This is a genomic window from Streptomyces sp. CA-251247, from assembly GCF_050952975.1.
GTDB lineage: Bacteria > Actinomycetota > Actinomycetes > Streptomycetales > Streptomycetaceae > Streptomyces > Streptomyces achmelvichensis.
Genome location: NZ_CP191861.1, coordinates 2,209,521 through 2,266,201, shown reverse-complemented (window position 1 = coordinate 2,266,201; position 56,681 = coordinate 2,209,521). Strand labels below are relative to the sequence as shown.

The following is a 56,681-nucleotide window of genomic DNA, read 5'->3' as shown; positions in this document are numbered from 1 at the left end:
CATCGCGTCGTTCGTCGAGCAGGTGCGGACCTGGAGCGGCCGACGTCGGGCAGCGGAGCCGCCGGGGGAGTTCGCGGCCGAGCTCACCGTCCGGGCGGGCGACACGGAGTCCCGGATCACCATCACCCGCACAGGACCGGCCGACAGTGCGGCGGAACTGGACACCGAGGCATTGGCGAGGCTGCTGGCCTCGGCCATGAGCGGAAGCCGCGGCGAGGACCGGACAGGCTGAGGTGTTCCGCCGATCCGAGAAATCGCGGTACCTGGCGTCAGCCCGGGCCTACAAAGAGATCCAGGACCGCTTCAACGCGGCGATGGCGAGCGGAACGGGCCTGGAGGACGTCAGGGACGACGTCTGGGATCTCCAGATGAAGCTGGTCATGGAGTTGGCCAGAGACGCACCGTCCACGGCCGTCGCCGGGCCACTGCAATCTGCCGCGCGCTTGTCGTTCCAGATCGAATGCAGCACCGGCGTGGACTGGGTCCGCACCACCACCTCCGGACTCGCCTTCGCCGCGGCATGTGCGTCCGCGGAGGCCTTCTTCGGCCGTCGCGGCGAACCCATGCCGCGTGATCTTCTCGGCGAGATGCGCGGCGTGGCCATGCTCGCCGCCTACGCGGGACATCGCTGCGGGGTGCCTCTCGTGGGCGTCATGGTTGCCGAGGCGATCACTTCGCTGTCGCTCGGCGACCGGATGGTGGCGAGAGAGCTGACGGCCACCGTCGAAGACGAGGGGCCCGAGGCGCTCCAGCAGCTCCTGGACGCGCTTGTGCAGCAACCGGATGTCCCCTTCCGCCAGGCCGGCAGAGCGGCGAAGCGGGCCAAGGAGTCCGGTCTCGGCATGCCGGAGATCATGCAGCAGACGTTCGAACGGGACTGGTTGGCCCGGGAGGCACCGGCCGGAAAGCAGGGGTTGGTCACGTCACCCTTTGCCGTCGCCTCGGTTCGGGCAGCAGCTTCCAGCGGGCGGACCCTTGTGTATCTCGCCCCAGGTCCCAGGAGTGGCGCCGCGCTACGGATCAATCCCCCCGATGCCCACCGGGAGATGTGTGAAAGCGTCGAACTCCCCGACCTGGACATCGACGCCGTTCGCAGCCAGGTGCAACGGATCCGGGAGGCGTACGCCGGGGCGCAGAGCGGAAGCATCGGAAGGAAGGCACTCGCCAGGGTGATCCGCAGCGTCCTTGACGGCGTGGCATCGGCATTCTGGGCCCCGCTGCTGAGCAGCTGGCCGGATCTCCGGGACACCAGGATCGCTCTCGTGCCGCTGGGGCATTCCGCCTTGCTCCCCTTGTACACGTCGCCGGTGGACGGAACGCCCGCCTGTGGCCTGCTGGATGTGACCGTGGTTCCTTCCGGCAGGGCGCTGTTCCTGGCGTCCACGTGGCCGGAGCCGGCGGACAGGAATGTCTTCGTGGCGGCCGATCCGTGGTACGGCGCGGGAGAGATCCCACGCACCGTTCCCGAGGCACGAGAAGTCGCAGCGGCGCATGGTGTCGAACCACGACTGTCCCGGGGGCCGGGGGAGGCCGTGCCCGGAGATCGGGCACGCTCGGACGGAGACCCGTTGCGAACGTTTCGCGGGGCGGGAGCGGGCCCCGGCCCGACGGGGAGCGACCGTGTGCCGGATGACGTCGTCCGGCGGCTGTCCGAGGCATCGCTGATCCATCTCGCCTGCCACGGCGACCTGCAATCGGACGAACCACTGACGTCGTCGCTGCTCCTCGACGACCGGTTGCCCTTGTCCAGCTTGTTGGAGCGGGACCTGCGTCCGGGAGCGACCGTGGTCCTGTCCGCTTGTGAACTGGGAAGCATCGCCGGTGACCTCCCGGACGAGCAGCTCGGCTTCCCGGCCGCTCTGCTGGCGATGGGTGCCCGCTCGGTCATTGGCGCGCTGTGGCCGGTACCCGACGAGGACGACACGGTGGACCTGATGGTCGACACGCATCGTGGGCTGTCGAACGCGTCGGCGACGCTCGCACTCGGCCGGGCGATACGGCGATCGCACGAGCTCGGCGTACCGGCGTCGGTCTGGGCGTCGTTCACACACTTCGGCGCGTGAAGGTGCGGGGGCCGCGCCTCAAGGGCCCGCACTTCCAGCCCGTCCGGCGATCGAGGACATGCCCGCAGGGCATGCGGGACAGGCCGGCCCGCAGGAATGGCCTGCGCGAAAGCAAAAGGCCGCCGACCGTGCCTCCCGCAAGGGAAGTGCACGGCCGGCGGCCCACAGACGGCCCAGGCGAGCGGAACCCCGCTCCGACCTGGGGTCTTTCTAGATGTCGAAGTACAGCTCGAACTCGTGCGGGTGCGGCCGCAGCTGGATCGGGGCGATTTCGTTCGTCCGCTTGTAGTCGATCCACGTCTCGATCAGGTCGGACGTGAACACGCCGCCCGCCTGGAGGTACTCGTTGTCCGCCTCCAGGGCCTCCAGCACCGCCGGGAGCGACGTCGGGACCTGCGGGACGCCCGCGTGCTCCTCGGGGGCCAGCTCGTAGAGGTCCTTGTCGATCGGCTCCGCCGGCTCGATCTTGTTCTTGACGCCGTCCAGGCCCGCGAGCAGCAGGGCCGAGAACGCCAGGTACGGGTTCGACGACGGGTCCGGGGCGCGGAACTCGACGCGCTTGGCCTTCGGGTTCGAGCCCGTGATCGGGATACGCATCGCAGCCGAGCGGTTGCGCTGCGAGTACACCAGGTTGACCGGCGCCTCGAAGCCCGGGACCAGGCGGTGGTAGGAGTTCACCGTCGGGTTGGTGAAGGCCAGCAGCGACGGCGCGTGCTTGAGGATGCCGCCGATGTAGTAGCGGGCGGTGTCCGACAGGCCCGCGTAGCCCTGCTCGTCGTAGAAGAGCGGGGTGCCGCCCTGCCACAGCGACTGGTGGACGTGCATGCCCGAGCCGTTGTCGCCGAAGATCGGCTTCGGCATGAAGGTCGCGGTCTTGCCGTTGCGCCAGGCGACGTTCTTCACGATGTACTTGAAGAGCATCAGGTCGTCGGCCGCGGCCAGCAGCGTGTTGAACTTGTAGTTGATCTCGGCCTGGCCGGCGGTGCCCACCTCGTGGTGCTGGCGCTCGACCTGGAGACCGTTCTTGTCCAGCTCCAGAGAGATCTCGGCACGCAGGTCGGCGAAGTGGTCGACCGGCGGGGCCGGGAAGTAGCCGCCCTTGTAGCGGACCTTGTAGCCGCGGTTGTTCTCGAGCGCACCGGTGTTCCAGGCGCCGGCCTCGGAGTCGATGTGGTAGAAGCTCTCGTTCGCCGACGTCTGGAAGCGGACGTTGTCGAAGACGTAGAACTCGGCCTCCGGGCCGAAGTACGCGGTGTCCGCGATGCCGGTCGACGCGAGGTAGGCCTCGGCCTTCTTGGCGATGTTGCGCGGGTCGCGGCTGTACTGCTCGCCCGTGATCGGGTCGTGGATGAAGAAGTTGATGTTGACGGTCTTGTCGCGGCGGAAGGGGTCGACCCGGGCGGTCGACAGGTCCGCGCGGAGCGCCATGTCGGACTCGTGGATGGCCTGGAAGCCGCGGATCGACGAGCCGTCGAAGGCAAGCTCGTCGTCCGGGTCGAACGCCGCTGCGGGGATCGTGAAGTGCTGCATCACGCCCGGCAGGTCGCAGAACCGGACATCGACAAACTTGACATCTTCGTCAGCGATGAACTTCTTCGCGTCGTCGGCGTTCTGGAACATCCAACTCCTCCTACTCCCGACCCGGGAGGGGCGGGGTTGCAGCTCGGTTGTGCGGCCAGTGCGGTGGCACACGCTGGGACCCGACCATAGGCAGACGGGATTTCTCCAGCATGACCCATTTGTTTCGCCCAAGTTAACCGGGCGGGGTGGATCGAGAGGGTGACATGCCCGGGAGGAACGGCCGGGGGCCCGGGCGGAAGGGTGCGAATGCGGGCGCAGTACCGTGGACGGGTGGACAACAGGCAAGCAATCGGATCGTGGCTGTCCGGCCCCCGCGCGGCGGCCGAGGACATGGGCGCCGAGTTCGGTCACCGGGGCCGGCGGCTCGGTCTGCCGGAGTCGGGGCCGGGTTCCATCGCCCCGCTCGGGCGGCGCTTCGGCGCCCTTTTCATCGACTGGGGGCTCTGCCTCCTGATCGCATACGGACTCTTCGCCCAGGGTGACCGGCAGGCGGCCGGCAACTGGGCTCTCGGCATCTTCCTCGCCCTGGGGCTGCTGACCGTGGGCACGGTCGGTTTCACCCCCGGCAAGCGGCTCCTCGGGCTGCGCGTCGTGTCCGAGGACGGCGGCCGGCTGGGCATCGTCCGGGTCGCCGTGCGGACCGTACTGCTCTGCCTCGCGATCCCGGCCCTCATCTGGGACCGGGACGGCCGTGGACTGCACGACCGCCTGGCCCGCGCCGTGCAGGTCCGGATCTAGAACACGCAGCAGAGAACGCAGAAGGGGCGGCCGGGACATGTGTCCCGGCCGCCCCTTCTGCGTATTCGTCGCGGTATTCGTCGCGCGTGGGCGCGTCAGCGCGTCTTGCCACCGCGCGGCATCCGCATGCCCTTCGGCATCGGACCCTTCGGCAGCGGCATGTTGCTCATCAGATCGCCCAGCGCTCGCAGCCGGTCGTTGGCGGCCGTGACCTGCGGTCCGGTCAGTACGCGGGGGAGCTTCAGCATCGTGGTGCGCAGCTTCTTCAGCGGCACCTGACCCTCGCCGTCGCCCACCACGATGTCGTGCACCGGCACGTCCACCACGATGCGCGCCATCCGCTTCTTCTCGGCCGCGAGCAGCGACTTCAGCCGGTTCGGGTTGCCCTCGGCCACCAGCACGATGCCGGCCTTGCCGACGGCCCGGTGGACGACGTCCTGGCTGCGGTTCATCGCGACCGCGGGCGTCGTCGTCCAGCCGCGGCCCACGTTCTGCAGGACGGCGGCCGCCGCACCCGGCTGGCCCTCCATCTGTCCGAACGCCGCCTTCTCGGCCCGGCGCCCGAAGATGATCGCCATCGCGAGGAAGGCGAGCAGGAAGCCCAGGATCCCGAGATAGATGGGATGACCGATCAGGTAACCGATCGCGAGGAGGACGCCGAACGTGACGATTCCCACACCCGCGAGGATCAGACCGATCTTCGGGTCGGCCTTCCGGGTCATCTTGTACGTCAGGGCGATCTGCTTGAGCCGCCCGGGGTTCTCAGCGGACTCGCCGCTGTCAGAGTTTGCCTTCCTCGCCATACCGGGAAGTTTACGTGGCCTAGGAAGTGCGTCCGGCCACGGCCTCGAGTACGTGCTGGGCCTCGACGCGGTCCTTGGCCCGGCGGCGGTCCTCGAGGACCGATGTCCAGGCGTTGCGCCGGGCGGTGCGCTGCCCGCTGCCGAGGAGCAGTGACTCCATGGCGCGCAGGGCGTCGGTGACGGACGGGATGGCGGTTGCGCGTACGGGACGTACTGGCGCGGCCTGCATGGTGACGGTCCCCCTCGGGGTGGGTGACGACGGAGTGCGGGTGTGCTCGGTGCGGGTGCGGTGGGCGACTCGCCCTGACCTGATGCGGGGAGCTGTCCGGGGAGCGCCGAGTGCGGTGCGTAAAGCCAGAGTCACTGATTGGTGTTACCAGCGCATGACTGACGGGTCAAACACCGATGAAACCTTTACGCCCCGCCCGCAGACACTGACGCGGCCCGTACACCGCCCCGACCTGCGGGGGGCGTACGAGCCGCGTCCAACTCGCCGTTACTCGGCGGTAGTTACTTGTGCCCGAATTCACACAGTCCGGGGTCAGCCCGTCTTTCCGGCGGCGACCGCGTTCCGGCGCTCCATGGCCTGTCCGAACAGCCGGCCCGCGCGGTACGACGAGCGCACCAGGGGACCCGACATGACACCGGAGAAACCGATCTCCTCGGCCTCGTCCTTCAGCTCCACGAACTCGTGCGGCTTCACCCAGCGCTCGACCGGGTGGTGGCGCACGGAGGGGCGGAGGTACTGCGTGATGGTGATCAGCTCGCAGCCGGCCTCGTGCAGGTGCCGCAGTGCCTCGCTGACCTCCTCACGGGTCTCGCCCATGCCCAGGATCAGGTTCGACTTGGTGACCAGCCCCGCCTCGCGGGCGCGGGTGATCACCTCCAGGGAGCGCTCGTAACGGAAACCGGGACGGATCCGCTTGAAGATCCGCGGCACGGTCTCGACGTTGTGCGCGAGCACCTCGGGGCGCGAGGAGAAGACCTCGGCCAGCTGCTCGGGCACCGCGTTGAAGTCGGGGATGAGCAGCTCGACCTTGGTGTGGCCGCCCTCGCGCTCCGCGGTCATCGCGTGGATCTGGCGCACGGTCTCCGCGTACAGCCAGGCACCGCCGTCCTCCAGGTCGTCGCGGGCGACGCCGGTGATGGTGGCGTAGTTCAGATCCATCGTGACGACGGACTCGCCCACCCGGCGCGGCTCGTCACGGTCGAGCGCCTGCGGCTTGCCCGTGTCGATCTGGCAGAAGTCGCAGCGCCGGGTGCACTGGTCGCCACCGATGAGGAAGGTGGCCTCGCGGTCCTCCCAGCATTCGTAGATGTTGGGACAGCCCGCCTCCTGGCACACGGTGTGCAGTCCCTCGCTCTTGACGAGTTTCTGCATCTGCGTGTACTCGGGGCCCATCTTCGCCCGGGTCTTGATCCACTCGGGCTTGCGCTCGATGGGGGTCTGGCTGTTCCTGACCTCCAGGCGCAGCATCTTGCGTCCGTCGGGTGCGACAGCGGACACGTCGGCGCCCCTTTCTGCGATCGCGCGGCATTCGATTCTGCGGCGCACACCAGGGTACGCCCGTCAATTGTTCGGCCCTACGTCCGGCCAACCCGCGGACCCAGGGGTGCATTCCCTATACGGCGGCTTCCACGGTCACATCCGGGGCGGCGTCCACGATCCTCGGCCGCGGCTCCGCGTTCTCCAGCACGGCTCGCAGGTGCTTCTCCACCACGGGGAGCACCTCGTCCAGGGTCACATCCCGGCCGAGTTCGCCTGCCAGTGAGGCGACTCCGGCGTCCCGGATGCCGCACGGCACGATCCGGTCGAACCAGGTGTTGTCCGGGTTCACGTTGAGCGCGAAGCCGTGCATCGAGACGCCCTTGGCGATACGGATGCCGATGGCGGCGAGCTTGCGGTCCTCGCGGCGCTGGCCGGCGTTGGACGGGGCGTACTCGGGCCCGTTCAGCCGCGGATCGAACTCCTCGTCCTCGAGCCGCGGGTCGAAGTCGAGCGACAGACCGCCGAGCGAGGGGCGCTGCTCCACCGGGTCGCCGAGCACCCACACACCGCTGCGGCCCTCGATACGGCTGGTCTCCACCCCGAACTCCGCACACGCGCGGATCAGCGCGTCCTCCAGACGGCGCACATGCGCGACCACGTCGACGGGGCGCGGCAGCTTCAGGATCGGGTAGCCCACCAGCTGGCCCGGTCCGTGCCAGGTGATCTTGCCGCCGCGGTCGACGTCGACCACCGGCGTGCCGTCCAGGGGGCGCTCGCTGTCGGCCGTGCGACGTCCGGCCGTGTACACGGGCGGGTGCTCCAGCAGCAGACAGGTGTCCGGGATCTCGTCCTGGAACCGGGCGGCATGGATGTCGCGCTGCTTCTGCCATGCCTCCTGGTACTCGACGGCGTTCTCGCCGAACCCCAGCCGGACGAACCGCAGCTCACTCACGGCAGTGCCTCCCTAGAACCTTCACCGTGCACATATGTGCGCCCCAGCCACTGTACGGCGGCTCGCGGAAACGCGGCCCGGGGGTGCCTCCCGTCAGCGCTTGTCAGCGTCGACGCCAATCCTCACACGATCGGATGAATGTGGGGCGAAGGTGGCGGTCCGGGCGGGATGGGCCGCTAAATTCACGCCGTTCCATGAGGGCTGGCGACCGGCCCGGAAGGCAGGAGACCGCACAGCTGATGACGGAACGACCATCGCAGCGCATCCCCAACCGCCAGCTCGCCGCGCTCATCGCAGAAGCCGGATTCTCCAACGCAGGACTTGCCCGCAGGGTCGACCAGCTGGGACTCGAGCACGGCCTGGACCTGCGCTACGACAAGACGTCCGTGACGCGCTGGCTCCGCGGTCAGCAACCGCGCGGGACGACGCCCGCGCTCATCGCCGAGGTGTTCACCCGCCGCCTCGGGCGCCGGCTGTCCGCCCAGGACCTGGGCCTGGACGCCTGTGCGCCCGTGTACGCGGGTCTGGAGTTCGCCGCGACCCCCGAGGAGGCCGTGGACATCGTCGGCGGTCTGTGGCGCAAGGACTCCGGCAGCCACGCGGAACTGCGGAAGATCGCGTTCACCCCCGCGGGGCTGGTCGTGCCGAGCCGGGACTGGCTGATCGGGCGGGCCGACGAGAGCGTCGGGCGCGGCGACGGGACGGGCGCCAGGGTGCCCGTCCAGGGCGGGACGTCCGCCGTACCGCGGCAGCGCGGGACCGCCGACCGCGGGCCCGGGCAGCGGGTGTCCGGCGGTGACATCGCGGCGCTGCGCTCGGTGGGCGAGCTGTTCCGCACGCTCGACCACGCGTACGGCGGCGGGCACGCCCGCCAGGCGCTGGTGCGCTACCTGGAGCACGAGGCCGAGCCGATGCTGCGCGGCTCGTACGGCGAGACGACCGGGCGGCGCCTGTTCGCCGCGGTCGCCGATCTGACCCGGCTGGCCGGGTGGACCTCGTACGACATCGCGGCGCACGGGCTGGCCCAGCGCTACTTCGTCCAGGCACTGCGACTCGCCCAGGCGGCGGGGGACCGGGCCTACGGCTCCTATGTGCTGGTCACCATGAGCCGCCAGGCGGTCTACCTCGGCCACGGGCGCGAGGCCGTGCAGCTCACCCGGGTCGCCCAGCAGGGCATGGGGTCGTCGGCGCCACCGCTGGTGCAGGCGATGCTGCACTCGGTGGAGGCGCGGGGGCACGGGGTCCTGGGCGAGGTCCGGGCGTGCACGGCGGCGCTGGTCCGGGCGGAGAGGGCGCTGGAGACGGCGCGGCCGGGGGACGAGGTACCGCACTGGGCGCGGACCTTCGACGAGGCGCAGCTGGCCGACGAGATGGGCCACTGCCACCGGGACCTCCAGCAGTACCGCCCGGCGATCCAGCACGCGGAACGCTCACTCCAGCTCCGCGCCCCGGGATTCGCGCGCAGCCGCCTGTTCTGCCGGGTGGTGCTGGCATCGGCACGGCTGGGCCTGGGCGAACTGGACCAGGCGTGCGCGCTGGGCGCGGAGGCGGCGCTCCAGGCGTCGGAGATGCGGTCGGCGAGGGCGGTGGAGTACGTACGCGACTTCGAACGCCGGCTGGAGCCGTACCGGGATGCGGCGCCGGTGCGGGGGTATCGGGACCGGGTCTCGACACTGGGGTAGGGGTACCCCGGGCCGCATGTGCCCGCACGTCCTGCGGACGTGTCCTCAATCGCCGGACGGGCTGGGTTTGCCGCCCTTGCGGAAGTGCGGGCCAACTCCGGCTTCGCTGGTGGTGCGGGTCCGCCCTTGCGGAGGGCGGAGCCCTGAGGGGCCCAGCCCTCTCGGGCTACGCCGCCGAGCGGAGCGGGGCCCGTTCCGGGGCGCGGACGCCCATGTCCCGCAGCACCGCCTCCGCCGCCCTCCGGCCCGAGTGCAGCGCTCCCTGCACCGTGCTCGTGTCCCGGTGGTCCCCGCACACGTACAGGCCCGCCAGCAGGCGTACCGGGCGGCGGACGTCGTGCGGTGGGGGCATCGCCGGGACCGCCTCCGGGTTGTGGTGGACCGCCAGCAGTGACCAGTCCGCCGTCGGCGTCCCGTACAGCTTCGCCAGATGCGTGCGGACCTGCCGGTCCAGATACGGCGGCGGCGTGCCCAGCACTGTCGAGGAGATCAGCACCCGGCCCCGCGGCGCCCGCGTCGGGTCGACCTCGCTCATCACCGCCGTGTGCGAGACGGGACCCTCACGCTCCGCGTCGAGGACCAGCGCCGACCCGGTGGGCGGTGCGCACGGCGCCGTGTGGTGCAGGACCGTCACCGGATGGAACGCAGGGACCCGCAGACCCGGTAGCAGTTCCGCCGCCTCCCGCGCCCCCGTCGCCAGCACCAGCGCGCGGCAGGTGAGTTCGCCGTAGTCCTCGGTGCTGACCCGGTTGATCGAGGCGTCCTTGACCCGCACGCCCGTGAGCAGCGTTCCCGGCGGCAGCGCGGCGGCCAGCCGCTCGGGCAGTGTCGCCGCGCCGCCCTCCGGAACGCACATCCGGCCCCGGGCGAAGCCACGCAGCGCCAGGTCGGCGCACCGGCTCGATGTCGTCAGTTCCGGGTCGCAGAGCAGCGCGGACAGCAGCGGGCGCAGGAAGCCCTGGACCGTACGGGCGGGGAGGCCGCGCGCGGCCAGCGACTGGGCCGTGGTCCGTTCCGGACGGGCCATCAGGCGTTCCATGGACGTGCCCGCGAGCCGGGCCAGGGACGCGCCGAGACGGGCCTCGTCCAGCGGCCTGGGGGCGCCGGCGAGGGCGCGCGCGACCGTGAATGCGCCCCCAATGCCCCGGAGGGCGTGCGGCGGCCCCCACGCAGGCCCCCGGCCCCCCTGGGCCGACCCGCTCCGTACCGCCCGCAGCGATCCCCGTCCCGCGCTCCCCGGCTCCGACGCCCGGTGGACCGTCTCGCCGGTCCGCTGAAGCCGCCCCCCGCTGTGCACGAGGACACCGGGTGCGAACGGCCGCAGGACCACCTCCCCGAGGCCGGCCGTGCGATGCAGCTCGGGGTACGAGGTGTTGAGCAACTGGCCCGTGCGGTCGAGCCGGAAGCCGTCGATCTCCTCGGTGGCCATGCGGCCGCCCGGCCTGGCGGCGGCCTCCAGCACAGTGACGCTGAGGCCTGCCGCGATGAGCTGATGAGCCGCCGAGAGACCGGCTGTACCGGCCCCGACAATGATGACGTCCGCATGGTGAGCGGTGCTGATGAGCACGTGCCCCTCCCCGAGGTCGGCGCGGCTGGTGGGAGGCTCATGCCCCCAACAGGCTCCCGGGATACCCGAGTTCGGTCGAGAGTAGGCAGCGGTGGCCGAACCGCGGCTCGCGCATGCGGCGGGGCACCGTAGCGCGGGGGGCGCGCGTCCGCCGAGGCCGCGCGCCGGGTCCCGCGCCCGGACGCCGGGGGGGCGCGACGGGCCGGTTCCGCAGCCCCGGTCCCGGACTCCGGGCGCGCGAGGGGCCGTTACCGCAGGGCCGCGCCGACCGCCTCGTCGATGCCGGGGAACGCGAACGTGAACCCCGAGTCCAGCAGCCGTCGCGGCAGCACCCGCTGACTGCCCAGCACGTCACCCGCCATGTCGCCGAGCGCGATCTTCAGCGCGGCCGACGGCACCGTGAAGACCGTCGGCCGGTGCAGCGCCCGCCCCATGGCAGCGGTCACCTCCCGGTTGGTGACCGGGTGCGGGGACGTGAGGTTCACCGGACCCGACAGGGACTCCGTGTCCAGGATGTGGCGCAGCGCCGCAACCTCGTCGTGCAGCGAGATGAAGCTCCAGTACTGCCGGCCGTCGCCGAGCCGGCCGCCGAGACCCGCCTTGAACAGCGGGAACAGCCGCCCCCACGCCCCGCCCTTGCGGGAGACCACCAGACCGGTCCGGGCGAAGGCGGTCCGTACGCCGGCCTCGGCTGCCGGGGCCGCCGCCTCCTCCCACTCCACGCACAGATTCGGCAGAAAACCGTCCCCCGGCGGGGCCTCCTCGTCCACCGCGCGGTCCCCGGTGTCGCCGTAGAAGCCGACCGCGCTGCCGCAGACGAACACCCGTGGCGGGGTGTCCAGCGAGGCGACGGCCTCCGCGACCGCGGCCGTGCCCAGCACCCGGCTGTCGTGGATCTCCTTGCGGTACGCATCGGTCCAGCGGCGCGCCCCGACCCCGGCTCCGGCGAGATGCACCACGCCCTCGCAGCCCACCAGGCCCGCCGCGTCGACGTACTGCCGGTGCGGGTCCCATTCGACCTCGTCCCCGCTCCGCGCGGGGCGTCGTACGAGGCGCACCACCTCGTGCCCGTCCGAGCGCAGTGAGCGCACAAGTGCCGTACCGATGAGTCCGGTGGAGCCGGTGACCGCGATCCGCATGGGCCCATCCTGCCCCCGCCGACCCCCGTGACACAGTTGCCTCCATGCCCGAGTCGCACATACGCCCCGCGCTGCGTACCGACGAGGAGGCTCTCGGCCGGCTCGACCGGGACACCTGGTCGACACTGCACGCCGTGACGCCGAGACCGATGCCTCCGTACGCACCGTTCTTCGACGCCCAGCACCGGCCCGGCGACTTCCTCGTCGCCGAGGACGCCGACGGCACGCTCATCGGCTTCATCCGCCTCGTCCCGCCCACGCCGCTCGCCTGCAACCAGCACGTGCGCCAGATACAGGGCCTCGCGGTCGCGACCCGGGCCCGCGGCCGGGGGACCGGGCGGGCCCTGGTGCGTGCGGCGTGCGAGCTGGCACGCCGGCAGGGCGCCGTGCGCATCACGCTGCGGGTGCTCGGACACAACGAGCCGGCCCGGGCCCTGTACGAGGCCGAGGGGTTCGCGGTCGAGGGCGTGCTGCCGGGGGAGTTCTGGCTGGACGGCCGCTATGCCGACGACGTCATGATGGGCTGCTCCCTCGGCTGAGACCGGCCCCGGCGCGCTGCCCGCGGGCGGTTCTCACAGGCCGCCGAAGCGGTCCCAGAGTTTGGGGAAGCGCCCGGCCAGCGCCGAGTCGTCGTCGAAGTCGAAGGGGGTGCCCGCCGGCTCCGCGGTCTGCGGCGCGATCCCCAGGTCCGGTGCGACGACTCCGGTGAGCTGCTCGTACGCCTCGTCCGCCGCGTATCCGAGCTCCTCACCGTCCCCGTCGATGTCCTCGTCGAACTCCTCCAGCAGCTCGGCGAGCGAGTCCGGGTCGTGCACCGCCGCTTCGAAGACCTCCCGGCCCTGGCCGATGAGCCAGCAGCGGAAGTAGTCGAACGCGTCGTCGCTGGCGCCGCCGAGGAGCACGGCAGCCGCGCCCCACAGGTCCCAGGTGTAGGCGCGGTTGTAGCGGGCCTCGAAGTGCCGGGCGAAATCCAGCACGGAGTCGGGGTCGAGCTGAAGCAGCCGCTCGACCAGCAGATCGGCATGGTCCTCCGGGTCACCCTCGGCGCGTTCGCGGGTGCTGTCGACGATCTCCCAGAACTCCGTCTCGTCCATCACGGGTCCAGCATCGTGGTTGGCGGGGGGCTGCGCACGCGGAGCCACGAAATGCCGACTCTTTTGAATGGCGGACAGAAGGTGTCGGGTATTCGTGCGACGGTCGGTTCATGACGACGCAGAAGACACTTGCCGGGAAAATCGCCCTGGTCGCGGGGGCCACCCGGGGCGCGGGCCGTGCCATCGCCGAACAGCTCGGCGCCGCCGGGGCGACCGTGTACGTGACCGGCCGCACCACGCGTACGCAGGTCAGTGAGGTGGGCCGGGCCGGCGAGACCATCGAGCAGACGGCGGACCTGGTGTCCGCCGCGGGCGGTACGGGCATCGCGGTGCCGACCGACCACCTCGAGGCGGATCAGGTACGGGCGCTGACCGAACGCATCGACCGCGACCACGGGCGCCTCGACATCCTGGTGAACGACGTCTGGGGCGGGAACTTCCTGCTCGACTTCAACACCAGGATGTGGGACGTCGACCTGGACCGCGGTCTGCGGATGCTGGACCTCGGCACCCGCAGCCACATCATCACCAGCAGCATCGCGCTGCCCCTGCTGGTGCGCGAGCCCGGCGGCCTGGTCGTCGAGGTGACCGACGGCACGGCCGAGACCAACAAGGGCTTCCGCGAGAACTTCTTCTACGACCTGGCCAAGAACACGCCGATCCGGATGGCCTTCATCCTGGGCGAGGAGCTGAAGAGCGTCGGGTGCTCCGCCGTGGCGGTCACGCCCGGCTTCCTCCGTTCCGAGGAGATGCTCGACGCCTTCGGCCTCACCGAGGAGACCTGGCGGGACGGGATCGACAAGCAGGAGCACTGGGCACTGTCGGAGTCGCCGCTGTACCTCGGCCGCGGTGTGGCGGCGCTGGCCGCGGACCCGGAGAGGGCCCGCTGGAACGGGATGTCGCTCGACAGCGGGAAGCTGGCGAGGGAGTACGGCTTCACGGATGCGGACGGGAGCCGGCCGGACGTGTGGGGCTACATGCTGGCGGAACAGGCGGGCGGAAAGCCGTCGCTCGACGACTACCGGTAGACGACCACCGGTAGACGGCCACCGGCAGGAGGCCCGAGGCCACCGGTGGTCCGCCCGTCGGCAGGAGCGGACCTACCGGTAGAGCCGGGCCGTCCGCTCCGCCGTCTCGGCGAACTGCTCCCGCAGCTCCGCCGGCTCCAGGATTTCCACCTCCGGGCCCAGCGCGAACAGCTGGCCGAAGGCCACCTGGTGGCTCTCCACCGGCAGGGTGAGGGTCAGCCGGCCCTCCGCGTCCGGGGGACCGGCCGACTCCAGTGCCTCACCGGCAGCCGCCCGGTCGGTGAGGTAGGGCAGGCGGGCGGCGCCGCGTTCCGTCACCCGGAGCACCACCTCCGCCCGCAGGATGGAGCGCGCGAACTGCTCCGCGCGCTTCTCCCAGAACCCGGGCAGATCGAAGTCCTCGTCGCGTGCGAAGAAGGAGCCGTCCGCCTCCGCCGAGGAGAAACGGTCGATCCGGTACACCCGGAAGGTGCCGTCCGCGCGGGCGCAGAGGTACCAGACACCCGCCTTCAGTACGAGGCCGTACGGCTCCAACTCCCGCTCCACCTCGGCGTCCTGACGTCGGTACGCCGCCCGGATGCGGCGGTCCTCCCAGACCGCCTCCGCGATCGCCGGGAGCAGCTGCGGTGTGCGGGGCTCCTGGTACCAGCCGGGGGCGTCGAGATGGAAGCGCTGCGCCGCGCTCTCGGAGGCGTTGCTCACCGAGGGCAGCAGCGCCGCGGACACCTTCAGCCGGGCCGCGGACGCCGCGTCCTCCAGGCCCATGTCCCTGAGCGCGCCCGGCAGCCCGGAGAGGAACAGGGCCTCGGCCTCGCTGCGGCCGAGGCCCGTCAGCCGGGTGCGGTAGCCGCCGATCAGCCGGTACCCGCCGGCCCGCCCGCGGTCCGCGTAGACCGGGACCCCGGCCTCCGAGAGCGCGAGTGCGTCACGGGTGATGGTGCGCTCCGAGACCTCCAGTTCCTCGGCCAGCTCGGCGCCGGTCATGGAGGGCCTGGCCTGGAGGAGCAGCACCATCTTGATCAGCCGGGCAGCACGCATGCCCCCATCATGGCCCAGCTCAGGCGAGCGGCTCCTGGAGTTCCGTCACCCACCCGTCGAAGTCGCCGGGCGGGCATTCCAGGGACACTTCGCGGGCATAGCCGGCCGAGATGTGGCCCCCCGACTCGATCCAGCGGGCCAGTGTCTGCGCGGTCGGCAGGACGCCCTGCATCGGGCCGCGGTGCACGATGGTCGCCGCCCGTTCGACGGCCGGCAGCTCCACGATCGCGAAGTCCAGGTCCGGCCGGTGGGCCTCGGAGACGGTGACACCCGCGTGCACGACCACGGCGCCGTTCCCCTCCGGAGCGTCCTCGTAGTAGGCGATACCGGGTCCGGTCGGCGTCACACCGGACGCCTCCACGCGGCGGAACAGTTCCTCGTACAGGGGAGAGATGACGGGCCCGATGTCCTCGGGTCCGTAGCTCGCGGCGGTGGCGGTCAGCTCGGCCACCCGCACGGCGGGGATGCTCTTCACGATGACGTCGTCGGTGGGCATGAAACCCTCGCTCTCGATCGACCGGAGCCTCGCCTCGACCTGCGCCAGCCGTGCGGCCGCCGCGGCCATCGCCTCCTCCAGCTCCGCCCGTCGCAGCACGAGCATCCCGCGCAGTTCCTCCGTGCCCACCTTGTCCTCCAGGATCTCCTGCACCTGTTGCAGGGTGAAGCCGAGATCCTTGAGGGCGATGACACGGTTGAGGCGGGCGAGCTGGGCGGCCGTGTAGTAGCGGTAGCCGCTGTACAGGTCGGTGTGGGCGGGACGCAGCAGCCCGATCGCGTCGTAGTGACGCAGCATGCGGGCCGACACACGGCCGTGCCTGGCGAAGTCTCCGATGGTGAACATGACGCCTCCCACTGCACGCCTTCACACGGTGTCAGGGTCAAGCATCGCCCGTGCGGACAGGCGAGGACCCCGGCGGGGTGCCTCCGCCGGGGTCCTCGCACGCACACGCCTCGGGGCCCTACAGGCCGTAGCGCTCCCGCGCTTCCTTCACGGCCGAGGCCGGTACCTCGCCGCGCTTGGCGAGCTGGGCCAGTGCCGCGACGGTGATCGACTGCGCGTCCACGCCGAAGTGCCGGCGGGCCGCCTCACGGGTGTCCGAGAGGCCGAAGCCGTCCGTGCCGAGCGAGGACCAGTCCTGCTCGACCCACTGGCTGATCTGGTCCGGGACCTGACGCATCCAGTCGCTGACCGCGAGGACCGGGCCCGGAGCGCCTTCCAGCGCCTGGGCGACGTACGGGGTGCGCTGCTCGCCGCGGAGCAGGGCCTCGTCGGCCTCCAGTGCGTCCCGGCGCAGCTCGCCCCATGACGTCGCGGACCACACGTCGGCCGTGACGCCCCAGTCGGCTGCGAGCAGTTCCTGTGCCGCCAGGGCCCAGTGGATCGCCGTGCCGGAGGCCAGCAGCTGGAGCCGCGGCGCGTCCGCGGAGGCGGGCACGCCCTCCTTGAAGCGGTAGAGGCCGCGCAGGATGCCTTCCTCGACGCCCTCGGGCATCGCGGGCTGCACCTTGGGCTCGTTGTAGACCGTCAGGTAGTAGAAGACGTTCTCGGGCTCGGTCCCGTACATCCGGCGCAGACCGTCCTTGACGATCACCGAGATCTCGTACGCGAACGCCGGGTCGTAGTTGAGCGACGCCGGGTTCGTGGACGCGATCAGATGCGAGTGGCCGTCCGCGTGCTGGAGGCCCTCACCGGTCAGCGTCGTACGGCCCGCGGTGGCGCCCACGATGAAGCCCTTGCCGAGCTGGTCGGCGAGCTGCCACATCTGGTCGGCCGTGCGCTGCCAGCCGAACATCGAGTAGAAGATGTAGAACGGGATCATCGGCTCGCCGTGCGTCGCGTACGACGTGGAGGCGGCGATGAAGTCGGCCATGGACCCGGCCTCGGTGATCCCCTCGTTGAGGATCTGGCCGTCCTTGGCCTCCTTGTAGTACATCAGCTGGTCGCGGTCGACCGGCTCGTACGTCTGACCCATCGGCGAGTAGATGCCGGCCGACGGGAAGAGCGACTCCATGCCGAAGGTGCGGGCCTCGTCGGGGACGATCGGGACCCAGCGCCGGCCGGTCTCCTTGTCCCGCATGAGGTCCTTGACCAGCCGGACGAAGGCCATCGTGGTGGCCATCTCCTGCTTGCCGGAACCCTTTTCGAGCGCCTTGAAGCCGCGCTCCTCGGGGGCGGGCAGTGCCACGGCCTGCACCCGGCGGGCCGGGGCGGGGCCGCCGAGGGCCGCACGGCGCTCCTGGAGGTAGCGGACCTCGGGGGAGTCGGCGCCGGGGTGGCCGTAGGGCACCAGACCGTCGGCGAACGCGCTGTCCGGGATGGGGAGACCGAGCAGGTCCCGCATGCCCTTGAACTCGTCCGTCGTCAGCTTCTTCATCTGGTGGTTGGCGTTCTTGGACTCGAAGCCCTTGCCGAGCGTGTAGCCCTTCACCGTCTGCGCCAGGATCACGGTCGGCGCGCCCTTGTGCTCGACGGCCGCGCGGTACGCCGCGTACACCTTGCGGGCCTCGTGGCCGCCGCGGGAGGTGAAGAAGAGCTCGGCGATCTTGTCGTCGGTGATCAGCTTCGCCAGTTCGACGAGCGCGGGCTCGGCGCCGAAGAAGTGCTCGCGGATGTAGGCCGCGTCACGGGTGGCGTACGTCTGGAACTGGGCGTCCGGCACCTCGCGCAGACGGCGCACGAGCGCGCCCGTGGTGTCGAGGGCGAACAGCTCGTCCCAGGCGGAGCCCCACAGCGACTTGATGACGTTCCAGCCGGCGCCGCGGAACTGGGCCTCCAGCTCCTGCACGATCTTGAAGTTGGCGCGGACCGGTCCGTCGAGGCGCTGGAGGTTGCAGTTGATGACGAAGGTCAGGTTGTCGAGCCGCTCACGGGACGCGAGCGCGAGGGCCGCGGTCGACTCGGGCTCGTCCATCTCGCCGTCGCCGAGGAACGCCCACACGTGCGAGTTCGCCGTGTCCTTGATCCCGCGGTTGTGCAGATAGCGGTTGAAGCGCGCCTGGTAGATCGCGGAGAGCGGGCCGAGGCCCATGGAGACGGTGGGGAATTCCCACAGCCACGGCAGGCGCCGCGGGTGCGGGTACGACGGCAGGCCGTTGCCGCCGGACTCCTGGCGGAAGAGGTCGAGCTGCTGCTCGGACAGCCGGCCGTCGAGGAAGGCGCGGGCGTAGATGCCGGGGGAGGCGTGGCCCTGGATGTAGAGCTGGTCGCCGCTGCCGTCCCCCTCCTTGCCGCGGAAGAAGTGGTTGAAGCCGGTCTCGTAGAGCCAGGCCGCGGAGGCGAAGGTGGCGATGTGGCCGCCGACGCCGTGGCGGGAGCCCCGGGTCACCATGGCGGCCGCGTTCCAGCGGTTCCAGGCGGTGATCCGGGCTTCCAGCTCCTCGTCGCCGTCGAAGGCGGGCTCGGCGGCGGTGGGGATGGTGTTGACGTAGTCCGTCTCCAGCAGCCGCGGCACGGGAACCCCGGCCGTCTCGGCGTGCTGGAGGGTGCGGCGCATCAGGTACGCGGCCCGGTGGGGGCCGGCGTGCTCGGTGACGGCGTCGAGGGAGGCCGCCCACTCGGCGGTCTCCTCGGCGTCGCGGTCCGGGAGCTGGTCGAGCTCGCTCGGAAGCTTGCCTACGGGGTCGGACATGATCGCCGCCTTCCGGACAGGAGGGGGGTGGAGAAAGGGGCCTTGTCTGGCAGGACGGGGCCATGGGTCGGTGGACCCGAAGTGAACTGTAAGTCTCTGATCGATGATCGATCAAAGCTTCCGGCCAAATTGGCATCCGGTGCCGCAAAAGTGGGCACGCTGTGCCGCTCGGAAAGGTGACATGACAGACATCCGGGCATGGCTGGGCAGGGTTACGCGCGCGGTGCGCAGCCCAGCACATGCGCCTTCACGAGCGGCCCGATCTCCGGATCGCGGCGCTTGAACGCCGCCACGAGCGCCTCGTGCTCCTCGGCGTAGGACTTCTGGACGGTCCCCAGCCAGCGGATCGACAGCGCCGTGAACACCTCGATGCCGAGCCCTTCCCAGGTGTGCAGCAGGACGCCGTTGCCCGCCGCCCGCACCAGCTCCCGGTGGAAGGCGACCGTGTGCCGCACCTGCGCGGCCGAGTCGGCGGCCAGGTCGGCGGCGTACAGCCCGGCCACATGCGGCTCCAGCCGCGAGCAGTCGTCGGCCAGCCGGTCCGCCGCGAGCTCGGCCGCGATCTGCTCCAGGCCCGCCCGCACGGGGTAGCTCTCCTCCAGGTCCGCGGCGGTGAGATTGCGGACCCGTACGCCCTTGTTCGGCGCGGACTCGATCAGCCGCAGGCTCTCCAGCTCCCGCAGTGCCTCACGGACCGGCGTCTGGGAGACCTCCAGCTCGGTCGCGATCCGCCGCTCGACGATGCGCTCGCCCGGCTTCCAGCGCCCGCTGACGATCCCCTCCACGATGTGCTCGCGGATCTGTTCGCGCAGCGAGTGGACGACGGGCGGGGTCATGGAAACTCCTCATGGGTGGCCGGGGCCGAGGTTACCGGAGCGGAACCTCCTTGCTTCCCGTACGGACGCATTGTCAGGGAACGCACGCGCACGGTGACGGTTCGTCGCTAGCCTTTTCGCCATGACGCAGGCCAAGGATGTGGACCCGTACGTCTCGCCACGGAGCTTCTACGGAGCGGAACTTCGCCGCTTGCGCGAGGAGAACCGGCTGTCCCAGGAGCAGTTGGGGGAGCGGGTCTTCTGCTCGGGCGCGTACATCGGCCAGTTCGAGGCCGCGAAGCGGCGCCCGCAGCAGGACATGTCGCGCCTGCTGGACGGGGTGCTGGGGTCGGGGGAGCACCTGCAGCGGCTGTGCCGGCTGGCGCAGGAGTCGAAGCACCCCGAGTACTTCGCCGACGCCGCGGAGCTGGAGAAGGAGGCCCTGACGATCAGCGAGTACGCCCCGCTGCTGATCCCGGGTCTGCTCCAGACCGAGGCGTACGCCCGCGGCATCACTCGCGCTACGCAGCCCTTCGCCGCCGACGACGTGGTGGAGCGGCACGTCAGCGTACGGCTGGAACGGGCGCGGCGCCTGGACGATCCGTCGGGTCCCGAGCTCTGGGCCATCGTCCACGAGGCCGCCCTGCACGTGGTGGTGGACGAGCCGGCCGTGATGCGTGAACAGCTGGAGCAACTCGCCGAACAGGCGCGTGACCATCACCGGGTGATGGTGCAGGTGCTGCCCTTCGCGGCCGGCCCGCCCCCGCTGACGCACGGCACGGCCATCGTCATGACCTTCGCCGACTCTCCTGCGGTCGTCTACACCGAGAGTGCGCACAGCGGCCAACTCATCGACGAACCGGCGCTGGTGACCCGGTTCCAGAAGTCATACGATCTCGTCCGGGCCGCCGCGCTGTCGCCGAAGGCGTCCCTCTCCCTGATCGCTTCGGCGGCGAAGGACTACACGACACCATGAGCCCCGATCTGAGCACAGCCATATGGCGGACGTCGTCCTACAGCAACGGGGAGGGCGGGGCATGTGTCGAGGTCGCCGACGGCTTCACCCACGTCACCCCCGTCCGCGACAGCAAGAACCCCGACGGCCCCGCCCTCGTCTTCGCGCACGCCCGCTGGGCGTCCTTCGTGAGCGCCGTCAAGCGCGGCGCCCTCTGACCGCGCCCCCGGAGAACGCGACGGCGCCTGGGGACAACGCGACGGCGCCCCGCCCGGATCTCTCCGGGCGGGGCGCCGTTCGTCACTGCTGACCTGCGCCGACCTGTGCCGGCCTGCGCGGGCTCGCGTCAGAGACCGAGCTCGACCTCGAACTCGCCGGCCTCCAGGATCGCCTTGACCGTCGTCAGGTAGCGGGCGGCGTCCGCGCCGTCCACCAGACGGTGGTCGTAGGAGAGCGCGACGTAGGTCATGTCGCGGATCGCGATCGTCTCGCCGAGGTCCGGGTGGTTGATGACCACCGGGCGCTTGACGGTGGCGCCGATGCCCAGGATGGCGACCTGGTTCGGCGGCACGATGATCGTGTCGAACAGCGCACCGCGCGAGCCGGTGTTGCTGATGGTGAACGTCGCACCGGCCAGGTCGTCCGGGGTGATCTTGCTGGCGCGCACGGCGCCCGCGAGCTCAGCGGTCCGCTTGGCGATACCGGCGAGGTTGAGGTCACCCGCACTCTTGATGACCGGGGTCATCAGGCCCTTCTCGGAGTCCACGGCGATGCCGATGTTCTCCGAGTCGAAGTACGTGATGGTGCCTTCGTCCTCGTTGATCCGGGCGTTGACGACCGGGTGGGCCTTCAGCGCCTGGGCCGCGGCCTTGACGAAGAACGGCATCGGGGACAGCTTGACGCCCTCGCGGGCGGCGAAGGAGTCCTTGGCCTGGGCGCGCAGCTTCATCAGCTTGGTGATGTCGACCTCGACGACCGAGGTCAGCTGGGCCTGGCCGTGCAGCGCCTTCATCATGTTGTCGCCGATGACCTTGCGCATGCGGGTCATCTTGACGGTCTGACCGCGCAGCGGGGACGTCTCCAGCTTCGGCGCCCGGGAGGCGGCCGGAGCGGCGGCGGCCGGCGCCGGGGCGGCGGCCTTGGCGGCCTCCGCGGCGGCGATGACGTCCTGCTTGCGGATGCGGCCACCGACGCCGGTGCCCTTGACCGAGGACAGGTCCACGCCGTTCTCGGCGGCGAGCTTACGGACCAGCGGGGTCACGTAGGCGTCGCTCGCGGCACCGGCACCGGCACCGGCACCGGCGGCGGGGGCGGCCGGAGCAGCCGGAGCCGGGGTGACGGGAGCCGGAGCCGCCTGGGCGGGCGCGGCCTGGGCCGGAGCCGGCTGAGCCGGGGCGGCAGGAGCCGGGGCGGGCTGCGCCGGAGCGGCGGGGGCCGCCGGTGCGGGCGCGGCCTCCTGCTTCGGAGCTTCCTGCTTGGGAGCCTCCTGCTTCGGAGCCTCCTGGGCCGGGGCGGGCTGCGCCGGGGCGGCGGCCTGCGGGGCGGCACCGGGAGCACCGATGACGGCGAGCTTGGCGCCGACCTCGGCGGTCTCGTCCTCGGCGACGGTGATCTCCAGCAGGACGCCGGAGGCCGGGGCGGGGATCTCGGTGTCGACCTTGTCCGTGGAGACCTCGAGCAGCGGCTCGTCGGCCTCGACGGACTCGCCGACCTCCTTGAGCCAGCGGGTGACGGTGCCCTCGGTGACGCTCTCGCCGAGCGCCGGGAGGACCACGTCGGTGCCCTCGGCCGAGCCGCCGCCGGACGCGGCCTCGGCGGTCGGCGCCGGGGCGGGGGCGGAGGTCTCGGTGGACGGGGCGGCCTGCGCGGGCTGCTCCGGCTCGGGAGCCGGGGCCTCGGCCTGCTTCTCCTCGGCCGCGGGGGCCTCGGCGGCGGCGGGGGCGCCGGAGCCGTCGTCGATGACGGCGAGCTCGGCTCCGACCTCGACGGTCTCGTCCTCGGCGACCTTGATGGAGGCCAGGACGCCGGACGCGGGGGCGGGGATCTCGGTATCGACCTTGTCGGTCGACACCTCGAGCAGCGGCTCGTCGGCCTCGACGCGCTCGCCCTCGGCCTTCAGCCAGCGGGTGACGGTGCCCTCGGTGACGCTCTCACCGAGCGCCGGAAGGGTTACGGAAACCGACATGGTTTCAGTTGCTCCTAACGATGGGGTGTCCCCAGCTCGCGCGGAGCGCCGAGCGAGGGGACGTGCGGAAGTGGTCGTCGCGCCCGGTGTCCGCGGACTGCGCGGACGGCTCAGGCAGCACAGACAGCTCAGTCATGCGAGTGCAGCGGCTTGCCCGCGAGCGCCAGGTGCGCCTCGCCCATCGCCTCGTTCTGCGTCGGGTGGGCGTGGATGAGCTGCGCGACCTCCGCCGGCAGAGCCTCCCAGTTGTAGATCAGCTGCGCCTCGCCGACCTGCTCGCCCATACGGTCACCGACCATGTGGACGCCGACCACGGCACCGTCCTTGACCTGGACGAGCTTGATCTCGCCCGCGGTCTTGAGGATCTTGCTCTTGCCGTTGCCCGCGAGGTTGTACTTCAGAGCGACAACCTTGTCCGCACCGTAGATCTCCTTGGCCTTGGCCTCGGTGATGCCGACGGACGCGACCTCGGGGTGGCAGTACGTCACCCGGGGCACACCGTCGTAGTCGACCGGAACGGTCTTCAGACCGGCCAGACGCTCCGCTACCAGGATGCCCTCGGCGAAGCCGACGTGCGCGAGCTGGAGGGTCGGGACCAGGTCACCGACCGCGGAGATCGTCGGGACGTTCGTCTGCATGTACTCGTCGACGAGGACGAAGCCGCGGTCCATCGCGACGCCCTGCTCCTCGTACCCGAGACCGGCGGAGACCGGGCCGCGGCCGACCGCGACCAGCAGCACCTCGGCGTCGAACGTCTTGCCGTCCGCGAGCGTCACGCGGACGCCGTCCTGGGTGTACTCCGCCTTCTCGAAGAAGGTGCCCAGGTTGAACTTGATGCCGCGCTTGCGGAACGCGCGCTCAAGAAGCTTGGAGCTGTTCTCGTCCTCGACCGGAACGAGGTGCTTGAGGCCCTCGATGACGGTGACGTCGGAGCCGAAGGACTTCCACGCGGAGGCGAACTCCACGCCGATCACGCCGCCGCCGAGCACGATCGCGGACTGCGGGACCCGGTCCAGGACCAGCGCGTGGTCGGAGGAGATGATGCGGTTGCCGTCGATCTCCAGACCCGGCAGCGACTTCGGCACGGAGCCGGTCGCCAGGAGGATGTGGCGGCCCTGGACACGCTGGCCGTTGACGTCGACGGAGGTGGGGGAGGACAGCTTGCCCTCACCCTCGATGTAGGTGACCTTGCGGGAGGCGATGAGCCCCTGCAGACCCTTGTAGAGTCCGGTGACCACATCGTCCTTGTACTTGTGCACAGCCGGGACGTCGATGCCCTCGAAGGTGGCCTTGACGCCGAACTGCTCGCTCTCGCGAGCCTGGTCGGCGATCTCACCGGCGTGCAGCAGAGCCTTGGTGGGGATGCAGCCACGGTGCAGGCAGGTGCCGCCGAGCTTGTCCTTCTCGATCAGGGCGACGTCCAGGCCCAGCTGAGCTCCACGCAGGGCCGCGGCGTAACCGCCACTGCCACCGCCGAGGATCACTAGGTCGAAAACGGTGCTGGCGTCGTTCGCCACGTCACGTCCTCCATGCATGTGTGCCGGTCGCCGGGTCTCCCCTTCCCGGGGACGACCGGCCGGTCGGCTGGTGTGCGGCCGCTTGATTCTTCGGCCCTGTGGTGGGGGCCCTGTCCTGCCGAGAACCCATCTTCGCACTTGTTGCCGCAAGGCGGGACCCGGGGCCGTGTTACGGCGGGCACACCGGAGGGCCCCCTGCCGGGCACACAGCCGCGGACGCCGGTGGAGCTCCGGGGAGCCCCGCCGGCGTCCGTCGTGTCAGGTCACGTCAGCCGAGGTCACCGGCGGCGACGCGCTCCGCCAGCTTCACCAGGGTGCGGACCGAGGAGCCCGTGCCGCCCTTCGGGGTGTAGCCGAACGGCGCGCCCTCGTGGAAGGCCGGGCCGGCGATGTCGAGGTGGGCCCAGGTGATGCCCTCGCCGATGAACTCCTTCAGGAACAGACCGGCCACCAGGCCGCCGCCCATCCGCTCGCCCATGTTGGCGATGTCGGCGGTCGGGGAGTCCATGCCCTTGCGGAGCTCGGCGGGCAGCGGCATCGGCCAGGACTGCTCGCCGACCTCCTCCGCGATCTCGTGGATCGAGGTACGGAAGGCGTCGTCGTTGGACATGATTCCGAAGGTGCGGTTGCCGAGGGCGAGCACCATCGCGCCGGTCAGCGTCGCGACGTCCACGATGGCGTCCGGCTTCTCCTCGGAGGCCTTCCACAGCGCGTCGGCGAGCACCAGACGGCCCTCGGCGTCGGTGTTGAGCACCTCGACCGTCTTGCCGCTGTACATGCGCAGCACGTCACCGGGACGGGTGGCCGAGCCCGACGGCATGTTCTCCGCGAGGGCGAGGTAGGCGGTGACGTTGACGGCGAGGTTCAGACGGGCGGCCGTGACGACGGCGGCGAACACCGCGGCGGCGCCGCTCATGTCGCACTTCATCGTCTCGTTGTGGCCGGCCGGCTTGAGCGAGATGCCGCCCGAGTCGTAGGTGATGCCCTTGCCGACCAGGGCGAGTGTCTTGGCCGCCTTGGAGTGGGTGTAGGAGAGCTTCACCAGGCGGGGCGGGTTCTGCGAACCCTGGCCGACGCCGAGGATGCCGCCGAAGCCGCCCTTGACGAGCGCCTTCTCGTCGAGGACCTGGACCTTGACGCCGTTCTCCTTGCCGGCCGCCGTGGCGACGGCGGCGAAGGACTCGGGGGTGAGGTCGTTCGGCGGGGTGTTGACCAGGTCGCGGGCGCGGTTGATCTCCTCGGTGAGCGCGATGGCACGCTCGGCCGCGGCCTTGAACGCCTTGTCGCGCGGCTTGGCGCCGAGCAGGGCGATCTCGGCGAGCGGCTGCTTCACGCCGTTCCTGCCGTCCTTGGCGTCGCTGTCGCCACCCTGGTAGGCGGTGAAGGCGTACGCACCGAGCAGGGCGCCCTCGGCGACGGCCTCGGCGTCCTCCGACGCCTCGACGGGCAGGGCGAAGGCGGCCTTCTTCGAGCCGGACAGGGCGCGGGCGGCGGTACCCGCCGCGCGGCGAAGCGACTCGGCGGAGAACGACTCGTCCTTCTCCGGGACGGAGCCGAGCCCGACCGCGAGGACGACCGGCGTCTTGAGGCCGGACGGGGCGGGGAGCTTGGTCACCTCGCCCTCGGCACCGGTGGCGCCGAGGGTCTCCAGGACGGCGGCGAGCTTTCCGTCGAACGCCTTGTCCACGGCCTCGGCGCCCGGCGCGACGACCGGGCCCTTGGCGCCCTTCGCGACACCGACGACGAGCGCGTCGGCGCGCAGCGTCGCAGCGCCGGCAGTGCTGAGAGTGAGAGCAGTCACGGTGGTGATTTCTCGCTTCCGTTGAGATCCAGAGCCGTAGCGGCCGTAGAGAGGGACGGGTCGACATCCCAGCCCGACAAGAGCCTACGCGCGGTCACATGTATCGCTCACGGCGGCAGTAGTTCACTCATCCGTGGCGTCTGTTTCACGTTTGGGCCCGAGGCTTCGAGACCTCAGTCACACTCGCTGCATTCAGGCAAGGGAGCGCGGGGTTCCTTTGCATCATCTCCACAGGTTCTCCGCATATTTCGGACGTGCGGACGACTGTGCGAGGGGGGAGAAACATGGCCACTACTGGACTGCGCGCAAGCAGAGCCGCCGCGGCGCTGCTCACGGCCGGACTGCTGGTGACGGCACTTCCGGCGGCGGGGGTCGTCGCGGCACCGGTGCCGCGGATCGATCTGACGGTGCTCGTCGTGGACGACGGGGGCGGCGCCGTCGAGGCCATCGTCTCCGAGCTGAAGGAGACCGGCGTGCCCTACCGCACGCTGCGCCTGGACGACCCGAACCGGCCCACCGTCAACGCCGCGTTCCTCAGCGACACCGTCAGCGGCAGGCCGCGCGCCAAGTTCCAGGGGGTCGTCGTCCCCGACGAGGACCCGTTCGGGGCCACCACCACCGCCGGAGCCGCCGAGAACGCCGCGCTCTTCGCGTACGAGACGGCCTTCGGCATCCGCCAGATCGACGCCTACACCTGGTCCCACCCCGGGGTCGGCCTCGAGTACACCGACAACGGCGGGTGGGTCGGCGTCCTGGACGGCGCGCAGACCTCCGTCACCGCGGCCGGACGCTCCACCGGGCCCTTCGGCTACCTCGACGGACCGCTCACGTTCGAGGACAACTCCCCGCTCGTGCCGGAGAGTTACGGCGCGGCCGGCAAGCCGCGCGCGGGCTACACCAGCTATCTCGACACCGCGGTCGGCGACGGCGGCGCACGCGGCAGCCTACTCGGCGAGTACGCCCACGACGGCCGGCGCGAACTGGTGGTGACCTTCGCCTACAACCGCTACCAGAAGCAGTACCGCGCTCTCGCCCGCGGCATGGTCGACTGGCTCACCCAGGGCATCCACCTCGGACAGAGCCGCAGCTACTTCTCCGTCCACGTCGACGACGTCTTCGCGCCCGACGCGCGCTGGGACACCGGGCGCAACTGCACCCCCGGCGACATCGACTGCACCGGCGAGGGCGAGCAGACCCCGGACATCCGGATGACCGCCGCCGACGCGCAGTACGCCGCCCAGTGGCAGCGCTCGAGCGGCTTCACCCTCGACATGGTCTACAACGCCGGCGCCGGCGAGGAGTGGAAGACGGAGAACGGCGGCACCGACGCGCTCACCGCCCAACTGCTCGCCGACCGGGCCCAGTACCGCTGGATCAACCACACCTACACGCACCCCTTCCTCGGCTGCGTGCAGGACGTCTCGGTGGTGCCCTGGCAGTGCTCCAAGGACGCCGCCGGCACGATCCGCTGGACGAGCCGCGCCGAGATCTCCGCGCAGATCCGCGACAACAACACCTGGGCCACCCGCAAGGGCATCTCCTACGACCGCACCGAACTGGTCACGGGTGAGCACTCCGGGCTGAAGACCCTGCCGCAGCAGGCACAGGACAACCCCCACCTCGCCGGGGCGCTCGCCGACAACGGCGTCAAGTGGATCGCCAGCGACAACTCCCGTGAGCCGTCGCAGCGTTCGGTCGGATCCGCGCTCACCGTGCCGCGCCACCCGATGAACGTGTACTACAACGTCGGCACCGCCGCCGAGATGGCCGACGAGTACAACTGGATCTACGCCTCACAGGCCGACGGCGGCAGCGGCGTCTGCGAGACCAACCCCGCGTCCACCTGCCTGGCCGACCCGCTGGACACGGCCACCGGCTACGCGGACCACATCGTGCCGCAGGAGGCGCGCATCGCACTCGGCCATGTCGTCGCCGGAGACCCGCGGCCGCACTACGTGCACCAGTCGAACCTGGCCGAGGAGCGCCTGCTCTACCCGGTCATCGACAAGATCCTCGCCGACTACCGCGCCCTGTACGCGGACAACGCCCCGCTGGTGAACCCGCGTCAGCGTGACGTCGGCGTCGAGCTCCAGCGCCGAGCCGCCTGGGACAAGGCGGTCGCCGACGGCAAGGTCACCGCGTACCGCATCGGCGACACCGTCACCGTCAAGGCGCCGACCGGAGTGACCGCCCCGATCACCGCGCCCGAGGGCACGCGCAAGCAACTCGTTCTGGGGACAGGGGTGTTCGGCGCCACGTACGCGGGGACGCGCTCCGCCTGGACCGCGCCGGAGCTGCTCCAGTCGGCCGTCACGCTGAAGCTGCCGACCGTCTGATCCGCGAGCCATCACCCACGGGCGGCCGCCCGGACCGACCGGCGGCCGCCCGACGCAGGACCACGGCCACATCCGAACGACCGCAGTACTGGGGGGACACACGCATGCCGAGCCGCGGCCGACATGTCACCATGCTCACCGAAGGCACCTATCCGCACGTTCACGGGGGTGTGTCCACCTGGTGCGACCAGCTCGTGCGCGGCATGCCCGAGGTCGACTTCCGGGTCGTCGCCCTCACCGGCACCGGCCGTGAGCCGGTCACCTGGGAACTGCCGCCCAATGTCTACCGGCACGCCGCCTTCCCGCTGTGGGGGCCGCTGCCCGGCGGACGGCGGCTCATCGGCCGCGACCGCCGCCGCTTCACCGACGTCCACGAACGCTTTCTGCTCTCGGTGCTCGACCCCTCCGCGGGCTGCGACTTCGGCGAGAGCCTCGACGAGCTGACCGCGTACGCCCGGGCGGGCCGGCTCTCGGCCGCGCTGCGCTCGGAGTCCGCCCTGCGCTCGCTGATGTGGATCTGGACCATGCCGCATCTGGAGATATCCGCATCCCGGCCGACCGTGCACGACGCGCTGACCGCCACCGACCTGCTGGAACACGCGCTGCGGCCGCTGACGGTCCGGATACCCGGCGACTCGGTCGCACACGCGGTCAGCGCGGGGCTGGCCACCCTGCCGGCCCTGGCCGCCCAGCTGTACGACGGGGTGCCGTTCCTGCTCACCGAGCACGGCATCTATCTGCGCGAGCGCTACCTCGGCTACCGCGTCCAGGCCCAGCACGCCCCCGTGAAGGCCCTGATGCTCGGCTTCTACCGGGAGCTCAACACCCTCGGGTACCGGCGGGCGGACCTGATCACCCCGTGCAACCAGTACAACCGGCGGTGGGAGGAGCGGGGCGGAGCGCCCGCGGACCGCATCCGCACCGTCTACAACGGCGTCGACCCGCATGCCTTTCCGCAGGGCGGCCCCGAGCCCGACGTGCCCACCATCTCCTGGGCCGGGCGGATCGACCCCATCAAGGACCTGGAGACGCTCATCCGGGCCTACGCCATGGTGCGCGCCGAACTCCCGGACGTGCGGCTGCGGTTGTTCGGCGGAGTGCCCGCGGGCGGAGAGGCGTACCGCACCGGGCTGGAGAAGCTCGCCGCCGAACTGGGCGTCGTGGACGGCATCTCCTGGGAGGGCCGTGTCACCGACGTGGCGCGCGCGTACGCGGCCGGCAGCGTCGTCCTGCTCTCCAGCATCAGCGAAGGGTTCCCCTTCTCGCTCATCGAAGCGATGTCGTGCGGACGCGCCACCGTGTCGACGGACGTCGGCGGGGTGCGGGAGGCCGTCGGAGACACCGGGATCGTCGTACCGCCGCGCGAGCCCGCGGTGATGGCGAACGCGACGCTCGGGCTGCTGCGCGACGCGGAACGGCGCGCCGAGCTGGGACGGCAGGCGCGGCAGCGGGTCGTCGACCGGTTCACGCTGCGCCGCTCGGTGGACGGCTTCCGCCGCATCTACCGCGAACTGGCCGGAGCGGCCGAACAGCCGGACACCCGCGACCTGGTCGGCGCCCGGCGGGCCCTCGGATGAGCGGGCCGCTGTGGCAGGGACCGGGACAGCACACCGACACGCTTCCGCTGCTGCTGCCCCGCAGGAACGGTTCGCACGCGGCGGACCCGCTCGACGACCTGGCCGAACGGTTCGAGGAGGTCATCGCCGGGGCCGTGCACCCCGATGAGATCGCCGCCGTCCTCGAGTCCGACGGCATGACGGACGACCACATCCGCCTCACCTACGGCCGTCCGGACTCCTTCGCGATCGCGGAGGAGCTCTACGACCGGGTGCCGCGCAGCTTCCCCGAACCTCCTCGGGAAGCGGCCGGCGTATGGCATGCGGGCCTGCTCGGCTGTCTGCTGCGCGGCCTGGTCTTCGCGCTGCCGGGCCTCGCGTACGTCCTGGGCGCACCGCTGCTGCGGGGAGCGAGCCTGGCGCCGCTGCTGGCCGGTGCGCTGACCGGCTGGGTGTGGAACCAGGCGCTCTCGCACCGGGCCTACTCCTGGCTCGGTCTCGGGGACCGGGGCGCGGCCGCACGGTCCCTGATGCTCGGCGCCCCGGCGGGTGCGCTCCTGGGCGCGGCGGTGGCGACGGCGTCGCCGGGCCAGTGGCAGGCGGCCGCCTTCGCCGCCGCGCAGGCGCTGTATCTGTCGGCGGCGACGGTGCTGCTGGTCCTCGGCCGTGAACGGGCCCTGCTGTGCGCGCTGTTGCCGATGACGGCCGGTGCGGTGTGGGCGATGCGTGCGGACCTGCCGGTCGCGCTGCGCACGGCACTGCTGCTGTGCTCGCTGGCCGCGGCGGTCGGTCTGGCGGCCGTCGCCCTGGCCCGCACACCGCGGACACCGGGTACGCAGGTCCCAGGTGGCGGCGGCCCGCGCGTGTGGGCCGGTCTGCTGTGGTCGCGACTCCCGCGACCGGGGGTCCGCCGCGGCGGCCCGGTTCCCTGGTGGCGGCTGCCGTTCGCCCGCACCACCGCGCGTCCGGCCGGCCCGGTGGCAGGGACCACCGGACCCGGTGCCGACGTCCTCCTGATGCCCTGCGCCGGTACGGCCCTGCCGGCGCCCGTGCGACGGCCCGTGGAGCGGCCCGCGCGTCCCGTCGGACCGCGCCTCGGCGCGTCCGTGCCGTACGGACTCTTCGGGCTCGGTACCGGAGTGCTCGTCCTCTACACCGCGCTCGGGGACGTTCTCGCGGAGGGACCGGGCGCCGTCGTCGCCGCACCCTCCGCCGTCGCGCTGACCCTCAGCATGGGGCCCGCCGAATGGCTTCTGCACCGCTTCCGCGGCCGGGCCGTCGCCGGACTGCGCGCCAGCACCACGGCGCCCGCCTTCCGGCGGCGCGCCGCGGCCGTCCTCGCCGAGTGCCTCGCCGCGTTCCTGGCCGTGCTCTTCGCCCTCGCCCTCGTGGTGACCCTGCTGTGGCCCGACGCGCCGGCGCTGTCCGGCGCCCGCCTCAGCACCCTGCTGCTCATCGGCACCGTGCTGTGGACGGGGCTGCTGATGCAGTCGTTCGGGGCCGTCGTCGCGGCTGCCGCGGTGTGCTGCGCGGCCGCGGCGGCCCAGACGGTCGCGCTCCTCGCCGGCCTCGGCAGCCCGCAGGTCGTGGGCCTCGCTGTCGCCGGTGGCACGGCGGCGCTCCTGGCCGGGCTCGTCTGTGTTCTGCTGGGGCGGGCGACCGCCCATCGCGTATGAGGGACGAGGTGTGGTGAAGACGCTGCTGGTGCCGTACTACGAGCATCCCGCCGAACAGCCCGACGCCTGGGACGCGTTGGTCGCCGCGGCACCGCGGCTGTACGGCGTGGTGCTCAACCCGGCGTCCGGGCCCGGCGAGGCGCCCGACGCGGCGTTCGCCGCCGCCGCGCTGCGGCTGCGGGAGGCCGGGGTACGGGTCCTCGGTTACGCCGACACCGACTACGCCCGCCGCCCGCACGCCGAGGTCGTCCGGGACCTGCTGCGCCACCGCGACTGGTACGGCGCCGACGGCGCGTTCCTCGACCAGGTGTCCGCGGACCCCGGTGCGCTGCCCCACTACCGGCGCCTGGCCGTCGCCGCCCGCGCGGCCGGCTCGGCCTCCCTCGTCCTCAACCACGGCGTGCACCCCGACCCGGGCTACGCCGCGCTCGCCGATCTCCTCGTCACCTTCGAGGGCCCGTGGGACGCCTACGGCACCCTCGACGTCCCGGCCTGGACGGAGGGCCACCCGCCGGAGCGCTTCTGCCATCTGGTGTACGGCGCACCGCCCGGGGCCCGCGCGAGCGCGGCGGTGCACTGCGTCGTCCCGGGCACGGGCGCGCACCCCTGGGGCACCCTCCCGTACCCGCTGGAGCCGGCCCGGTGAGACGCACCCCTCTGCTTCTCGTGATGCTGCTGCTCTTCCTGGCCGGCTGCACCGGCACCCCGGACGCACCGGACACCCCGGACGACCGGCCCTCCGGCGGACACTGGCGGCCGGAGCCGGGCCTCGCCTGGCAGTGGCAGCTCAGCGGACGGCTCGACCCGGCCGTGGACGTGCCGGTGTACGACATCGACGGCTTCGACCACCCCGGCTCCACGGTCGCCGACCTGCACCGCCGCGGGCGCAAGGTCATCTGCTACCTCTCGACCGGCGCCTGGGAGGACTTCCGTCCCGACGCCGGCAGATTCCCGAAGTCCGTACTCGGCCGCGGCAACGGCTGGAAGGGCGAGCGCTGGCTCGACATCCGCCGTACGGACGTCCTCGGACCCCTGATGGCCGAACGCATCGACATGTGCAGGAAAAAGGGCTTCGACGCGGTCGAGCCGGACAACATGGATGCCTACGCCAACGCCACCGGCTTCCCCCTCACCGCCGCCGACCAGCTGCGCTACAACCGTCTGATCGCCCGTCTCGCCCACGACCGCGGACTCGCCGTCGGCCTGAAGAACGACCTCGACCAGATTCCCGAGCTGGTGGGTGACTTCGACTTCGCGGTCAACGAGCAGTGCGCGGAGCACGACGAGTGCGACCTGCTGACACCGTTCGTACGGGCGGGCAAGGCGGTCTTCCATGTCGAGTACGAACTGCCGACCCGTGACTTCTGCCCGGACGCCCGCCGGCTGAGGCTCAGCTCGATGCTGAAGAAGTACGAACTGGGTGTCTGGCGCCGCGCCTGCTGAGGCCGTGGTGCCCGGCTGCGTCAGCCGAGCACCAGCACGACCAGCGACACCGTCGCCGCCGTCTCCGCGAGCGCCCCGAACACATCACCCGTCACCCCGCCGAACCGGCGCACACAGTGACGCAGCAGCAGCTCGGCGCCCGCGAGGCCGGCCAGGACGCCGAGCGCGTGGTGCAGCGCTCCCGTCGCACCGAACACCGCGCCCGCCGCCGCGCACACCGCGGTGACCACCGCCGCCAGAGCCAGGGCGCCGCGTACGGGCACCACCCCGGCGACCGCCGCGCCCAGGCCCTCGGGGCGGGCCGCCGGGACGCCGGTGCGCGCGGCGAGGGTGAGGGCGAGACGGGCGGTGACGGCGGACACGGCCGCGCCGAGCGCGCCGTACGCCCAGCCCTGGCCGTACAGCGCGGACACGGCGGCGACCTGGGCGAGCAGGACGAGCAGCAGGGTGATGACCCCGAACGGCCCGATGTCGGACTGCTTCATGATGCGCAGTGCGTCGTCGGCCGGTTTGCCGCTGCCGAGGCCGTCGGCGGTGTCGGCCAGCCCGTCCAGATGCAGTCCGCGGGTGAGGACCGCGGGGACGGCGACCGTGGCCACCGCCGCGAGCAGCGGCCCGGAGCCCAGCAGGGACAGCAGCCCGCCGACCGCCGCGGCGAGCAGGCCCACGGCAAGGCCCGCCCCCGGGGCCCAGAGCATCCCGGCGCGGGCGGCCTCCCGGTCCCAGCGCGTGACGCGCACCGGGAACACGGTCAGGGTGCCGAGGGCGAAGCGCGGGCCGGCCAGATCATTCACCGGCGAAGGGTAGCCCGGCCCGACAGACGGTAAATTGCGCATATCGTACAAATCGGGAGCGGGTGGCATGGGTCACTGGTTTTACCGCAACATCGTCGAGCCGGGGAAGCTGCCCATGTTCCTCGCCCTGGCCTCCTTCATCCTGACCTTTCTGATCACCCGGGTGATCACGCGGATGATCAGGGCGGGGAAGGGGCCGTTCCGCAACGTCCGGCCGGGCGGCATGCACATCCACCATGTGGTGCCCGGCGTCATCCTCATGGTGATCGGCGGCTTCGGGGCCGTCGGCAGCAGCCGGTACGGTGCGGGCGCCTACATCTGGGCCGTCGTCTTCGGCATGGGCGCGGGGCTGGTGCTCGACGAGTTCGCGCTGATCCTCCATCTCGACGACGTCTACTGGAGCGAGCAGGGGCGCCAGAGCGTGGAAGTGGTCGTCCTCGTCGCGTCCCTGGCCGTGCTGATCCTCAGCGGCTTCTCACCGCTCGGCGTCAACGACTTGAGCGCCGACGAACGCCAGGACCGCCTGTCGTTGATCACCACCCTCGTGATCAACTTCGTGCTGGTCCTCATCACGCTGTTCAAGGGCAAGGCGCGGATGGCCGTCCTCAGCGTCCTGGTGCCGTTCGTGGCCATCTTCGGCGCGATCCGCCTGGCGAGACCCGCCTCGCCGTGGGCCCGCCGCTTCTACCGGAAGCGGCCCAAGGCGCGGGCCAAGGCCACACTGCGCTCCTACCGCCACGACCGCCGCTGGGACCGGCCCCGCCGGAAGATGCAGGACCTCATCGGGGGCGCTCCCGACCGGCCCGCCATCACCGAGCGCTGACGAGCCCGCCGCCGGGGCAGCGCCGAGACGGCGCACACCACCAGGACGGCGGCTATCGCGGCCAGATGCTCCTTGCCCGCGAGATTGTTCTTGACCAGCACCTCGGCGACCATCGCGAGCACCACCAGGGCGGCCGTGAACCAGGCCCGGAAGCGCACGCAGACGACGACCGCGAGACCGACGACCGCCGCCGAGGGGCCGGTGTCGACGACCTGCGCGTCGGCGGCGGGGACCCCGATGACGCCGCCGAGGTGGTCGGGACCGACGGCGATGCCGATCCGCGCGTATGTCGTACCGGCCAGCGTGGAGACGTACGCGACGACCAGCGTCCGCCACCGGCCCAGACAGATCTCCGCGACTCCGAAGACCAGCAGGATCTGGGCGAGCGCACCCCACACCGGAAGATCCAGCGCGGGCACGAACAGCGACAGGGGGGTGCGCAGCAGCGCCACCCACAGGGGGTCCTCCGCCCGGACGAAACCGATCGTGCGGACCGGGCCGTAGCCCCAGGAGTACTGCTGGGCCGGCTGGAAGACCGCCGTGAGGCAGACCGCCCCGAGGGTCAGGGGAACCGCACGCCACTTCCGGGTGACGAGCGCATCCCGGACCGTCGCGTACAGCGGCCCCCACTCACGGCGGGCGAACGCCCGGACCGTCATCGACGCCCGGTTCCGAGATGGCTGCGGTGCATCCACCGGGGCAGTCCGGGTGCCTCCAGGAAGCCCTCGGCGCGGGCCGCGGCGATGCCGATGCGCAGGAGGTCGGCGCTCTTCTCGAAGAGCAGGAACCGCGGTTCCCAGATGGGCCGGTACTTGGCGTTCGCCCGGTACAGGGACTCGATCTGCCACCAGCGGGAGAAGAAGCTCAGCAGCGAGCGCCACAGCCGCAGCACCGGACCCGCGCCGAGCTTCGCGCCGCGCTCGAAGACGGACCGGAACATCGCGAAGTTCAGCGAGACCTGGGTGATCCCGATGTCACCCGCGCGCCGGAGGAGTTCGATGACCATGAACTCCATCAGGCCGTTCTCGCCGTCCCGGTCGCGCCGCATCAGATCGAGTGAGAGCCCCTTCGGGCCCCACGGCACAAAGCTGAGGACGGCGCGCAACTCGCCCTGGCCGTCGGTGCATTCGAGCATCACGCACCGGCCGTCGCCCGGGTCGCCGAGCCGTCCGAGCGCCATCGAGAAGCCCCGTTCGGTGGCGCCGTCGCGCCAGTCGTCGGCGCGCGCGAGGAGGGTGTCCATCTCCTCGGCAGGAATCTCCTCGTGGCGGCGGATCCGCACGGAGTACCCGGCCCGTCCGACCCGGTTGTACGCCTGGCGCACCGTCCGCATCGCACGGCCGTCGAGGGTGAAATCGGCCGTCTCCACGATCGCCTCGTCGCCGAGCTCCAGGGCGTCCAGGCCGTGCCGGGCGTAGACGGTCCCCGCCTCCTCGCTCGCGCCCATCACGGCCGGGATCCAGCCGTGTTCGCGTGCCTCGGCGAGCCAGGGGGCGATCGCGCCCGGCCAGGCCTCCGGATCCCCGATCGGGTCGCCGGACGCGAGGGAGACCCCGCCGACGACCCGATAGGCGACAGCGGCCTTCCCGGTGGGGGACCAGACCACGCTCTTCTCGCGGCGCAGGGAGAAATAGCCCAGTGAGTCCCGGTCGCCCTGGCGCTCCAGCAGCGCGCGCAGCCGTTCCTCGTCCTCGCCGGTCAGCGGGTCGACGGCCCGGCGGGAGCGGAACGCCGCGTACAGCACGGCGAGCAGCAGCAGCGTGGACAGCGCGTTGACGGTGACGTCGACCCAGCCGGGCGTGGCGATCTCCGGGAAACGCGCGTCGTCGGCGGCCAGGGAGACCAGCCGCATGGTGCCGTAGCGCCAGCGCTCCAGGAAGGTGGACCCGCCGCCCGCCGTGTTGGTGACGGTGACGAGGGCGGCGGCCAGCAGCGAGGTGACGAGGAGCCCGCCGGCCGCGACGGCCGCGGCGAGGCGGGGGTTGGTGCGGTCGCCCTTCGCGTAGAACTCCCCGCGGCCCAGCAGCAGCGCGAGGACGAAGCCGGTGGTGAGGGCGAGCGAGACCCAGTTCTGCGCATGCTCCCGGATGCCCCCGTCGACGGCGACGGCCAGGGCGAGGAGCAGCAGGAAGGGGCCCGCCAGAACGAGGTTGAGAATCCATGCGGCCCGCTTGCGGCGCCGCATGGTGACCGCCAGGAACAGCGTGAACGCGCCGGACGCGAAGCCCGCGGTCAGCAGATAGGGCGTGAAGTAGTCGTCGACGTTGTGCCGGCGGACGTCCTGCCCGAGCGAGACCCAGACCGCGCTCAGCACATTGACGAAGGTCACCGCCCGCAGATACCAGACCGCGAACGCCGCGCTCCGCCGGGAGCGGTCGGCGCCCCGGCTCGTACTGCGGTTCGCCTCTTCGCTGGACAAACGGACCTCTCCCATGAAACGCGATGATATGGGGCATCGCGGGTCATGGTGGGCGAGGTACAGCCGCCCGGTCGGGGACGGCCGTACCGACGCGTCAGTCCGTGTCGCTCCCCACCGGCTCCGTACGCTCCGGCAGTTCGGCCGCGAGGGCGGCAGCGGCCCGGACGAGGGGGAGTGCGAGCAGTGCCCCGGTTCCTTCCCCCACAGTGACGCCCTGGTCGAGCAGCGGGTTGAGTGCCATCCGGTCCAGCGCCTTGCTCTGTGCCGGTTCGCCGCTCACCTGGCCGGCGAGCCACCAGTCCGGCGCGCGGAACGCCGCACGCTGGCCCACCAGCGCACAGGCCGCCGACACCACGCCGTCCAGGATCACCGGCATCCGGCGTACCGCGCTCTGCAGCAGGAACCCGGTGGTCGCGGCCAGATCCGCACCGCCCACCGCCGCCAGCAGCTCCACCTGGTCGCCGAGCACCGGCCGGGCGCGCCGCAACGCGTCACGGACCGCCGCACACTTGCGCATCCAGGCCAGATCGTCGATCCCCGCGCCGCCCCGGCCGGTGACCACGGAAGCGTCCGTGCCGCACAGCGCGGCGATCAGCGTCGCGGCGGGCGTGGTGCCGCCGACGCTCAGATCGCCCAGCACCACCAGATCGGTGCCGGAGTCGGCCTCCTCGTCGGCGATCGCCATGCCCAGCCGGACGGCCTGCTCGGCCTCCTCGGCCGTCAGCGCGTCCTCGACGTCGATCCGCCCGCTGCCGCGCCGCACCCGGTGGCGTACGACGTCCTCGGGCAGCAGCTCCGGGTCGCAGTCCAGGCCCGCGTCCACGATCCGCACCGGGACCCCGGCGCCGCGTGCCAGCACCGCGACCGGGCTCGCGCCGTCCAGCACGGCACGCACCAGCCGGTGCGCGGACCCGGACTCCCGCCCGGAGACGCCCAGTTCGGCGACCCCGTGATCACCCGCGAACAGCACCACGCGCGGCTGCGCGACCGCCTTGACCGGGACGGAGCCCTGCGCCGCGGAGAGCCACTCGCCCAGCTCGTCGAGCCGGCCCAGAGCGCCGGGCGGGACGATCAGCCGCTCCCTGCGTTCCTCGGCCTCGCGCCGCATGCCGCTGTCGGGTCGCTCGATCAGGTCGGAGAAGTCATCGAGATTCAGCCTGCTCATTCGCCGAACAGTACAGACACCCGCCGCCGCCTCGGCGGCGGGCCGGGACCCCCGCCGGTTCCGGTCCGGCGGGCCTCCCGCTGATGGGCGTCAGCTGCGGAGCACCAGGGCCTGGCCTGCGACGACGAGCAGCAGATGTTCGCACTCGGCGGCGAAGGCGGCGTTGAGACGGCCCAGTTCGTCGCGGAACCGGCGGCCGGCCGGGGTGGCGGGGACGACGCCGGAGCCCACCTCGTTCGTCACCGCGACGACGGTACGGGGCGTTTCCCGTACGGCGGCGACGAGTTCGGCGACCCGTTCGCGCAGCACCCGCTCGCCGCCGTCCCGCCAGGTCGCGTCGTCCCACGCGCCGACCCGGTCCATCGCGTCGGTCAGCCAGAGCGACAGACAGTCGATCAGCAGCGGCGGACCCTCCTCCCTCAGCAGGGGCGCCAGATCGCAGGTCTCCGCCGTACGCCAGGCTCCCGGGCGGCGGTCCCGGTGCTGGGCGACCCTCGACGCCCACTCGGTGTCCCCCTCGCGGGTCCCGCCCGTCGCCACGTACACCACGTCGGGGAACGTCTCCAGCCTGCGCTCGGCCTCGACCGACTTCCCCGAGCGCGCACCGCCGGTCACCAGCGTGCGGCGGGGCAGGTCCGGCACGGCGTGGTACTCGCCGACGATCAGCGTCGTCCCGTCGGGCACGGTGCGCGCGCCCGCGGCGGCGAGCCGGCGGTCCAGCTCGGGACCACCGGGCACGTCGTGGTCGATGTGGACCGCGATGACGTCGGTCGTCGCGCCGATCGCCCCGGAGGCGCGCAGCCGGGCGATCGCGTCGGGGCGTCCGATGACATCCGCGACGACCATCTCGTACGCGGCAAGCCCCTCGGCGAGTCCGGCGGGACCGCCGGACGGCGGCAGATACAGCAGGCGTTCGCCCTCCGGCGAGGTCACCTCGTACCCCGTGCCGGGGTGGTCCATCGACACCGCGCGCACCCGGTGCCCGCTGATCAGCGTCAGCTCCCGGCCGTCGGGCACCCGCCCGGCCGTGGGCAGCCCGGCGGGCAGATCGACCGCAGGCCCGTCATGGGGGTGCGTGAGCAGCACCTGCCGTACACCGACGAGCGAATGCCCCGCCCGCGCGGCGGCGAGCGCGGCGCCCGGGGTGAGGTCGAGCAGCAGGGCCCCGTCCACGAGCAGCGCGGTGGCGGCCCGCGCGCGAGCCCCGCGCGCGGTGGCGCACACGGCGCACGGGCAGTCGGGCCGGGGGAGTCCGGCGGGCGCGCCGGTGCCGAGCAGAGTCAGTTCCACGCCTCTGATCCTCCCGTGTCACCGCGGGGCGTGCGCGCCCGGCTACGCTGCGGGCAGGAGAGAGATCACTGAGGGGCCCTGGGAGGCGGACATGGCGTGGACGTGGCGGTTCGAGAAGTCCGACGGAACGGAGGTCCAGCCGGCGGTGCAGCCGGAGGAGTTCACGACGCAGGGGGACGCGGAGTCGTGGATCGGTGAGTACTGGAAGGAACTCCGGGAGGGCGGCGCGGACCAGGTGGTGCTCTCGGAGGACACCACCAAGATCTACGGGCCGATGAGCCTCCACGCGAACGACTGACCGCCGGCGGCCCTCACGGCCGCCGAGGGCGCCTCCCGCACCCCGGGGGGCGCCCGTGCCGGCCTCGGGCCGTGTCGCTAGACCTCCCCCAGCGTGACCTGTGCCGTGCGGGAGTCACCGTCCCGCAGGTACCCCACCACCACCTTGCCGCCCGGGTTCATCGAGGCCAGCGCCTCCGCCAGGGACGTCACCGTCGTGATCTCGGTCGAGCCCACCTTGGTGATGATGTCGCCGACGCGCAGGCCCGCCTGCTCCGCCGCGCCCCCCTTCACGACCTCCACCACCGCGGCACCCGAGGGCTCGTAGTTGTCGTCGAGCACCGTCCGGGCCGTGATGCCCAGCGCCGCGCGGCCGGAGTCGGTCACCCTGCCGTTCGCGATGATCTGGTCCGCGACCGTCTTCACCATGGAGGCGGGGATCGCGAAGCCGATGCCCGGGGCCGCACCCTCGCCCTGCTGCGGGTCCACGGCCGCCAGCGTCGGGATCCCGATCACCTCGCTGTCCAGGTTCACCAGCGCGCCCCCGCTGTTGCCCGGGTTGATCGCCGCCGACGTCTGCACCATGTTGGCGAGCGTCGCGCCGGTGGCTCCGCCCGTACCGCTCTCGCTGACCGTGCGGCCGACCGCCGAGACGATGCCCTGGGTGACGCTGCTCGACAGGCCGAGCGGCGAGCCCATCGCCAGCACGATGTGCCCGACCTCCACCTCCGACGAGTCGCCGAACGTGGCCGGCTTCAGGCCCTCCGGCACCGGGTCCAGTTTGATCACGGCCAGGTCCTGCTGCGGATAGGACGAGACGAGCTTCGCCGTCAGCGTCTGCTCACCCGTCGCGATGGTGACGCGGAGCGACTTCGCGTCGCCCACCACATGGGCGTTGGTGACCACATGGCCCTTGGTGTCGTAGACGATGCCGGACCCCAGGCTGTCGCCCGCCTGGATCTGCACGACCGACGGCAGTGAATTCCTGATCACCGACTGGTAGTCGCTCTGCAGGTCGTCCCCGTCCCGTTGCGCCATCGCGCGCGTGGTGGTCTCCGGCTGCGAGGACGACAGGGCCATGCAGCCGCCGGCCGCCGCCGCACACACGACGACGGTCAACAGGAGCATCAGCCGGCGCGCGGGGCCGGGGCGGCGAGGGGAGGCATTCATGTCCGGAGTATCCCTTTTGCCGGTGTGGGGCGGCTCGCTGTGCGCCGCCGATCAGGGGGCCCCGGGAGCCGACGCCAGGAACTGCGTCGCCGCCAGTTCGCCGTACAGCGGATCGCCCGCCACGAGCTCCGCGTGCGTGCCCACCGCCCGCACCTTGCCCGCGTCCATCACCACGATCCGGTCCGCCAGCGTCACGGTGGACAGCCGGTGGGCCACCACCAGCACCGTGACCTCGCGGGACACCTCGGTGACCACGTCCCGCAGCGCCATCTCGTTGACCGCGTCCAGCTGGGAGGTCGCCTCGTCGAGCAGAAGCAGCCGCGGTCGGCGCAGCAGCGCACGCGCGATCGCCACCCGCTGCCGTTCGCCGCCCGACAGCTTGGAGCCGCGATGGCCGACGAGCGTCTCCAGCCCGTCGGGCAGCCGCCGTACGAGCGTGTCCAGCCGGGCCCGTACGAGCACGTCCTGAATCTGCTCCTCGGTCGCGTGGGGCGCCGCGAAGACCAGGTTCTCCCGCAGCGTCCCGGCCAGCACCGGGGCGTCCTGCTCGACATAGCCGATCGCGGCGCGCAGCTGGGTCAGCGGCCAGTCCCGGACATCCCGGCCGTCGAGGAGGACACGGCCGCCGGTCGGCTCGTAGAACCGCTCGATCAGGCCGAAGACGGTCGTCTTCCCGGCGCCCGAGGGGCCGACGAACGCGGTCATGCCCGGGCCCGGCACGGCGAAGGAGACGCCGTGATGGACGTAGGGGAGCTCGTCCCGGTACCGGAAGGTGACGTCCTCGAAGACCACGCTCGCCGGGCCGGTGGGGGCCACGGCCGAGGCCGCCGGCGCCTTCCCCAGCTCCTCCGTCTCCAGCCGCTCCGCCTCCACGATCCGCGCGATGGCCGCCGATCCCACCTGGTACTGGGAGGCCGCTTCCACCAGCCGGGACACCGGGTCGATCAGATAGAAGAGGAACAGCAGGAACGCCACCAGCGTCGACACCGAGATCGCCCCCGAGGCGACCCGTGCCCCGCCGATGCCGAGCACCGCGAGGAACGACACCTGCACCGCGAGACCCACCGACGACCACGCCACGGACTGCCACTTCGCGGACCGGATGCCGTGCCGCCATGCCTCCCGCGCCGCCTTCGCCACGATCTCCGTCTCGCGCTCCTCGGCCCCGGAGGCCTTCAGTGTGCGAAAGGCCCCGAAGGCCCGCTCCAGCACGGTCGAGATCTCGCCGACCGCCTCCTGCGAACGCCGCGTCGCCTGCGCGATCTTCGGCATCACCAGGGCCACACAGCCGCCGATCAGCACGATGACCCCGAGGGTGACGCCGAGCAGCACCGCGTCCATCACGCCCATCATCACGATGGTGGCGACGAAGGCGAGTCCGCCGGTCGCCGCCGAGACGATCGACTGGGTGGTCACGGCACGCAGCAGGGTGGTGTCCGAGGTGACCCGGGACATCAGATCGCCGGGCTGGGTGCGCTCCACCTCCGGGAGCCTCAGCCGCAGCAGCCGCCCGATCAGGCTGCGACGGGCGGCCAGCACCACGGACTCGGCGGTGCGTTCCAGGATGTACGCGCCGACCGCCTCGATCGCGGTGCCGACGACCACCAGGGCGGTGAGCAGCAGCAGGATCGCGGTGATCGACTCGTCCTCGCCGAGCCGGTCGACCAGTGTCTTGGCCGCGAGCGGCTGGGCCAGCCCGCTGACCGTGCCGACGAGCGCGAACGACGCCCCGAGCGCGACGGTCCAGCGGTGCGGGCGGAAGTGGGTGTACAGCGCCCGCCAGGTCTGGCGGGCGGGAAGCTTCACGGGTGGCTTGTCGTCGGGCGTTCCGGCCGAACTCCGGGCGGGCTTACCGGTCATGGGGCCGGTGGTCTCTGCGGTGGTCACAGGAGGGGGGACGCGAAAACGGCCCCCGGACCTGACCTGCGGGCCGCTCCTGACACCGGCTGACGCGCGGCACGGTGCCCGGGGCCGCTCGGCAGCGTCCGACTGCGGTCCAGGACGCGCGGCGCCTCGCGGTCCGCCGGGCGCACGGTGCCGTCGCCCGACCCCACCCCGCCGGCTCTCAGCCGCTCAGCCGCGTACGCCGCACAGGTGCAGCAGTGCCGCGACCCGCTTGTACGGTTCGGTCCGCCCGGCCCGGTCCTCGGCGGCCAGCAGCCGCTCCAGGTCCTCGGGGGCCGGCAGTTCCGCGTCGTTGTCCGCCCCGTCGGTGAAGACCCGCACGCCGTACCAGGCGTGCAGCGGTGCCGCGATCCCGGCCAGCGTCGCGGTCAGCGCGTCGAGCCGGTCGGCCCGTCCGGGCAGCCCCAGCCGGTTGGTGTAGGCGTCCGATCCGAAGGCCGCCAGCGCGGCCGGAAAGTCGCCGGCCAGTCCCGGGCGCATGGCCAGCGCGTCGGCGTTGCGCACCAGCAGGGAGAGCAGTCCGCCGGGTGCCAGCACCCGGGCGAGCCCCGCGAGCATCGCGTCGGGCTCCTGCACGTACATCAGCACCCCGTGGCAGAGCACCACGTCGAAGGCGCCGGGCAGGAAGTGTGCCCCCGTCTCGCGGCCGTCCCCCTCGATCAGGCGGAACCGCTCACGGATGCCCTCGGGCTCGGTCGCGAGCGTCTGCCGCGCGGTGGCGACCATCTCGGCGTCGGACTCCAGACCGGTCACCGAGTGCCCGGCCCGCGCGAGGCGCAGTGCCTGGGTGCCCTGGCCCATGCCGACGTCGAGGATCCGCAGCCGCTGTCCCACCGGGAAACGGCCGGCTATCTGCTCGTCCAGCTGCCGTGCGACCAGTTCCTGCCGCACGATGTTCCGCAGACCGCTGAGGCCGTTCAGCCAGGCGGTCGCCCCTCCCTCGAAACCGACCGTGCTCAGGGCCGCTCTCCGCGCTTGACCTGAGGCTTGGGCAGCCGCAGCCGGCGCATCTGGAGCGTCCGCATCAGGCCGTACGCGACGGCGCCGCGCTTGGGCTCGTCCGGGAAGCGCTCGGCCAGCTGCTTGCGGAGCCGGAACACCAGGCCGATCGAGTCGATGATGATCATCACGATCACGCCGAGCCAGAGCAGCAGCGAGATGTTCTGGAGCTGGCCCACGCGGACCATGCTGAGCACCAGGATGACCACCGCGAGCGGCAGGAAGAACTCGGCGATGCAGAAGCGGGAGTCGACGAAGTCGCGGACGAAGCGGCGCACGGGCCCCTTGTCGCGGACAGGCAGATACCGCTCGTCGCCACTCGCGAGGGCCTCGCGCTGCTTGGCCAGGTCGGCGCGGCGGGCTTCCCGCTGGCGCTTCATGGCCTCCTTGCGGTCGGCCGGCGCCGTGGAGGCACGGCGGCGCTGGGACTGGGCCTCACTGCGCTTGGGCGTGGGGCGGCCCTTCGGGGCCTCGGGGCTGCGGGGGTGCTTGGAGAGGTCCGCCGTCACCTTGTCGGTGGGGGCCTTCTCTTCCTTGGCACGGCTACGGAACACAAAGCCCAAGGGTACGGGGTGCGGAGCGGGGACCCAACGCCGGTGGGGAACGATCCCGCAACGCCGTGCGTCTGTAGGGGACAGAAGCCGGTGACAAGCCGGACAGAGCGGACGTTGCCCGAGGTTTCCCTGATGGCCACCTACTCCTTGCGCCGGATCGGACCGGGAAGCAGTCGTCCTTGGGGATGAGCGCATCCGCGCTTGAACAGTGCGGTAATGGATGCAGGGCCCGTACTGTGGGTTCTGTTGGAGTGCTGGAGCTTTAGTCCGTCAGAAGGGGGCGCGCGAAGCCCATGAGCGGTGTCATGAAGCGTATGGGGATGATCTTCCGCGCGAAGGCAAACAAGGCCCTCGACAGGGCCGAGGATCCGCGCGAGACCCTCGATTACTCCTACCAGAAGCAGCTGGAGCTGCTCCAGAAGGTGCGTCGTGGAGTCGCCGATGTGGCGACCTCCCGCAAGCGCCTGGAACTGCAGCTGAACCAGCTCCAGGGACAGTCCACCAAGCTGGAGGACCAGGGCCGCAAGGCGCTGGCGCTCGGCCGGGAGGACCTGGCGCGCGAGGCGCTCTCCCGCCGTGCCGCGCTCCAGCAGCAGGTCACGGACCTGGAGACGCAGCACCAGACGCTGCAGGGCGAGGAGGAGAAGCTCACCCTCGCTGCCCAGCGTCTGCAGGCCAAGGTCGACGCCTTCCGTACGAAGAAGGAGACCATCAAGGCCACCTACACCGCCGCCCAGGCACAGACCCGGATCGGCGAGGCCTTCTCGGGCATCTCCGAGGAGATGGGCGACGTCGGCCAGGCGATCCAGCGGGCCGAGGACAAGACCGCGCAGCTCCAGGCCCGGGCCGGCGCGATCGACGAGCTCCTCGCCTCCGGCGCGCTCGACGACCCGACCGGCATGGCGAAGGACGACATCGCCGCCGAGCTGGACCGCATCTCCGGTGGTACGGATGTGGAGCTGGAGCTTCAGCGGATGAAGGCCGAGCTCGCCGGCGGCTCCTCCTCGCAGCAGGCCATCGAGGGCGGCGACGGCAGGCAGGACGCCGCTCCGCAGCAGAACACCCCGAAGTTCGACAAGCAGTAGGGACTCGTCATGATCGTACGGATCATGGGGGAGGGCCAGGTGGAGGTGGCGGAGAGCCACCTCACCGAGCTCAACAGGCTGGACGACGAGCTCCTCGCCGAGATGCAGCGCGGCGACAGCCCCGGCTTCCGGCGCACGCTCCACGCGCTCCTGGAGAGAATCCGCGAGCTCGGCGAGCCTCTGCCGGACGACTCCCTGGAGCCGTCCGAGCTGATTCTCCCGGCGCCCGACGCGACGCTCGAGGACGTACGGAAGCTGCTCCGCGACGACGGTCTGATCCCCGGCTGACGGACGGTCCGGCCTCCGGCCCGTCCTGCGCACTCCGACAGCGGCACTGCCCCGCCCCGGGTCTTTGGGGCGGGGCAGTGCGCTCTGCGCGTCCGCGGCTGCGGTGCGGTGGTCCGGCGGGGCAGGCGGGGCCGCGCCGGAACGGATGCCGCCTCGCGGGTGGTCACCGCCGTGCCGTGCCGGAAGACGTACCGCCCGTGCCTCCCGCCGCTGTCGTGCCGTGCCCGGAGGCGGGCCGCCCGCTTCCGTGCCGCCCGTGTGCCCCGCCTCGACGCCGCCGCGACATGCCCTGCGTACCGCGTCCGGACCGTCCTCGGCCCTCGCCCCCACCGGGGCGTACGCGGCTCGCCCGAGGGGCCGTAACGTTGCCTGACGTGACCTCACTCGCCACCGGGTTCGCCCGCACCCAGCGCTGGCTCCGCGAGCACCCTCTGGCGTTCGACGGAGCCCTGGCCGCCGCGGTGCTGGTGTGCATGGTCGTCGGCTCGTTCGCCGACCCGAACGGGGAGCACGGCCCGAAATTCGGCGGGCGCACCCCCGAGGTGCGCAGCGTGGTCCTGATGGTGCTGGTCTCCGCCGCGCTGGTCTTCCGCCGCCGCAACTCCATGGGCGTCCTGATCTTCACCGCCGCGGTGTCCGTCGTCGAGCTCGTCCTCGGGGACCCCGCGGCCCCCGTCGCGATGAGCGCCGTGATCGCCCTCTACACCGTCGCGTCCCGCACCGACCGCCCCACGACCTGGCGGGTCGGCCTGCTCACCATGGGGGTGCTCACCGGCTCGGCCATGCTGTTCGGCTCGACGCCCTGGTACACGCAGGAGAACGTCGGCATCTTCGCCTGGACCGGCATGGCGGCCGCCGCCGGCGACGCCGTGCGCAGCCGCCGGGCCTTCGTCGACGCCATACGGGAACGGGCCGAGCGTGCCGAGCGGACCCGCGAGGAGGAGGCCCGCCGCCGGGTCGCCGAGGAGCGGCTGCGGATCGCCCGCGACCTCCACGACGTGGTCGCGCACCACATCGCCCTGGTCAATGTGCAGGCCGGCGTCGCCGCGCATGTCATGGACAAGCGCCCCGACCAGGCCAAGGAAGCGCTCGCCCACGTGCGCGAGGCCAGCCGCTCGGCCCTCAACGAACTCCGGGCCACCGTCGGCCTGCTCCGCCAGTCCGGCGACCCGGAGGCGCCCACCGAACCCGCCCCGGGGCTCGATGTGCTCGACGAGCTGGTCACCACCTTCCGGCAGGCGGGCCTCCCGGTCGAGGTCGCCCGCGCGGACGACGGTGAGCGGGCGCCCGCGGCCGTCGACCTCGCCGCGTACCGGATCATCCAGGAGGCGCTGACCAATGTGCAGAAGCACGCGGGCCCGGACGCCAAGGCCGAGGTGAGCGTCATCCGTGTCGGTCCGACCCTGGAGGTCACGGTGCTGGACAACGGCAACGAGCCCGACGGCCGGACGGACGGCGGCGGCCACGGGCTGCTCGGCATGCGCGAGCGGGTCACCGCACTCGGCGGGGCGCTGAGCGCAGGCCCCCGCTACGGCGGCGGATTCCGTGTCCAGGCGATACTGCCCTTCAAGGCCCGCACGGGGGAGGACACATGACGATCAGGGTGCTGCTGGCCGACGACCAGACCCTGCTGCGCAGCGCGTTCCGCGTCCTCGTGGACTCCGAGCCCGACATGCTGGTCGTCGGGGAAGCCGCCGACGGCGCCGAGGCGGTCACGCTCGCCCGCTCGGAGAAGGCCGATGTCGTCCTGATGGACATCCGGATGCCCGGCACGGACGGTCTCGCGGCGACCCGCATGATCAGCGCCGACCCCGGACTGTCCCACGTACGGGTCGTCATGCTGACCACCTTCGAGGTGGACGAGTACGTCGTGCAGTCGCTGCGGGCCGGCGCCTCCGGCTTCCTCGGCAAGGGCGCCGAACCGGACGAACTGCTCAACGCCATCCGTATCGCCGCGGCCGGTGAGGCGCTGCTCTCGCCCGTCGCGACCAAGGGGCTCATCGCCAAGTTCCTCGCGCAGGGCGGCCCTTCGGACGACGGCCCGGAGTCCGAGGCGTACTCGGAACGGCTCGCGGCCCTCACCGTGCGGGAGCGCGAGGTCCTCGTCCTGGTCGGCGGCGGCCACTCGAACGACGAGATCGCCACCCGCCTCTCCGTCAGCCCGCTGACCGTGAAGACGCATGTGAACCGGGCCATGGCCAAGCTCGGCGCCCGCGACCGGGCCCAGCTCGTCGTCATCGCCTATGAATCGGGACTGGTCCGTCCAAGGGTGGAGTGAAGCGGCTCGTCCGCGTACTCCAGCTGCGGTATGCGCGAGATAAGGAACGGGACCTGGGGCCTACGGGTGTGCCCTCCGGGATGGCTGATCGTATAAACGGGCAGTCGACCGTGCCCTCGAAGTCCTCCTGCCACGCACGCCACAGAAGAGAGACCCCATGTCCTGGCTGTCGAGATTCAGCCTGTCGCAACGGGCCCTGATAGGTCTGATGTCGATCGTCGCGATCGTCTTCGGGGCGATCGCGATCCCGCAGCTCAAGCAGCAGTTGCTGCCCTCCATCGAGCTACCGATGGTGTCGGTGCTCGCTCCTTACCAGGGCGCGTCCCCCGATGTGGTCGAGAAGCAGGTCGTCGAACCGCTCGAGAGCTCCATCAAGGCCGTCGACGGCATCAAGGGGATCACGTCCACGGCGAGCGAGGGCAACGCCGTGATCATGGCCAGCTTCGAGTACGGGGACGGCACCAAGCAGCTCGTCGCCGATGTCCAGCAGGCCGTGAACCGGGCCCGTACCCAGCTCCCTGACGACGTCGACCCGCAGGTCGTCGCCGGCTCCACGGACGACATCCCGACCGTCGTGCTCGCCGTCACCTCGCAGAAGGACCAGCAGGCGCTCGCCGACCAGCTGGAGCGGACGGTCGTCCCGGCGATCGAGGACATCGAGGGCGTCGGCCAGGTCTCCATCGACGGCGTCCAGGACCTCCAGGTCTCCGTCACGCCCGACGACCGCAAGCTCGCGGCCGCGGGCCTCAACACGATGAGCCTCTCCGAGGCGCTCAAGGCGGGCGGGGCCACCCTGCCGGCCGGGTCGTTCAACGAGGACGGCAAGAGCCTCACGGTCCAGGCAGGCGGCGGTTACACCACGCTGAAGCAGATCGAGGACCTCAGGATCGCCCCGGCACCGCCCGCCAAGGGCAAGCCGGTGCGCCTCGGCGACATCGCGACGGTGAAGCAGACCCCGGCCACGGCCGTCTCGCTGACCCGGACGAACGGCAAGCCCAGCCTCGCCGTCCTCGCCACCATGGACAACGACGGCAGCGCCGTCGCCATCTCCGACGCGGTCCAGGACAAGCTGCCCGAGCTGCGCAAGGACCTCGGCAGCGGCGCCGAGCTCACGGTCGTCTCCGACCAGGGCCCCGCCGTCTCCAAGTCGATCTCGGGTCTGACCACCGAAGGTGCGCTCGGCCTCGTCTTCGCGGTCATCGTGATCCTGGTCTTCCTGGCCTCGCTGCGCTCGACCCTGGTCACCGCGGTGTCCATCCCGCTCTCGGTCGTCCTCGCGCTGATCGTGCTGTGGACCCGTGACCTGTCGCTCAACATGCTCACCCTCGGCGCGCTGACCATCGCGATCGGCCGCGTCGTCGACGACTCGATCGTGGTCCTGGAGAACATCAAGCGGCACCTCGGCTACGGCGAGGAGCGGCAGGCCGCGATCATCACGGCCGTCAAGGAGGTCGCCGGCGCGGTCACGTCCTCCACGCTGACCACCGTCGCCGTCTTCCTGCCGATCGGACTGGTCGGCGGCATGGTCGGCGAGCTGTTCGGCTCGTTCAGCCTCACCATCACGGCGGCCCTGCTCGCCTCCCTCCTGGTCTCCCTGACCGTCGTCCCCGTCCTGTCGTTCTGGTTCCTGCGCGCGCCGAAGGCCGTCCGGGGCATGGACCCCGACGAGGCGCGCCGGGTGGCCGAGGAGAAGGAGGAGCGCAGCCCGCTCCAGCGGATGTACGTGCCCGTGCTGCGCTTCGCGACCCGTCGCCGCATCACCAGCATCGTGCTCGCGGTCGTCATCCTCTTCGGCACCTTCGGCATGGCCGGGCTGCTCAAGACCAACTTCTTCGACCAGGGCGAGCAGGAGGTCATGTCGATCAAGCAGGAGCTGCCGGTCGGCACCGGCCTGGACGCGGCCGACGCGTCGGCGAAGAAGGTCGAGAAGGTCCTCGACGGCCTGGACGAGATCAAGAACTACCAGGTCACCGTCGGTTCCTCCGGCTTCATGGCGGCCTTCGGCGGCGGTACGGGCGCCAACCAGGCCTCCTACCAGCTGACGCTCAAGGACGCGGCGTCGTACGAGAAGACCCGCGACCGCATCGACGCCGAGCTCGCGAAGCTGGACGGCATCGGCGACACCACGATCGCGGCGGGCGACGGCTTCGGCAGCCAGGACCTGAGCGTGGTGGTGAAGGCCGCCGACGCGGACGTCCTGAAGAAGGCCTCCGAGGCGGTACGCAAGGAGGTCGCCGGCCTCGACGACGTCACCGACGTCCAGAGCGACCTGGCGCAGAGCATCCCCCGTATCTCGGTGAAGGCCAAGGCGAAGGCCGCGGACGCGGGCTTCAACGAGACCACGCTGGGTCTGGCCGTCGGCCAGGCGGTGCGCGGCACGGTCTCCGGCAAGGCGACCCTCGACGACACCGAGCGCGATGTCGTCATCACCTCGGCCAAGCCGGCCACCACCGTGGCGCAGCTGAAGAACCTGCCCCTCGGCGGGGTGAAGCTCGGGCAGATCGCGGACGTCCGCGTGGTGCCCGGACCGGTCTCCATGACCCGTATCGACGGGGCCAGGGCCGCGACGATCAGCGCGAAGCCGACCGGTGACAACACCGGTGCGGTGAGCGCGTCGCTCCAGAGCAAGCTGAACTCGCTGGACCTGCCGGAGGGCGCCACCGCCTCCATCGGCGGTGTCTCCGAGGACCAGGACGAGGCCTTCGCCGCACTGGGCCTGGCGATGCTGGCCGCGATCGCGATCGTCTTCATGCTGCTGGTCGCCACCTTCCGGTCGCTGATCCAGCCGCTGATCCTGCTGGTGTCCATCCCGTTCGCGGCGACCGGCGCGATCGGCCTGCTGATCCTGACCGGCACCCCGATGGGTGTCCCGGCGATGATCGGCATGCTGATGCTCATCGGCATCGTGGTCACCAACGCGATCGTGCTGATCGACCTGATCAACCAGTACCGGGCGCAGGGCCTGGGCGTGGTGGAGGCGGTCATCGAGGGTGGCAGGCACCGACTGCGCCCGATCCTGATGACGGCTCTGGCGACGATCTTCGCCCTGCTGCCGATGGCCCTCGGCATCACGGGCGAGGGCGGCTTCATCGCCAAGCCGCTCGCGGTCGTGGTGATCGGCGGTCTGGTCACCTCGACGCTGCTGACCCTGCTGCTCGTGCCGACGCTGTACGCGATGGTCGAGCTGCGCAAGGAGCGCCGTGCGGGGAAGAAGGCGGCGAAGCGCCTGAAGAAGTCGGGAGGGGAGTCCGCTCCCGACGTGAAGGACGCCAAGGACGCCACGGACGCGAAGGACACTGACGAGCCGGCTCCGGCGAACGCGTAACACCTCACCACGGCCACCCGGTCCGGTCCCTCGCGGGGCCCGGGCCGGGTGGTTCGTTTTCCGGGGTCGGGGTCGGGGTCGGGGTCAGGCGCAGGTCATGGTCGCGGGCGGGCCGGCCGTCACGCGCTCAGCGCCTTGTGCAGCACGATGCACGGCCGGCCGTGCGCGGTGTCCGGCCGGCGGTCGCACTCCCGCCAGCCGCGCGACTCCCAGAACCGCAGGGCCGACGCGTTGGACTCCAGCACGGCCAGCCGCAGGCCCTCGCGGCCCTCGTGGGAGAACCGCTGCTCCGCCATGCCGGCGAGCGTGCCGCCGACGCCCCGGCCGTGCAGGTCCCCGTGGATCATCAACAGGCCGATCCACGGCAGACCGTCCACCGGATGGCGGTCGAGCAGGGAGAGCATCCCGTTGAGCCGGCCCTGCGGGTCGCGGGCGAGCAGGATCTCGGCACCCTCGGCAGCGGCCTCCGCCCGCAGATCGGCCTCGACCCTGTCGGCGGGGATGCTCCCGGCGTCGTACTCGCCGGCCGCCCGCCAGTACTCCGGGTTGCTCGCGTAGAGATCCACCACCTCGGTGATCTCCCGCGGCGAGAACCGCATGGGGGAAAGGAAGAGCGTGGACATGCGGGTCAGGGTATACAGACGCCACGATGGTCCTGCCGGCCTGCTGCCAGGCGCCGCGGACATGATCAAGGGTCTGTCGTTTGGATCAGGCCGGGTCAGTGAGCGGGGTCTGGTGCGTGCGATCGCAAGGCGAAGAAGGGAGCCGACGCGGTGGGGGTACCGCCCGTGCCCGCAGGGCTACGGGGGCCGTCGGCGACTGACGACAACGTGGCGAGCGTGCGTGCCAGGGCACGCGAACCCGGCAAGATCCAGACGACAGGCCCTAGGAGCTCCGCATGACGACGTATGTGCTCATCCCCGGTGCCGACGGCCGCGCCTGGTACTGGCACCGAGTCGTGCCGATGCTGCGCGAGCGGGGGCACGACGCCGTCGCCGTCGATCTGCCGAGCGGCCTCGACGCCGGTCTCGCCGAGCATGTCACGGCTGTCGTGAACGCGATCGGCGACCGCGACACCGGCGACGACGGTCCGGTCCTGGTCGCCCAGTCCCTCGCCGCCGTCATCGCCCCCCTGGTCTGTGAGCGCATCCCCGTCCAGCAGCTCATCCTGGTCAACCCGATGATCCCGGCCCCCGGTGAGACCGCGGGGGAGTGGTGGGACAACACCGGCCGGGACGAGGCCGCCCGCGCCTTCGCGGCGGAGGAGGGGCGCGACCCGGACGCCGGATTCGACCTGATCGTCGACTTCTTCCACGACGTGCCCCAGGACGCCACCGACGAGGCGATGTCCGGCGAGGCGTCCGGCCCCTCGGAGGCGCTGTTCGCCGAACCCTGGCCGCTGCGGGCCTGGCCGGACGTCCCCACCCGCATCCTCCAGGGCCGCGACGACCGGTTCTTCCCGCTCGGGTTCCAGCTGAGGATCGCCGCGGAGCGCCTGCCGGGAGTGCCCGTCGAGGACCTGCCGGGCGGCCACCTCGTGGCACTGAGCCGCCCGGTGGAGCTCACGGAGCTGATCTGCAACGGCACGCAGGCGCCCCGGTCGCAGTGACCGGGGCGCCTCCTTCCCCCTCGGTGGCCGTCCTACGGCGATCGCGGGGCAGGCCCGCGGTTACGGCAGCGCGAGCATCCGCTCGAGTGCCAGCTTCGCGAAGCTCTCCGTCTCCTTGTCGACCTGGATCCGGTTGACCAGATTGCCCTCGGCCAGCGACTCCAGCGTCCACACCAGGTGCGGAAGGTCGATGCGGTTCATCGTCGAGCAGAAGCAGACCGTCTTGTCGAGGAAGACGATCTCCTTGTCGGGGTGCGCGTTCGCCACCCGGCGGACCAGGTTGAGCTCGGTGCCGATGGCCCACTTGGAACCGGCCGGGGCCGCCTCCAGCGTCTTGATGATGTACTCCGTCGAGCCGACGTAGTCCGCGGCCGCGACGACCTCGTGCTTGCACTCGGGGTGCACCAGGACGTTGACGCCCGGGATCCGCGCGCGGACGTCCTCGACGGAGTCCAGCGAGAAGCGGCCGTGCACCGAGCAGTGCCCGCGCCACAGGATCATCTTGGCGTCCCGCAGCTGCTCGGCGGTCAGCCCGCCGTTCGGCTTGTGCGGGTTGTAGAGGACGCAGTCCTCCAGCGACAGCCCCATGTCCCGTACGGCGGTGTTGCGGCCGAGGTGCTGGTCGGGGAGGAACAGCACCTTCTCACCCTGCTCGAACGCCCAGTCCAGCGCCCGCTTGGCGTTGGACGAGGTGCAGATCGTGCCGCCGTGCTTGCCGGTGAAGGCCTTGATGTCCGCGGAGGAGTTCATGTACGAGACGGGCACGACCTGCTCGGCGATGCCGGCCTCGGTCAGCACGTCCCAGCACTCCGCGACCTGCTCGGCCGTCGCCATGTCGGCCATCGAGCAGCCGGCGGCCAGGTCGGGCAGGACGACCATCTGGTCGTCGGTGGTCAGGATGTCCGCGGACTCGGCCATGAAGTGCACACCGCAGAAGACGATGTACTCGGCCTCCGGCCGTGCCGCCGCGTCCTTGGCCAGCTTGAAGGAGTCGCCGGTGACGTCGGCGAACTGGATGACCTCGTCACGCTGGTAGTGGTGGCCGAGGACGAAGACCTTCTCGCCGAGCTTCTCCTTGGCCGCGCGGGCGCGCTCCACCAGGTCCGGGTCGGACGGGGAGGGCAGGTCACCGGGGCACTCCACACCGCGTTCGCTCCGGGGGTCGGCCTCTCGGCCGAGCAGCAGCAGGGCGAGCGGCGTCGGCTGGACGTCGAGCTCCGTACGGGCTTGGGCGGTGGTCACGACACGCACCCTTTCTTCTTGGGCGTTGAGCGCGGCGATGGCCGCTCCAGTGGAGCCTGGGGCTGACACCGGAAGACCTTCTCGTCTGTTTGACGCTATCTATCATAACTGCTTCACGTCACTTTGACGATGCCGATAGCGTCGATGTGACGCACCCCCTCGTCCCGGACCCGTGCCTGCCCGCGCGCCGGTGTGCGAGCATGAAAGAGCAAGACACGTCCATCGGTCCGGAATGAATCCGCGGCCGCGCCGGTTGCAATCGTCGGCAAGCAGTCTCCGTACTTCCCCTGCCTCCGGCGGGGAGACCCCATCCCGGGAGTGATGAAGCAGATGTCCGTATCGGACGAGACCACCACCGTGAGCGACGGCATCCTCCTTTCCGACGCCGCCGCGGCCAAGGTCAAGGGCCTGCTGGACCAGGAAGGCCGGGAGGACCTGGCGCTGCGCGTCGCGGTTCAGCCCGGTGGCTGCTCCGGCCTGCGGTACCAGCTGTTCTTCGACGAGCGTGCGCTCGACGGCGATGTCGTCAAGGACTTCGGTGGCGTCAAGGTCGTCACCGACCGGATGAGCGCTCCGTACCTGGGCGGCGCCTCGATCGACTTCGTCGACACCATCGAGAAGCAGGGCTTCACCATCGACAACCCGAACGCGACCGGCTCCTGCGCCTGCGGCGACTCCTTCAGCTAGGACCGACGCGGCCCTGGGTGTGAGCCCCGGGAGCCCGGCCCCCTGAGCCATGCGAAAGGCGGCGACCCACCCGGGTCGCCGCCTTCGTCATGCCCGCCCTGCCACGCTCACCGCGTCCGCGATGACGCGTGTCCGCGCCGGGGTGCTCACCGCCCCTGGAGCGGCACCGCCTTGCCCGTGTCCGCGTCCAGGACCTTCCGGTCGCCGAGCGCCTTGTCCAGCGTGACCTTCTCCGTCAGCTCCTTGGCGATCGCGATGCAGACCCGGTCCGAGTTCGGCTTGGACTCGGTGATCCGCACCGTGACCTCGCCGCCCTTCTCGGTCGCCGTCGCCGCGTAGTCGCTGCACACCCCGCCCCAGAAGGTGACCGTCAGTGTCCGCCCGTCCACGGCGTACGACTGGACCCGGCGCTCGGACTGCGGAGCCGGTGTCTTCGGCGGCGCGGTCGGCTCGATGTCCTGCTGCGGCGGCTTGGCCGACGACGGCGGTGCGGCCGGCTTCAGATACTTCGGTGCCACCGCCGGCTGAGCGATCGTGAACGTCCTTGTGCCGCCGGCCGGCTCGACCGCGAACAGCCACGACGGGACCAGCGCCTGCTGCCCGTCCACGTACTGCGCGGCCAGTCCGAACACCGCCTTGCCGATCGCCAGTTGCTGCGGCGTGGCAGGCTTCGCGCTCTTCGGCTCGCAGGGGGCCGCCGGCTTCTGCTCACCCTCCACCGGTGCCGGTGTCGCGCAACCGCCGATACCGACCGTGCCGTCGCCGCGGGCGTCCTTGTTCAGCTGCTTGAGGGCGTCGTCGGCGGAGAGCACCGGGTACGAGGCGCTCTTCGCGGGCTTCTTCAACTGCCCGCCACCGCCCACGACCTGGCCGTCCGCACCGATCTGCACGCCCGTCGTCCAGCCGTAGGTGGGCAGTCCGCCGACCTTCGGATCGGCGTTCACCACGCGGACCGCACCCATCAACTGGCGTGCGTCCAGGGCGGCATCGCTCTGACCGAGCGCTGCGAGTACGGGCCCGGCGGCCTTCTTCGCGGCCGCCTCGCTCACCGGCTTGCCGGCGGGGGTGGTCCGTCCGGTGTCGGCGTCGCCGCCGGACGGACAGGCCTTGCCCTTCAGGCAGTTGTCGCCGCGCGGCGCGGTGCCGAAGGCGGAGAAGGTCCAGGTGCCCGGCGCCTGCTTGTTGACCTCCAGCATCCGGCCGGAGCCGTCCTTGTCCGCGCCGATCTTCCAGGCGGGGCCGACGAGCCGGGGTGTGCCCGGGATGCCGAGTGCCTTCGCCAGGCGGGTCACCTCGTCCGCGGTGACCGCGCCCCGCGCCCGGTGCACGGCGGCCTCGTCCGGGCCGTCCGGGAGCTTGCCCTCGGCCCGGTAGACGGTGCCGCCGGTCGGGTCGGGCTCACCGGGGGCGATCCCGGGGCCGGAGTCCCGGGGGGTGTCCAGCGAGAGCAACGGCGGTTTCGCGTCATTGCCGGACGCACCGCTTCTGGCGTCCGCACCGTCGTCGCCGCTGCCGAAGCCGGCCGTCGCGAAGTACGCACTGCCGCCACCCGCGATCAGTACCGCCGCCGCCACCGAGGCGACGGCCAGCGGGGAACGCCGGCGGCGTGAGCTGTCGTGAGTGTTCTCCGTGCTGCTCACCGCATCGCTCCTTGTCGTGTGTCCCCGGGATACGGGGGCACCGAT

General features: G+C 71.6%; 49 protein-coding genes (1 of these 49 only partly in view). 22 read left to right on the top strand and 27 right to left on the bottom strand.

Going from position 1 to position 56,681, the window contains the following annotated elements; genetic code table 11:
* Both ACQPWZ_RS10055 and ACQPWZ_RS10050 read left to right on the top strand, forming a co-directional pair.
* Positions 1–232, top strand: the 3' portion of a protein-coding gene (locus ACQPWZ_RS10055; protein WP_340472701.1) for a hypothetical protein. The gene continues 191 nt to the left of window position 1, outside the view; the window shows 232 of its 423 coding nt (coding positions 192–423); the start codon falls outside the window, past its left edge; the stop codon is at positions 230–232.
* A 1-nt stretch (position 233) separates the two neighbouring features.
* Positions 234–2,063 (top strand): CHAT domain-containing protein, encoded by a 1,830-nt coding sequence (locus ACQPWZ_RS10050; RefSeq protein ID WP_340472700.1) that lies wholly within the window; start codon positions 234–236, stop codon positions 2,061–2,063.
* Positions 2,064–2,273: 210 nt separating this feature from the next.
* On the opposite strand, the gene glnA is transcribed toward ACQPWZ_RS10050, so the two are convergent.
* The gene (glnA, locus tag ACQPWZ_RS10045) at positions 2,274–3,683 is read right to left on the bottom strand and encodes a type I glutamate--ammonia ligase (RefSeq protein WP_340472699.1); all 1,410 of its coding nucleotides are present in this window, start codon (positions 3,681–3,683) and stop codon (positions 2,274–2,276) included.
* Positions 3,684–3,914: 231 nt separating this feature from the next.
* Here glnA and ACQPWZ_RS10040 point away from each other — a divergent pair, with 231 nt between their 5' ends.
* A complete protein-coding gene (locus ACQPWZ_RS10040) occupies positions 3,915–4,382 on the top strand; it encodes an RDD family protein (RefSeq protein ID WP_340472698.1) in 468 nt (155 codons plus the stop codon).
* A gap of 95 nt (positions 4,383–4,477) precedes the next feature.
* On the opposite strand, the gene ACQPWZ_RS10035 is transcribed toward ACQPWZ_RS10040, so the two are convergent.
* The 4 genes from ACQPWZ_RS10035 to lipB all read right to left on the bottom strand — a co-directional run bounded on the left by ACQPWZ_RS10035 (position 4,478) and on the right by lipB (position 7,626).
* Positions 4,478–5,185, bottom strand: coding sequence for a DUF4191 domain-containing protein (locus tag ACQPWZ_RS10035; protein ID WP_340472697.1), 708 nt, complete (start codon positions 5,183–5,185; stop codon positions 4,478–4,480).
* A gap of 19 nt (positions 5,186–5,204) precedes the next feature.
* The gene (locus ACQPWZ_RS10030) at positions 5,205–5,414 is read right to left on the bottom strand and encodes an SCO2195 family GlnR-regulated protein (protein ID WP_327684647.1); all 210 of its coding nucleotides are present in this window, start codon (positions 5,412–5,414) and stop codon (positions 5,205–5,207) included.
* 312 nt (positions 5,415–5,726) lie between these two features.
* Positions 5,727–6,692, bottom strand: coding sequence for a lipoyl synthase (gene lipA, locus ACQPWZ_RS10025; protein WP_340472696.1), 966 nt, complete (start codon positions 6,690–6,692; stop codon positions 5,727–5,729).
* A gap of 115 nt (positions 6,693–6,807) precedes the next feature.
* Entirely contained in the window at positions 6,808–7,626 is an 819-nt protein-coding gene (gene lipB / locus ACQPWZ_RS10020; protein WP_433571140.1) for a lipoyl(octanoyl) transferase LipB, read from the bottom strand.
* 239 nt (positions 7,627–7,865) lie between these two features.
* Here lipB and ACQPWZ_RS10015 point away from each other — a divergent pair, with 239 nt between their 5' ends.
* Positions 7,866–9,308: a regulator gene (locus tag ACQPWZ_RS10015; RefSeq protein ID WP_433571139.1), complete on the top strand. Its 1,443-nt coding sequence runs from the start codon at positions 7,866–7,868 to the stop codon at positions 9,306–9,308.
* A gap of 166 nt (positions 9,309–9,474) precedes the next feature.
* Here ACQPWZ_RS10015 and ACQPWZ_RS10010 read toward each other — a convergent pair whose 3' ends face one another.
* Positions 9,475–10,875: an NAD(P)/FAD-dependent oxidoreductase gene (locus tag ACQPWZ_RS10010; protein ID WP_433571138.1), complete on the bottom strand. Its 1,401-nt coding sequence runs from the start codon at positions 10,873–10,875 to the stop codon at positions 9,475–9,477.
* Between the two features lie 248 nt (positions 10,876–11,123).
* Positions 11,124–12,014 carry a TIGR01777 family oxidoreductase gene (locus ACQPWZ_RS10005; protein WP_383244405.1) on the bottom strand — a complete coding sequence of 297 codons (891 nt, stop codon included), beginning with the start codon at positions 12,012–12,014 and terminating at the stop codon, positions 11,124–11,126.
* Positions 12,015–12,058: 44 nt separating this feature from the next.
* Between ACQPWZ_RS10005 and ACQPWZ_RS10000 the strand changes: the two genes are divergently transcribed.
* Entirely contained in the window at positions 12,059–12,553 is a 495-nt protein-coding gene (locus ACQPWZ_RS10000; protein ID WP_433571137.1) for an N-acetyltransferase family protein, read from the top strand.
* A gap of 33 nt (positions 12,554–12,586) precedes the next feature.
* On the opposite strand, the gene ACQPWZ_RS09995 is transcribed toward ACQPWZ_RS10000, so the two are convergent.
* Positions 12,587–13,108, bottom strand: coding sequence for a DUF4240 domain-containing protein (locus tag ACQPWZ_RS09995; RefSeq protein ID WP_340477819.1), 522 nt, complete (start codon positions 13,106–13,108; stop codon positions 12,587–12,589).
* Positions 13,109–13,218: 110 nt separating this feature from the next.
* Here ACQPWZ_RS09995 and ACQPWZ_RS09990 point away from each other — a divergent pair, with 110 nt between their 5' ends.
* A complete protein-coding gene (locus ACQPWZ_RS09990; protein WP_340472690.1) occupies positions 13,219–14,136 on the top strand; it encodes an SDR family oxidoreductase in 918 nt (305 codons plus the stop codon).
* A 72-nt stretch (positions 14,137–14,208) separates the two neighbouring features.
* Here the strand turns inward: ACQPWZ_RS09990 and ACQPWZ_RS09985 are convergent, their stop codons facing one another.
* The 4 genes from ACQPWZ_RS09985 to ACQPWZ_RS09970 form a co-directional block, all read right to left on the bottom strand.
* Positions 14,209–15,174 carry a helix-turn-helix transcriptional regulator gene (locus ACQPWZ_RS09985; protein ID WP_433571136.1) on the bottom strand — a complete coding sequence of 322 codons (966 nt, stop codon included), beginning with the start codon at positions 15,172–15,174 and terminating at the stop codon, positions 14,209–14,211.
* A gap of 19 nt (positions 15,175–15,193) precedes the next feature.
* On the bottom strand, positions 15,194–16,015 hold the full coding sequence (locus ACQPWZ_RS09980) for a MerR family transcriptional regulator (protein WP_433571135.1): 822 nt from the start codon (positions 16,013–16,015) through the stop codon (positions 15,194–15,196).
* Positions 16,016–16,133: 118 nt separating this feature from the next.
* Complete coding sequence (gene aceE, locus ACQPWZ_RS09975; protein WP_405568956.1) at positions 16,134–18,803, bottom strand: pyruvate dehydrogenase (acetyl-transferring), homodimeric type; 2,670 nt, start codon at positions 18,801–18,803, stop codon at positions 16,134–16,136.
* Between the two features lie 212 nt (positions 18,804–19,015).
* Positions 19,016–19,639, bottom strand: a complete 624-nt coding sequence (locus tag ACQPWZ_RS09970; protein ID WP_356699076.1) for a GntR family transcriptional regulator — start codon at positions 19,637–19,639, stop codon at positions 19,016–19,018.
* A gap of 121 nt (positions 19,640–19,760) precedes the next feature.
* Here ACQPWZ_RS09970 and ACQPWZ_RS09965 point away from each other — a divergent pair, with 121 nt between their 5' ends.
* Both ACQPWZ_RS09965 and ACQPWZ_RS09960 read left to right on the top strand, forming a co-directional pair.
* On the top strand, positions 19,761–20,594 hold the full coding sequence (locus tag ACQPWZ_RS09965; RefSeq protein WP_433571134.1) for a helix-turn-helix domain-containing protein: 834 nt from the start codon (positions 19,761–19,763) through the stop codon (positions 20,592–20,594).
* Positions 20,591–20,791, top strand: coding sequence for a DUF397 domain-containing protein (locus tag ACQPWZ_RS09960; RefSeq protein ID WP_313946769.1), 201 nt, complete (start codon positions 20,591–20,593; stop codon positions 20,789–20,791). The genes ACQPWZ_RS09965 and ACQPWZ_RS09960 overlap by 4 nt, the downstream gene beginning before the upstream one ends.
* Positions 20,792–20,919: 128 nt before the next feature.
* On the opposite strand, the gene sucB is transcribed toward ACQPWZ_RS09960, so the two are convergent.
* The 3 genes from sucB to ACQPWZ_RS09945 form a co-directional block, all read right to left on the bottom strand.
* Positions 20,920–22,758: a 2-oxoglutarate dehydrogenase, E2 component, dihydrolipoamide succinyltransferase gene (sucB, locus tag ACQPWZ_RS09955; protein WP_433571133.1), complete on the bottom strand. Its 1,839-nt coding sequence runs from the start codon at positions 22,756–22,758 to the stop codon at positions 20,920–20,922.
* Between the two features lie 128 nt (positions 22,759–22,886).
* Positions 22,887–24,275, bottom strand: a complete 1,389-nt coding sequence (gene lpdA / locus ACQPWZ_RS09950) for a dihydrolipoyl dehydrogenase (protein WP_340472682.1) — start codon at positions 24,273–24,275, stop codon at positions 22,887–22,889.
* Between the two features lie 268 nt (positions 24,276–24,543).
* Positions 24,544–26,076 carry a leucyl aminopeptidase gene (locus ACQPWZ_RS09945; protein ID WP_433571132.1) on the bottom strand — a complete coding sequence of 511 codons (1,533 nt, stop codon included), beginning with the start codon at positions 26,074–26,076 and terminating at the stop codon, positions 24,544–24,546.
* Between the two features lie 284 nt (positions 26,077–26,360).
* Between ACQPWZ_RS09945 and ACQPWZ_RS09940 the strand changes: the two genes are divergently transcribed.
* The 5 genes from ACQPWZ_RS09940 to ACQPWZ_RS09920 all read left to right on the top strand — a co-directional run bounded on the left by ACQPWZ_RS09940 (position 26,361) and on the right by ACQPWZ_RS09920 (position 33,087).
* Positions 26,361–28,412: a hypothetical protein gene (locus tag ACQPWZ_RS09940; protein WP_433571131.1), complete on the top strand. Its 2,052-nt coding sequence runs from the start codon at positions 26,361–26,363 to the stop codon at positions 28,410–28,412.
* 104 nt (positions 28,413–28,516) lie between these two features.
* Positions 28,517–29,989 carry a GT4 family glycosyltransferase PelF gene (gene pelF, locus ACQPWZ_RS09935; RefSeq protein ID WP_433571130.1) on the top strand — a complete coding sequence of 491 codons (1,473 nt, stop codon included), beginning with the start codon at positions 28,517–28,519 and terminating at the stop codon, positions 29,987–29,989.
* Positions 29,986–31,644, top strand: a complete 1,659-nt coding sequence (locus tag ACQPWZ_RS09930; RefSeq protein WP_433571129.1) for a hypothetical protein — start codon at positions 29,986–29,988, stop codon at positions 31,642–31,644. Before pelF ends, ACQPWZ_RS09930 begins: the two co-directional genes overlap by 4 nt.
* 13 nt (positions 31,645–31,657) lie before the next feature.
* On the top strand, positions 31,658–32,290 hold the full coding sequence (locus ACQPWZ_RS09925; protein WP_433573800.1) for a spherulation-specific family 4 protein: 633 nt from the start codon (positions 31,658–31,660) through the stop codon (positions 32,288–32,290).
* Positions 32,287–33,087 (top strand): endo alpha-1,4 polygalactosaminidase, encoded by an 801-nt coding sequence (locus ACQPWZ_RS09920; RefSeq protein ID WP_433571128.1) that lies wholly within the window; start codon positions 32,287–32,289, stop codon positions 33,085–33,087. Before ACQPWZ_RS09925 ends, ACQPWZ_RS09920 begins: the two co-directional genes overlap by 4 nt.
* A 20-nt stretch (positions 33,088–33,107) precedes the next feature.
* Here the strand turns inward: ACQPWZ_RS09920 and ACQPWZ_RS09915 are convergent, their stop codons facing one another.
* Positions 33,108–33,923 (bottom strand): adenosylcobinamide-GDP ribazoletransferase, encoded by an 816-nt coding sequence (locus ACQPWZ_RS09915; RefSeq protein WP_433571127.1) that lies wholly within the window; start codon positions 33,921–33,923, stop codon positions 33,108–33,110.
* A gap of 25 nt (positions 33,924–33,948) precedes the next feature.
* Between ACQPWZ_RS09915 and ACQPWZ_RS09910 the strand changes: the two genes are divergently transcribed.
* The gene (locus ACQPWZ_RS09910) at positions 33,949–34,704 is read left to right on the top strand and encodes a hypothetical protein (RefSeq protein WP_340472676.1); all 756 of its coding nucleotides are present in this window, start codon (positions 33,949–33,951) and stop codon (positions 34,702–34,704) included.
* On the opposite strand, the gene ACQPWZ_RS09905 is transcribed toward ACQPWZ_RS09910, so the two are convergent.
* The 4 genes from ACQPWZ_RS09905 to ACQPWZ_RS09890 all read right to left on the bottom strand — a co-directional run bounded on the left by ACQPWZ_RS09905 (position 34,611) and on the right by ACQPWZ_RS09890 (position 39,578).
* Positions 34,611–35,363, bottom strand: a complete 753-nt coding sequence (locus tag ACQPWZ_RS09905) for a hypothetical protein (RefSeq protein WP_433571126.1) — start codon at positions 35,361–35,363, stop codon at positions 34,611–34,613. The genes ACQPWZ_RS09910 and ACQPWZ_RS09905 overlap by 94 nt on opposite strands.
* Positions 35,360–37,138, bottom strand: coding sequence for a phosphatidylglycerol lysyltransferase domain-containing protein (locus ACQPWZ_RS09900; RefSeq protein ID WP_433571125.1), 1,779 nt, complete (start codon positions 37,136–37,138; stop codon positions 35,360–35,362). The genes ACQPWZ_RS09905 and ACQPWZ_RS09900 overlap by 4 nt, the downstream gene beginning before the upstream one ends.
* Before the next feature lie 79 nt (positions 37,139–37,217).
* Positions 37,218–38,288, bottom strand: a complete 1,071-nt coding sequence (cobT, locus tag ACQPWZ_RS09895) for a nicotinate-nucleotide--dimethylbenzimidazole phosphoribosyltransferase (protein WP_340472672.1) — start codon at positions 38,286–38,288, stop codon at positions 37,218–37,220.
* A 90-nt stretch (positions 38,289–38,378) separates the two neighbouring features.
* Positions 38,379–39,578: a bifunctional adenosylcobinamide kinase/adenosylcobinamide-phosphate guanylyltransferase gene (locus ACQPWZ_RS09890; RefSeq protein WP_433571124.1), complete on the bottom strand. Its 1,200-nt coding sequence runs from the start codon at positions 39,576–39,578 to the stop codon at positions 38,379–38,381.
* A gap of 91 nt (positions 39,579–39,669) precedes the next feature.
* Between ACQPWZ_RS09890 and ACQPWZ_RS09885 the strand changes: the two genes are divergently transcribed.
* Positions 39,670–39,876 carry a hypothetical protein gene (locus ACQPWZ_RS09885; protein ID WP_313946784.1) on the top strand — a complete coding sequence of 69 codons (207 nt, stop codon included), beginning with the start codon at positions 39,670–39,672 and terminating at the stop codon, positions 39,874–39,876.
* Between the two features lie 77 nt (positions 39,877–39,953).
* Here the strand turns inward: ACQPWZ_RS09885 and ACQPWZ_RS09880 are convergent, their stop codons facing one another.
* The 4 genes from ACQPWZ_RS09880 to ACQPWZ_RS09865 all read right to left on the bottom strand — a co-directional run bounded on the left by ACQPWZ_RS09880 (position 39,954) and on the right by ACQPWZ_RS09865 (position 44,482).
* Positions 39,954–41,024 (bottom strand): S1C family serine protease, encoded by a 1,071-nt coding sequence (locus tag ACQPWZ_RS09880; protein ID WP_433571123.1) that lies wholly within the window; start codon positions 41,022–41,024, stop codon positions 39,954–39,956.
* A 51-nt stretch (positions 41,025–41,075) separates the two neighbouring features.
* Positions 41,076–42,884, bottom strand: coding sequence for an ABC transporter ATP-binding protein (locus tag ACQPWZ_RS09875; RefSeq protein WP_433571122.1), 1,809 nt, complete (start codon positions 42,882–42,884; stop codon positions 41,076–41,078).
* Positions 42,885–43,097: 213 nt separating this feature from the next.
* Complete coding sequence (locus tag ACQPWZ_RS09870) at positions 43,098–43,832, bottom strand: methyltransferase domain-containing protein (RefSeq protein ID WP_433573799.1); 735 nt, start codon at positions 43,830–43,832, stop codon at positions 43,098–43,100.
* Between the two features lie 53 nt (positions 43,833–43,885).
* The gene (locus ACQPWZ_RS09865; RefSeq protein ID WP_340472668.1) at positions 43,886–44,482 is read right to left on the bottom strand and encodes a DUF3043 domain-containing protein; all 597 of its coding nucleotides are present in this window, start codon (positions 44,480–44,482) and stop codon (positions 43,886–43,888) included.
* Between the two features lie 293 nt (positions 44,483–44,775).
* Here ACQPWZ_RS09865 and ACQPWZ_RS09860 point away from each other — a divergent pair, with 293 nt between their 5' ends.
* From ACQPWZ_RS09860 to ACQPWZ_RS09840, 5 genes are all read left to right on the top strand, one after another.
* Positions 44,776–45,567 (top strand): PspA/IM30 family protein, encoded by a 792-nt coding sequence (locus ACQPWZ_RS09860; protein WP_313946789.1) that lies wholly within the window; start codon positions 44,776–44,778, stop codon positions 45,565–45,567.
* 9 nt (positions 45,568–45,576) lie between these two features.
* Positions 45,577–45,855, top strand: a complete 279-nt coding sequence (pspAA, locus tag ACQPWZ_RS09855; RefSeq protein ID WP_340472667.1) for a PspA-associated protein PspAA — start codon at positions 45,577–45,579, stop codon at positions 45,853–45,855.
* 374 nt (positions 45,856–46,229) lie between these two features.
* Positions 46,230–47,450 carry a sensor histidine kinase gene (locus tag ACQPWZ_RS09850; protein ID WP_340472666.1) on the top strand — a complete coding sequence of 407 codons (1,221 nt, stop codon included), beginning with the start codon at positions 46,230–46,232 and terminating at the stop codon, positions 47,448–47,450.
* On the top strand, positions 47,447–48,133 hold the full coding sequence (locus ACQPWZ_RS09845; protein WP_356699107.1) for a response regulator transcription factor: 687 nt from the start codon (positions 47,447–47,449) through the stop codon (positions 48,131–48,133). Before ACQPWZ_RS09850 ends, ACQPWZ_RS09845 begins: the two co-directional genes overlap by 4 nt.
* Positions 48,134–48,290: 157 nt before the next feature.
* Positions 48,291–51,458, top strand: coding sequence for an efflux RND transporter permease subunit (locus ACQPWZ_RS09840; protein WP_433571121.1), 3,168 nt, complete (start codon positions 48,291–48,293; stop codon positions 51,456–51,458).
* A gap of 119 nt (positions 51,459–51,577) precedes the next feature.
* On the opposite strand, the gene ACQPWZ_RS09835 is transcribed toward ACQPWZ_RS09840, so the two are convergent.
* A complete protein-coding gene (locus ACQPWZ_RS09835) occupies positions 51,578–52,081 on the bottom strand; it encodes a GNAT family N-acetyltransferase (RefSeq protein ID WP_433571120.1) in 504 nt (167 codons plus the stop codon).
* 275 nt (positions 52,082–52,356) lie between these two features.
* Between ACQPWZ_RS09835 and ACQPWZ_RS09830 the strand changes: the two genes are divergently transcribed.
* Positions 52,357–53,067, top strand: a complete 711-nt coding sequence (locus ACQPWZ_RS09830) for an alpha/beta fold hydrolase (protein WP_405568915.1) — start codon at positions 52,357–52,359, stop codon at positions 53,065–53,067.
* A gap of 60 nt (positions 53,068–53,127) precedes the next feature.
* Here ACQPWZ_RS09830 and nadA read toward each other — a convergent pair whose 3' ends face one another.
* Complete coding sequence (gene nadA, locus ACQPWZ_RS09825) at positions 53,128–54,318, bottom strand: quinolinate synthase NadA (RefSeq protein WP_433571119.1); 1,191 nt, start codon at positions 54,316–54,318, stop codon at positions 53,128–53,130.
* Between the two features lie 321 nt (positions 54,319–54,639).
* On the opposite strand from nadA, the gene ACQPWZ_RS09820 reads away from it, so the two are divergent.
* Positions 54,640–54,996: a HesB/IscA family protein gene (locus ACQPWZ_RS09820; RefSeq protein WP_340472660.1), complete on the top strand. Its 357-nt coding sequence runs from the start codon at positions 54,640–54,642 to the stop codon at positions 54,994–54,996.
* A 146-nt stretch (positions 54,997–55,142) separates the two neighbouring features.
* On the opposite strand, the gene ACQPWZ_RS09815 is transcribed toward ACQPWZ_RS09820, so the two are convergent.
* The gene (locus tag ACQPWZ_RS09815) at positions 55,143–56,636 is read right to left on the bottom strand and encodes a hypothetical protein (RefSeq protein WP_433571118.1); all 1,494 of its coding nucleotides are present in this window, start codon (positions 56,634–56,636) and stop codon (positions 55,143–55,145) included.
* Positions 56,637–56,681 lie beyond the last annotated feature (45 nt).

Coding starts and splice junctions, on each gene's coding strand:
- ACQPWZ_RS09930 (WP_433571129.1), top strand. CDS start 29,986: ATGAGCGGGCCGCTGTGGCAGGGACCGGGACAGCACACCGACACGCTT.
- aceE (WP_405568956.1), bottom strand. CDS start 18,803: ATGTCCGACCCCGTAGGCAAGCTTCCGAGCGAGCTCGACCAGCTCCCG.
- ACQPWZ_RS10005 (WP_383244405.1), bottom strand. CDS start 12,014: ATGCGGATCGCGGTCACCGGCTCCACCGGACTCATCGGTACGGCACTT.
- ACQPWZ_RS09965 (WP_433571134.1), top strand. CDS start 19,761: ATGACGCAGGCCAAGGATGTGGACCCGTACGTCTCGCCACGGAGCTTC.
- ACQPWZ_RS09845 (WP_356699107.1), top strand. CDS start 47,447: ATGACGATCAGGGTGCTGCTGGCCGACGACCAGACCCTGCTGCGCAGC.
- ACQPWZ_RS09990 (WP_340472690.1), top strand. CDS start 13,219: ATGACGACGCAGAAGACACTTGCCGGGAAAATCGCCCTGGTCGCGGGG.
- sucB (WP_433571133.1), bottom strand. CDS start 22,758: ATGTCGGTTTCCGTAACCCTTCCGGCGCTCGGTGAGAGCGTCACCGAG.
- ACQPWZ_RS09915 (WP_433571127.1), bottom strand. CDS start 33,923: ATGCGCAATTTACCGTCTGTCGGGCCGGGCTACCCTTCGCCGGTGAAT.
- ACQPWZ_RS09840 (WP_433571121.1), top strand. CDS start 48,291: ATGTCCTGGCTGTCGAGATTCAGCCTGTCGCAACGGGCCCTGATAGGT.
- ACQPWZ_RS09880 (WP_433571123.1), bottom strand. CDS start 41,024: ATGAATGCCTCCCCTCGCCGCCCCGGCCCCGCGCGCCGGCTGATGCTC.
- ACQPWZ_RS09995 (WP_340477819.1), bottom strand. CDS start 13,108: ATGGACGAGACGGAGTTCTGGGAGATCGTCGACAGCACCCGCGAACGC.
- ACQPWZ_RS09885 (WP_313946784.1), top strand. CDS start 39,670: ATGGCGTGGACGTGGCGGTTCGAGAAGTCCGACGGAACGGAGGTCCAG.
- ACQPWZ_RS09860 (WP_313946789.1), top strand. CDS start 44,776: ATGAGCGGTGTCATGAAGCGTATGGGGATGATCTTCCGCGCGAAGGCA.
- ACQPWZ_RS09900 (WP_433571125.1), bottom strand. CDS start 37,138: ATGGGAGAGGTCCGTTTGTCCAGCGAAGAGGCGAACCGCAGTACGAGC.
- glnA (WP_340472699.1), bottom strand. CDS start 3,683: ATGTTCCAGAACGCCGACGACGCGAAGAAGTTCATCGCTGACGAAGAT.
- ACQPWZ_RS09940 (WP_433571131.1), top strand. CDS start 26,361: ATGGCCACTACTGGACTGCGCGCAAGCAGAGCCGCCGCGGCGCTGCTC.
- pspAA (WP_340472667.1), top strand. CDS start 45,577: ATGATCGTACGGATCATGGGGGAGGGCCAGGTGGAGGTGGCGGAGAGC.
- ACQPWZ_RS10030 (WP_327684647.1), bottom strand. CDS start 5,414: ATGCAGGCCGCGCCAGTACGTCCCGTACGCGCAACCGCCATCCCGTCC.
- ACQPWZ_RS09970 (WP_356699076.1), bottom strand. CDS start 19,639: ATGACCCCGCCCGTCGTCCACTCGCTGCGCGAACAGATCCGCGAGCAC.
- ACQPWZ_RS09835 (WP_433571120.1), bottom strand. CDS start 52,081: ATGTCCACGCTCTTCCTTTCCCCCATGCGGTTCTCGCCGCGGGAGATC.
- ACQPWZ_RS10035 (WP_340472697.1), bottom strand. CDS start 5,185: ATGGCGAGGAAGGCAAACTCTGACAGCGGCGAGTCCGCTGAGAACCCC.
- ACQPWZ_RS09960 (WP_313946769.1), top strand. CDS start 20,591: ATGAGCCCCGATCTGAGCACAGCCATATGGCGGACGTCGTCCTACAGC.
- ACQPWZ_RS09905 (WP_433571126.1), bottom strand. CDS start 35,363: ATGACGGTCCGGGCGTTCGCCCGCCGTGAGTGGGGGCCGCTGTACGCG.
- cobT (WP_340472672.1), bottom strand. CDS start 38,288: ATGAGCAGGCTGAATCTCGATGACTTCTCCGACCTGATCGAGCGACCC.
- ACQPWZ_RS09910 (WP_340472676.1), top strand. CDS start 33,949: ATGGGTCACTGGTTTTACCGCAACATCGTCGAGCCGGGGAAGCTGCCC.
- ACQPWZ_RS09830 (WP_405568915.1), top strand. CDS start 52,357: ATGACGACGTATGTGCTCATCCCCGGTGCCGACGGCCGCGCCTGGTAC.
- ACQPWZ_RS09820 (WP_340472660.1), top strand. CDS start 54,640: ATGTCCGTATCGGACGAGACCACCACCGTGAGCGACGGCATCCTCCTT.
- ACQPWZ_RS10000 (WP_433571137.1), top strand. CDS start 12,059: ATGCCCGAGTCGCACATACGCCCCGCGCTGCGTACCGACGAGGAGGCT.
- ACQPWZ_RS09980 (WP_433571135.1), bottom strand. CDS start 16,015: ATGTTCACCATCGGAGACTTCGCCAGGCACGGCCGTGTGTCGGCCCGC.
- ACQPWZ_RS09875 (WP_433571122.1), bottom strand. CDS start 42,884: ATGACCGGTAAGCCCGCCCGGAGTTCGGCCGGAACGCCCGACGACAAG.
- ACQPWZ_RS10015 (WP_433571139.1), top strand. CDS start 7,866: ATGACGGAACGACCATCGCAGCGCATCCCCAACCGCCAGCTCGCCGCG.
- pelF (WP_433571130.1), top strand. CDS start 28,517: ATGCCGAGCCGCGGCCGACATGTCACCATGCTCACCGAAGGCACCTAT.
- ACQPWZ_RS09985 (WP_433571136.1), bottom strand. CDS start 15,174: ATGCGTGCTGCCCGGCTGATCAAGATGGTGCTGCTCCTCCAGGCCAGG.